Here is a 57,671-nt window from a genome sequence, read left to right on the forward strand (position 1 = left end):
ACATAGTAAAACTCCCCTTATAGTTTCTAGTGAAAATTTTTATTTTTTCACTGTCCACTATAAGGGGAGTATATCAGATTAGGCGGTTGTTTGTGTTTGAAATTGAAGCCATTGTCTTTTGGATGTTTCTTGAGACATCAGTTGGCTTTACAAGATAATAATCTTGAGCCAGTTGGTCGGCAATATAGGAGTGGAGGTAGGTTGCTACAAGGATTCTCTCATATAGTTGAACATGGGGAAATTGTACAGCAAATCCTGCAATCATACCTGCAAGAGTATCTCCCATACCTCCTGTTGCTTGGTAGGGACCACCAGCTCCTATTGGAGTGACTTGGTTTGGCTGGGCTTTTAGGATTTGTGTAGCAGAACTTTTAGCTACAAGGATTGTATTTTCTTGAAAAGATTGCAAGGCTTCAAGATTTTTTTGGCTTGTTTGGTCAGCAACCGGAATGGCTGATAACCGTTCCCATTCTTTCTGGTGGGGTGTCAGGATGACTTGTTTACACGGGAAGTTCTTTCTGTTTTGCTTTGCGACTAAGGTAAGGGCTGAGCCGTCAAGAACTAAAATCTGCTGGTCAGATAAATGTTCAAGAACAAAGTCTAATAACTGTTCAGCTCTGCTATTTTCCCCCAAACCTGGACCAATCAATACCAAGTCAGCATTTTCTAAGCTACTTATCAGCAAGGCTTGATCGTCAAATGAAAATGCCATGGCTTCAGGCAGATGACTATATAAGGCTGGTATATTGTCTTTTTCAGTGGCAACAGTTACCAAGCCTGCTCCACTGTTGACGGTTGCTAGTGCGGCCATGATAATCGCTCCACCATAAGGATACAGTCCACCAATCAGCAAGACTCGACCATAGCTTCTCTTATGGCTATTGCGTGGTCTTGCTTGAATAACCTTTCTACAGAGTTCTTGTAAGTCCATACTTATTCCCCCTTTTCTTCTTATTATATCACGAGGAATGAGGTTTATGACAATCCAGATTTTAGATAAATCCAAGTTTTCATGCTATAATGAATTCATGGTATTATCAAAAAAACGTGCTAGAAAAGTTATTGAAGAAATTATTGCACTCTATCCTGATGCCAAACCTAGTTTGGATTTTCATAATCATTTCGAGCTGTTGTGCGCTGTGCTACTTTCTGCTCAAACGACTGATGCTGCAGTAAATAAAGCTACTCCAGGTTTGTTTGCTGCTTTTCCAACCCCTCAAGCAATGGCAGCTGCGAATGTGGAGGATATTGAACCCTTTATTTCCCGCTTGGGTTTGTATCGAAATAAGGCTAAGTTCTTAAAAGAATGTGCCCAGCAGTTGATGGATTGTCATGATGGGATAGTCCCTCAAACACGTGAGGAATTGGAGGCGCTGACAGGTGTGGGCCGAAAAACTGCTAACGTAGTATTGAGTGTCGGATTTGGGATTCCAGCGTTTGCTGTCGATACCCATGTAGGACGTATCTGCAAACATCATGATATTGTGAAAAAATCTGCAACACCTTTGGAAACAGAAAACCGGGTTATGGAGGTTTTGCCACCTGAACGATGGCTTCCAGCTCATCAGGCGATGATTTATTTTGGAAGAGAAGTATGCCATCCAAAGAATCCTGAGTGTCACAAGTATCCGCAATTATATAAATTTGATTAAAAATCTTCAGTTTTTGGAGATTTTTTTGTTTTTGAGACAGAAATATATGGTAAATTCAGAATATTTATTTGAAAATACTAGAAATCTTTCTTAAATTCTGAACAATCACAATATTTGTTTATCAGAAAAATAAAAAACAATCCAATATACGAATGATTTTATAATATTCTTAATCTTCATTGACAAAAACCTAACAATAAACTATAATAATACATATGAATTCGTTTAATTACGAAAATTTATTGTTTTTTCTGAAAATTATATGAAAATAGAGGTGCGATTATGATTAACGAGACTCCAATTTTTGACTACGAAGATATTCAGCTTATCCCAAATAAATGTATTATCAATAGTCGTTCAGAGGCAGATACAAGTGTAATTCTGGGAAAGTACAGCTTTAAGTTACCTGTAGTTCCGGCCAATATGCAGACGATAATAGATGAAGATGTTGCAGAGATGTTAGCAAAGGATGGTTATTTCTATATTATGCACCGTTTCGATGAAGCCGGCCGTCTTCCATTTATCAAACGCATGCATGAACAAGGTTTGATAGCTTCTATCTCCGTTGGTGTAAAAGAATATGAATATGACTTTGTATCAAGTTTGAAAGCAGATGCTCCTGAGTTTATTACCATTGATATTGCTCATGGTCATGCTGATAGTGTGATAAATATGATTCAGCATATTAAAAAAGAATTGCCAGAAACATTTGTGATTGCTGGAAATGTTGGCACACCAGAAGCGGTCCGTGAATTGGAGAATGCTGGTGCAGATGCCACGAAAGTTGGTATCGGACCAGGGAAAGTATGTATAACTAAAGTAAAAACAGGTTTTGGTACAGGTGGTTGGCAATTGGCTGCGCTACGTTGGTGTGCAAAAGCAGCTCGTAAACCAATCATTGCGGACGGTGGTATCCGTACCCACGGAGATATTGCTAAATCCATTCGTTTCGGGGCAAGCATGGTTATGATTGGTTCGCTTTTTGCAGGACATATTGAAAGCCCAGGAAAAACAGTAGAAGTAGATGGTGAGAAGTTTAAAGAGTACTATGGTTCTGCATCTGAATACCAAAAAGGTGATTATAAAAACGTTGAGGGTAAGAAAATTTTATTGCCTACTAAAGGTCACTTGAAAGATACTCTGATTGAAATGGAGCAAGATTTGCAATCTTCTATTTCTTATGCTGGTGGGCGTGATCTCACAAGCTTAAAACATGTGGATTATGCTGTAGTAAAAAATTCAATTTGGAACGGTGATTCCTTATAATTCCATTGGACTTGCATTGCAGGTCCTTTCTTTGTTTGCAGAATGCTTTCAGTCCTGATACAATAATAGAGGTATCCTTTGACAGTTAGAAAATAATAGTCAATGAGAATCAAAAGTAGCCTAGCTTCACCTATCTGGGAGATAGTTGAAGGCTGGAAAATATAGAGAATTGTGTCCCCGTCATTGAGCAGAAGACATAACTCTGTTACTTTCTTGTTTCAAGGTAACAGGTTTAAAAGCTTCTGCTGGAGCTTTTCACTCATCAAGGCTCTAGACAACAGATAATTTTGATTTTCCGAGAGTTTAATTCGATTGTTTTCGATAAAAAGGTACCTTAGAATAAAAAGGAATGATTATGTATCCAACTCACACTCGAAAAGAAAAGTTTCTGCTTTTTTTAAAGATTTTTCTCCCCATTCTCATTTATCAATTTGCAAATTTTTCTGCATCTTTTATTGATACAATGATGACTGGTCAATATCGGACCCTTGATTTAGCAGGAGTTTCTATGGCAACAAGTCTTTGGAATCCGTTTTTCTCTTTTCTAACAGGAATTATTTCCGCTATGGTTCCTATTATTGGTCATCACTTAGGGCGGGGAAACCGTGATAAAATCAGAGAGGAATTCCACCAATTTGTTTATCTAGCTCTTGGTTTGGCAGTCATCTTGTTTGTATTGGTAAAGGTTGTTGCGGGCCCGGTCCTTGGTCTGTTGCACTTGGACGCTGAGGTAGAGTCTATAGCAAAATCGTATCTTAACTACATTTCTATTGGAATTTTGCCTCTTTTACTCTTTAGTGTCTGCCGTTCATTTTTCGATGCTTTAGGGATGACACGCTTGTCCATGAATTTAATGTTATTGCTAGTTCCCTTTAATAGCTTATTCAATTATCTATTTATTTATGGTAAGCTGGGATTCCCGACTTTGGGTGGGGCAGGAGCTGGGTTGGGAACTGCTTTAGCCTATTGGGCTGTCCTAGTGGTCATTATCTTAGTCATGCTTAAAAATAAGCGTATCGCCTCGTATCAACTATGGCAATGGAGCCCTGTTCAATTCTCCCTCTTAAAAGCTGGGTTAAAATTGGGCCTTCCAATTGGTTTGCAAGTCTTTGCTGAAGTTGCTATTTTTGCAGTTGTCAGTTTACAAATGGCAAAATTTTCTTCTCAGGTCATTGCTGCTCACCAGTCTGCAATGAATTTTGCTACCTTGTTATATGCTTTCCCAGTTAGCGTTTCTATGGCCTTACCGATTGTGATTTCATATGAAATCGGTGCAAACCGACCTCAAGCGGCGCGTCAGTATGCAATTATCGGCCGTTTGACCGCCATTCTATTTGCTGGTTTAACCCTAACATTTCTCTATTTTAATCGGCAAATGGTGGCGGGTTGGTATGGTCAAAATCCGGTGTTTATCCGTTTGACGGCAGATTTTTTAGTTTTTGCTTTATTCTTCCAGTTAGCAGATGCGTTTACAGCTCCGATACAGGGAATCCTACGCGGGTACAAAGACACAACTGTCCCATTTTTACTAGGCCTCATTTCTTTTTGGTCATTGACGTTTCCAATTGCATTTTTATTAGAAGGAACGACAGATTTAGGTCCTAAGGCTTACTGGGTTGGTTTGATTGTTGGTATTTTTGCCTGTGGTATTACCTTAAACATTCGTATGCATATTGTAGAAAAACGAACGGTTCAGTAGGGAAATTTTATCAGTTATTTGTTTGTATCTATCATTGGCACTATTCGAAGAGTATCATAGTAACTGTCGAGAATTTTCTTTCAGGGCCTGAGGCTTTATAACGAACCAAAGTATGTGATAGGTTCAAAACAATAGAAAGTAGGAGAAAATGAGCTTATTTAGAACAGATATAGAAAATCTAGAACCCTATAAATTGCCAGGTCAGGCAAAGTACAATTTAGGTGATAATGAGAATCGACTGATTGATTGGTCTTTTCTCTTACAGGAGGCCTTAGAGGCTGTTACAGCTGGCGAGTTATCTTTCTACGGAGATAATCGGTATGCTGAATTGATTGAGACTTATGCGGCCTATCTTGGGGTGCAGCCTCAGCAATTGACGGTTGGGGTTGGATCAGATTTCATCATCCATATGCTAATTACAGGGGTTCTGAAAGTGGATGAAGTCTTTTTAACCATCGATCCTGATTTCTTTATGTACGAAGTTTATAATCAGTTACATGGTAGCCGATTCAAACAATATGAATTGCCTAGTGATGGAGAAACACTTCGCCTGAAAGCTGATGATATACTAGCTTATGCGAATCTTGTGGGAGCGAAAATGATTATGTTTTCTAATCCGAATAATCCTTCTTCAGTGGCATTTGATGAAAAAGAGGTCGAAGAACTCATACGCAATTTTGATGGCTTAGTCGTGATCGATGAAGCCTACATAGAATTTTCTGACACAACTAGTTTTGTTAATCAAATCAATCAATATAAGAATCTGATAGTACTGCGAACCTTATCAAAAGCATTTGGTTTAGCTGGTATCCGTCTGGGATTTGCAGTTGCAGACGAGCAACTTATTTTTGAATTAGATCGGGTTATTCCTCCTTACAGTTTGCCAAACCTAACAGCTAAAATAGGGACAATGGCCCTTGGATATACTGACTTGGTTCAAGAAAAAATCCTGGAAATAAAAAGTAGTCGTGCAACATTTGTTGAATTTTTGGAAACAATGCCAAACTGTCGTGTTCTGCCAAGTCAGACTAACTTTGTAACTTTTTCTGCACCATGGGCTCAAGAATTGCATTATTATGCCTTGGAAAAAGAGTGGAATTTTAAGTATTATCCAAGTGGAAAATTGTCCAACCATATTCGAATGGCTATTGGTAGAAAAGAAGAGATGGAAATGATGAAAGAAATGATACGTAACATTGCCACTGCAGAATAGTAGATCTTCTGTTTAATATTTAATGGTACAGAGAAAAAGTATAAGACTGATTCATCGTTTGATGGATCGGTTTTTTCGTCATTATAAAATAATAGGAACCATTTATACTCTTCGAAAATGAAAAAATATCCGTTGTCAAGAGCCTTGATGAGTGAAATCTTAAGTGGATCTTTTCATCCTGCCACCTTAAAATGGGAAAGTAAAAAATTTAAAATTGAAGTTTTTCGACGGTATTTGAAAGAAAATGATTGACATGATAAATTATTCGTGTATAATAGATTTTGTAAACGATTGCAGGAGGTGTTGAACATACTCAAATCAGAGCGAAAACAACTCATTTTAGAGCGAATACAGGCACAACAGTATGTTCGTTTAGAAGAGTTAGTTGAGATTCTTGAAACGTCTGAGTCCACTGTTCGTAGGGATTTAGATGAATTAGAAAATGAGGGAAAACTGAGACGTGTGCATGGAGGCGCTCAATCAACAGGCAATTTACAGTTAGAAGAATCGATACTGGAAAAATCTGTCAAAAACGTTCAAGGAAAACGAGAGATTGCTGAACGAGCGGTTCAGCTAATTAAAGATGGCGATGTAATCTTTTTAGACGCCGGAACCACTACAGGACTGCTGATTGACTATCTTCATCAAGAGAATCTTACAGTTGTGACAAATTCGGTTCATCACGCGGTTAAGTTGGTTGAACGCAAGATAAAAACCATTATTATTGGTGGGTTTGTCAAGCAATCAACAGATGCTTCCGTTGGTGCGGTAGCAATAGATCAAATACGGCAACTCAATTTTGACAAGGCATTTCTTGGTATGAATGGTATTGACAAACACTACTTGACAACACCAGATGTTGAGGAGGCAACTATAAAAAGGACTGTTATTGATAACGCAAAAGAAAGTTATGTACTTGTGGATGCATCTAAAATTGGACAATTTTCCTTTGTGAAGGTTGCTGCAACCGAAAAAGCCAACATTATCTGCCAAACATCAGAAAGCAGTTTATTGGATATAATAAAAGAGAAAACGAGGGTTATTGAGGTATGATTTATACAGTTACGCTCAATCCAGCTATTGACTATATTGTTCGTTTAGAGCATGTCGAAATAGGCAGTGTCAATCGTATGGAGAGCGATGATAAGTATGCTGGTGGTAAAGGAATTAATGTTAGCCGTGTCTTAAAGCGTTTGGGGTATTCCAATACAGCAACTGGCTTTCTTGGAGGCTTTACGGGTCAATTTATTAAGGATGGATTGGTAGCCGAAGGGATTGAAACTGATTTTGTTCAAGTAGATCAAGATACAAGGATAAACGTGAAAATCAAGGCTGATCAAGAAACTGAAATCAATGGATTGGGACCAGTCGTGACGGATTTACAGTTGGCAGAATTAGAGATGATTCTTGCAGGTCTTACCAAAGACAACATTGTTGTATTTGCAGGTTCTGCACCGGCAAGCCTTGGTAACGAAGTTTATAACCGATTAATTCCAGTGGTGAGAGAAACAGGGGCACAGGTTGTCTGTGACTTTGAAGGTAAAACACTTCTTGACTCACTAGCACACCAACCATTATTGGTCAAGCCAAACAACCATGAACTTGAAGCAATCTTCAATGTCGAATTGAATGGCATTGCAGACATCGAGACCTATGCTAAGAAAATCTTAGAAATGGGTGCTCAGAATGTAATCATTTCTATGGCTGGTGATGGTGCTTTGATGGTCACTCCAGCAGCTACTTACTTTGCTAAACCAATCAAGGGTACAGTGAAAAACTCTGTCGGAGCTGGAGATTCCATGGTGGCAGGTTTTACAGGTGAATACGTTCGCTCACAAGACCCAATCGAAGCCCTCAAATGGGGAGTTGCTTGCGGTACGGCAACAGCCTTTTCAGATGATCTGGCAAGTATCGAATTTATTAAGGAAATTTATGAAAAAGTTGAGGTAGAAACACTATGAAAATTCAAGACGTTTTGAAAAAAGATGTCATGTTGCTTGATTTGCAAGCGACAAGCAAGGAAGCAGTCATTGATGAAATGATTACCAGCTTGGTAGATAAGGGATACGTTACTGATTTTGAAGTTTTTAAAACAGGAATCCTCAATCGTGAAGCACAGACTACAACAGGCCTTGGTGACGGGATTGCAATGCCACACGCTAAGAATGCTGCTGTGAAAGAAGCAACTGTTCTCTTTGCAAAATCAAATAAAGGCGTTGACTATGCAAGTCTTGATGGTCAACCTACTGACTTGTTCTTTATGATTGCAGCGCCAGAAGGTGCTAATGATACTCACTTGGCTGCTCTTGCTGAATTGTCAAAATACTTGATGAAACCAGGTTTTGCTGACAAACTTCGTAGTGTATCTAGTCCAGAAGAAGTCATTGCAGTCTTTGACGAAGCCGAAGCAGCAGATAAGGTTGCAGAAGAAGTGGTTGTAGCTCCAAGTGGTGACCGTCCATTTATTGTTGCTGTTACTGCATGTACAACAGGGATTGCACACACATATATGGCGGAAGAAGCCCTGAAGAAGCAAGCAGCAGAAATGGGAGTTGACATCAAAGTTGAAACAAATGGTGCCTCAGGTGTGGGTAATAAATTGACTGCTGAAGATATTAAGAATGCTGCAGGTGTCATCATCGCAGCAGATAAGGCTGTCGATATGTCACGTTTCAATGGTAAGCCATTGGTATCTCGTCCAGTTGCAGCTGGTATCAAACAGCCAGAAGAATTGATTAAACTTATCTTGGAAGGTAAAGCATCAACTTATACAGCGTCAGAAGGAGCAGCTACTGTGGAATCTTCTGAAAAACTTAGTCTTGGTAAAGCTTTCTATAAGCACTTGATGAGCGGTGTATCTCAAATGTTGCCATTCGTTATCGGTGGTGGTATCCTGATTGCTTTAGCCTTTTTAGTCGATAACTTACTTGGTGTTCCTAATGATAGCTTAAGTAGTCTTGGTTCTTACAATGAATTAGCTTCCATGTTTATGAAGATTGGTGGAGCAGCCTTCGGCTTCATGTTGCCACTTCTTGCAGGTTATATTGCTTACTCAATCGCTGAAAAACCAGGTTTGGTTGCGGGTTTCGTAGCTGGTGCTATTGCCAATAGTGGCCTTGCTTTCGGTAAAATTCCTTATGCAGCTGGTGGTGAAGAAACCCTTGCTCTTGCTGGTGTATCATCCGGTTTCTTGGGTGCCCTTGTCGGTGGTTTCCTTGCTGGTGGTGTAGTGCTCGTTCTTCGCAACGCTTTGCGCAACCTTCCAAAATCCCTTCAAGGTTTGAATGCTATCTTGCTCTTGCCACTTTTAGGTACAGCACTCACAGGTTTCTTGATGTTCTTCGTCAATATTCCGATGGCAGCTATCAACACAGGTATGAACAATTTCTTATCTGGTCTTGAAGGTAGTTCAGCTGTTTTACTTGGACTTGTCCTTGGTGGAATGATGGCAGTTGACATGGGTGGACCTGTCAATAAAGCAGCTTATGTTTTCGGTACTGGTACACTTGCAGCAACTGTCGCAAATGGTGGTTCAGTTGCAATGGCTGCCGTTATGGCTGGTGGTATGGTTCCACCATTGGCAGTATTCGTTGCTACCTTGCTTTACAAAAATAAATTTACTCAAGAAGAGCGCAATTCAGGTTTGACTAACATCGTTATGGGGCTTTCATTCATCACTGAAGGTGCAATTCCGTTTGGTGCTGCTGACCCAGCTCGTGCAATTCCAAGCTTTATCGCAGGTTCTGCCCTTGCAGGTGCCTTGGTTGGTTTGTCAGGCATCCAATTGATTGCTCCACACGGTGGTATCTTCGTAATTGCTCTTACATCTAATCCACTTCTCTACCTTGCTTATGTTGCAATCGGTGCAGTAGTTTCAGGTGTCCTTTACGGAGCACTACGTCAACCTAAATAAGAATATAAAAACCTTGTCTGTTGGCAAGGTTTTTTTCATTTTCACCACAAACTATGGTATAATAATTCTATAACTGTGTATTGGAGAAAAAAGATGGAAATTATTCGCGAAAAAGAATTTGTTAATCAATATCATTTTGATGCTCGTAATCACGAATGGGAAAAAGAAAATGGAGTCCCAGTGACAAAATTGAACGTTGATTTTCAATTGCTCAAGCATAGTCGTGAGGAAAATAAAACATCTATGATTACAATTCTCCGATTTATGATTGTATTGAATCAACATGTTATTTCTGGAGCGATGAGCCAGGCTGTTCACTTGCAAAACCGTTTTGTTGAAGAACCAACTGAATTTACAAACGAAGATAAGCGTGTCTTGGCTGAACCACTTCTGGATATCTTAAAGAGAATGACATATGACGTAACCGAGATTGCATTTGATGCACCTGGTGTAAATTTGGAGATTTAAATGAAAATAGCAGTTATTACGGACAGCTCGGCTGTTTTAAGCGAAACGATTATTTCTGATGAGCGTGTCTTTGTTCTACCCATTCCTGTTACGATTGATGGGGAGTCTTATATAGAAGGACAGAATTTAACAGTATCAGAATTCTATCAAAAAATGGCTGCTTCAGCAGAATTACCAAAAACGAGTCAGCCAAGTTTGATGAAATTGGAAGAAATCCTGTCTCAAGTATCGAAACAAGGATTTACTCATGCAATTGGTCTGTTTTTATCGTCAGGAATTTCAGGTTTTTATCAAAATATTCAGTATTTAGTTGATGAATTTGAAAATCTAACCATTGCAATCCCAGATTCAAAAATTACTTCTGCACCGCTTGGTATGATGGTAGAGAATGTTCTTAGATGGGCTGATGCAGGTCAGGATTTTGAAACGATTTGTGATAAACTTAACTGTCAAATTGAACAAACCTCTGCTTTTATTATGGTAGATGATTTAGATCATTTGGTAAAAGGGGGACGCTTGTCGAATGCTGCTGCGATTCTGGGAAACCTTTTGAGTATCAAACCAATTCTTTATTTTACTTCCGAAGGGAAGATTGAAGTATACGAAAAAGTTCGTACAGAGAAAAAAGCTGTGAAACGACTTCTTGAAATTTTACAGGAAAAAACTGCGGATGGACACTATCAATTAGCTATTATTCATGCGAATGCACCTAAAAAAGCAGATAATTTCAAGGATTTGTTGGAAGAAGCTGGGCTTACTAGCGAGTTACCAATCGTCACATTTGGATCTGTAATTGGTACTCATTTAGGCGAAGGTGCCATAGCCTTTGGTATTTCACCCATTATTGAATAGGAGTTCTTATGACAATTAATGTGATTATTGCTGGTTTTAAAGGGAAAATGGGATCAACAGCCGTAGAAATGGTCAATGGTGATACAGACCTCTCGTTGGCTGCCTTAGTGGATCCATTTGCAACCGAGACCGAAGTTGGTGGTGTTCCTGTTTTCAAAAACAAGGAAGAAGTTGCGGGCGTGGAAGCGGATGTTTGGGTTGACTTTACAACACCAAAATTTGCTTACGAAAATACTCGTTTTGCTTTAGAAAATGGGTTCGCACCTGTCGTTGGGACGACTGGATTTACTTCGGAAGAAATTGAAGAATTGACAGCTTTGTCTGCCGAAAAAGGTTTAGGTGGATTGATTGCACCAAACTTTGCGATCGGAGCGATCTTGTTAATGCAATTTGCCGCACAAGCAGCTAAGTATTTCCCTAATCTTGAAATTATTGAACTTCACCATGATAAGAAGAAAGATGCGCCAAGTGGTACAGCTGTAAAAACAGCCGAGCTGATTTCTCAAGTACGGCCAACCCTGCTTCAAGGTGTTGCAGATGAAGAAGAATTAATTGCTGGAGCTCGTGGCGCAGCATTCGATGGGTTCCGCATTCATTCCGTTCGCTTGCCAGGCTTGGTCGCTCACCAAGAGGTCATCTTTGGTGCACAAGGTGAGGGTCTGACAATTCGACATGATTCATATGATCGTATTTCTTTTATGAGTGGTGTTAACCTTGGCATTAAAGAGGTTGTTCATCGCTCACAACTCGTTTATGGTTTGGAACACTTATTATGAAATTAACCAATCTGCCTTCTGAATTTCAGGAGGCTTTGCCGATTTTAGAGAAAATTAAATCAGCTGGATATGAGGCCTATTTTGTAGGAGGGTCTGTTCGTGACGCAATTCTTGGAAGGCAAATTCATGATGTAGATATTGCCACATCCAGTTATCCACAAGAAACCAAGCAAATTTTTCCACGCACATTTGACGTTGGCATTGAACATGGAACAGTCTTGGTTTTGGAAGGACAAAAAGAGTATGAAATTACCACCTTTCGGACGGAAGAGGACTATGTTGACTTCCGACGACCGAGTCAGGTTTCTTTTGTGCGCTCCCTGGAAGAAGATTTGAAACGACGTGATTTCACAGTGAATGCGTTTGCACTTGATGAGGAGTCAACAATCATTGACCTATTTCAAGGGCTTTCTGACCTAGAAAATCATACACTTCGGGCTGTTGGTATTCCGTCCGAACGTTTTAATGAGGATGCCTTACGAATCATGCGGGGCTTTCGTTTTGCAGCAACATTGAACTTTAAAATCGAGGAAGTGACTTTTAAAGCAATGGCAGATACTGCACCGCTCTTGGAAAAAATATCTGTAGAACGGAGTTTTATAGAATTTGATAAGCTCCTGGTCGCTGAATATTGGCAAAATGGCTTGCGTGCGATGATAGATTCTAAGGCTTATCAGTTCTTGCCTGATTTGGCAGGAAAAGGTGAACAGTTAGAGACCATGTTGACTCGTTTAGATGAGGCTTTCCGATTTTCAACTTCTGAACAAGCTTGGGCCATGCTTGTTGTTTGCCTGGAAATTGAAAATATCAAATCTTTCCTGAAAAAATGGAAGACCAGTAATGATTTTCAACGGACGGTTATTCAATTAGTAGAAATATACCATATGCGGCATGCAGGAACTGTCACAAAACAAATTTGTTTCAAGTATGGCAAAGAATTGCTCTATTTGGTTGAGGAATTGCGTCAAGCTCAAGGTTTCTCTACAGATTTCAAAGCAATAGAAAGAGTTGATCAATCTTTAACAATACATGATAGACACGAAATTGTTGCTAATGGTGGTCATCTCATGCAAGCCTTTGGTCTTAAACCAGGGCCAGTTCTAGGTGAATTATTAAAAGAAATTGAATTCCAGATTGTTGAGGGGACCTTGGCTAATTCATCTGTAGAAATTATGAAATTTGTGAAAGGAATCTTAGATAATGAGTGATTTTATCGTTGAGCATCTTACCAAGTCAGTAGGAGATAAGACGGTCTTTTCTGACCTTTCTTTCATTATTCACCAAGGAGATCGCATTGGGATAATCGGTGTCAATGGAACGGGAAAAACAACTCTCTTGGATGTTTTATCAGGTCGAATTGGATTTGATGGGGATGTATCTCCATTTCGTACAAAAAATACATATAAAATTTCATATTTGACTCAGGAGCCTGTTTTTGATGAGAGTAAAACAGTTTTAGATACGGTTTTATCTTCGGATTTACGCGAAATGCAGTTGATTCGTGAGTACGAGTTGCTCATGTCGAATTATGATGAAGCAAGTCAATCAAAGTTAGAAACTATAATGACTGAAATGGATGCATTAAATGCTTGGGAAATCGAAAGTCAGGTCAAAACGGTTCTTTCAAAGCTAGGCCTTACTGAGTTAAATATGACTGTTTCTGAACTCTCAGGTGGTTTGCGTAGACGTGTTCAATTGGCCCAGGTCCTTCTTGGTCATGCAGACCTTTTATTACTCGATGAACCTACCAACCACTTAGATATTGATACGATTGAATGGTTGACAACGTTTTTAAAAAATACTAAAAAGTCTGTCCTCTTTATTACCCATGATCGCTATTTCTTGGACAATGTTGCAACACGGATTTTTGAGCTAGACCGTGCAAATTTAACTGAATATCAGGGAAATTACCAAGATTATGTGCGCTTAAAAGCTGATCAGGATGAGCGCGATGCAGCTCTTCGTCATAAGAAAGAGCAATTGTACAAGCAGGAACTTGCATGGATGCGAAGACAGCCACAAGCGCGTGCAACAAAGCAACAAGCTCGTATCAATCGTTTTCATGACCTAAAGGGTGACTTAGCTCAGTCAATAGATGACAGTGAGCTGGAAATAAATTTTGAAACCTCACGTATTGGTAAAAAAGTCATCAAGTTTGATCACGTCAGCTTTTCGTATCCAGATAAGCCCATTTTATCAGATTTTAATTTACTCATTCAAAATAAGGATCGCATTGGGATTGTCGGAGAAAATGGTAAAGGAAAATCCACCCTTTTGAATCTGATTGCTGGTGAGTTACAAGCAGATAGCGGAAAAGTGGACATTGGGGAAACTATCCGAATCGGCTATTTCTCGCAAACTATCAAAGGATTAGATGAAAGCAAGCGTGTTATCAATTTCTTACAAGAAGTGGCTGATGAAGTTAAGACAAGTTCTGGCATGGTCTCAATTGCGGAGTTATTAGAACAATTTCTCTTTCCGCGGAATATGCATGGCACGCTGATCGAAAAGTTGTCAGGCGGGGAGAAGAAGCGGCTTTATTTACTCAAAATTCTTTTGCAACGACCAAATGTACTTCTCTTAGATGAGCCAACAAATGATTTGGATATTGCAACCTTGACAGTACTCGAACATTTCTTACAAGGTTTTTCTGGTCCAGTGATTATCGTTAGCCATGATCGGTATTTCCTAGATAAGGTAGCAAATAAAATTTTGGCATTCGAAGATAGCGGTATCGAGACCTTCTTTGGCAACTACACAGACTATTTGGATGAGAAGGCCTTTCTAGCTTCCAGATCTGCTATTTCGCTAGAAATGCCAAAGGAAAAAACAGAAAAGATCAAGGCAAGCAAGAAGCGGATGTCCTATTTTGAGAAGCAGGAATGGGCAAGTATTGAAGATGAAATCACTAGTTTAGAAGATCGAATTCAGGTGATTGAATCGGAAATGCTCACTTGCGGAAGTGATTTTACAAAGTTGTCCGACTTGCAAAAGGAGTTGGAAGAGAAAAATAAATCTCTATTGGAAAAATATGAGCGTTATGAATACTTAAGCGAATTGGAGGGCTAGATGAAAATTCTTGTCATTTCCTATATGGTCATTTATCTGCTAGTTACGTTGGTTTCAGCCTTATTTAGTTATTTTAAAACAAGAAGGATGAATGGACTCAGACTTGTTTTGACAGTCTTGTCTATGATATTACTAGCCATAACCCTTTATTTTTATGCTCAATCCTATCATGATTTGCAAATGCTCGGGTTTGCATTAGGATTTACCTTTATCTCGACCTTATTTTTATATAATGGTACCAAAGAAGGCAGTCAATTTGCGACTGTGATGCTATTTTCCGTGGGTCGATTTATTTTGCATATTCAATTTATTATCTTGCTCTATCTTTTTCGATAGGGCTCCTTATTTTTAGAATATTTTAAATACGGTTCTTTGGAATAAAAGCTATTGTAAAAAATGATAATCTTGAACAAAGGATTATTTTATCTATGAAAAGGCTTTACGCAAATGTTTGCATTGTGGTATAATTGTAAAAAAAGATTTTAGGAGTATCTTATGTCTAAAAAAATCATCGGAATTGACCTTGGGGGAACTTCTGTTAAATTAGCGATTTTGACTACCGAAGGTGAAATTCAAGAAAAGTGGTCTATCAAAACAAATATTTTAGATGAGGGAAGCCATATTGTTCCTGATATCATTGACAGCATCAAACATCGTTTTGAAACATATGGTTTAACGAAAGAAGATTTTCTTGGTATTGGCATGGGGTCTCCAGGTGTCGTTGATAGCGAAGCTGGTACTGTTATCGGTGCCTATAACCTCAATTGGAAAACCTTACAATTGGTTAAAGATCAGTTTGAATCTGCCCTCGGCTTACCTTTTTTCATTGACAATGATGCCAACGTAGCGGCTCTTGGTGAACAATGGGTTGGTGCAGGTAATAACAATCCGAATGTTGTCTTCATGACTCTTGGTACAGGTGTCGGTGGCGGTGTCATTGCTGCAGGAAACTTGATTCGTGGAGTCAAAGGTGCTGGTGGTGAATTGGGCCATATCACAGTTGACTTTGATGCACCATTTGCATGTACTTGTGGTAAAAAAGGTTGTTTGGAAACTGTTGCTTCAGCAACAGGTATTGTGAATTTGACACGTCGTTATGCTGAAGAATACGCAGGTGATGCCAAACTGAAACAACTGATTGACGATGGAGAAGAGCTTACTGCAAAAGATGTGTTCGACTTAGCTAAAGAAGGTGACGATTTGGCACTAATTGTTTACCGTCATTTTTCAAATTACCTTGGTATTGCTTGTGCAAATATTGCAGCAGTTTTAAATCCAGCCTACATTGTTCTTGGTGGTGGTGTTTCAGCTGCAGGTGAATTCCTATTAGATGGTGTTCGTAATGTATTTGCCGACAATAGCTTCCCACAAATTAAGGAAAGTACACAAATCGTCTTGGCAACACGTGGCAATGATGCAGGTGTATTAGGCGCAGCATCACTTGTATTAAAATAATTGTTAGAAGCAGGGGAAACTCTGCTTTTTTTAATCTGCTGTGACAATTTCCTTATATACATATATTATATACATATATTGAAAAACGTAGTATTTAAGCGTACAATGAAAGTTTAAAGAGAAAGGAGTGTCACCTTATGAAACAGGTAAATATGTCTAAAATAATCAACTATCTGACTATTCTTGGTTTATTTATTTTGTTATCTGCCTTTTTCCTTGATAACTGGATTCGAGACTGGTTATTCCTGTCTAGCTGAGGAAACGTAGCAACCATGTTGATTCTCCCTCTGCTGGGTACTCTAATTCTTATACTATCTATCTACTATAAAATTTACACTAAAAATATTCGCAAGATATTATTGAGTACCGTCTTGGTTGTTTTGTATTTTATATTGTTCAGTCTAGTAACTGCCCTTTCTGGTCTATTTCAGCTCAATCTCTACCCCTTGCTGTATAAATGAGGACTCCTGTTCAAAACTGGAGTTTTTTGTTAAGATTTGCTATACTAAAACTATGACAAAAGCAGATAGTATTTTTAAAGAAAACATTCGTAAGATTATGGAAGAGGGCGTTTTTTCAGAAAATGCTCGCCCCCGTTACAAGGATGGAAATGTAGCCAATTCCAAATACATTACTGGTTGCTTTGCAGAGTATGACTTGGCCAAGGGCGAGTTCCCTATTACTACATTAAGACCTATCCCAATCAAGTCATCCATTAAAGAAATTCTCTGGATTTACCAAGACCAGACCAATGACTTGTCTGTTTTACAAGAAAAGTACGGTGTCCAGTATTGGAATGACTGGGAAGTCGAAGGAACCGGCACGATTGGCGAACGCTATGGTGCTATTGTTAAGAAGCATGACATCATTTCCAAGATTCTCAAACAATTGGAAGAAAATCCTTGGAATCGCCGCAATGTCATTTCTTTATGGGACTATGAGGCTTTTGACCAATCAGCAGGTTTGTTGCCATGTGCCTTTCAGACCATGTTTGACGTTCGACGAGTGAATGGGGACATTTATCTGGACGCAACCCTTACTCAACGCTCAAATGATATGTTGGTTGCCCATCATATCAATGCGATGCAGTATGTAGCCCTTCAGATGATGATTGCTAAACATTTCGGCTGGAAGGTTGGGAAGTTTTTCTATTTCATCAACAATCTTCATATCTATGACAACCAGTTTGAACAAGCTGAAGAATTGCTACGTCGGACTCCTTCAGAAGTTGAGCCTCGTTTAGTACTCAACGTCCCAGACGGAACAAATTTTTTCGATATTAAAGCAGAAGATTTTGAGTTGGTGGACTACAATCCAGTTAAACCGCAGTTAAAATTCGATTTAGCAATTTAACGGGATTAGCAGTGAAGACTTCGATCTTTACCTCGCTTCTTTATTTTTAAACTCGGGCTGAAACAGTCTATACTCAGACTGTTTCACTCTCCAAGTATTCTTTGAGTACTGCTACATTTTTAGAGCTATAAAAATTTGCACTAGACTTACTTGGAAAGTGCATTTTTTGTGAATTTTTGATAGAATGATAGGACGGAAAGTGAGAGAAAATGACAAAAAAGATTGTTGCTATTTGGGCTCAAGATGAAAATGGATTGATTGGAAAAGGCGATAAACTACCTTGGTCCTTGCCCGCTGACTTAGCTCATTTTAAAGAAACGACAACTGGTCACACGATGGCGATGGGACGTATAACTTATGATGGTATGGGCAAGCGTGCACTTCCTAATCGTCACACTATCGTTTTGACAAAGGATCAATCATATGTAGCGGAAAATGATCGGGTTACAGTTGTTCATAGTGTGGAGGAAGTGTTGGATTGGTATGCACATCAAGAGCGGACTTTATTTGTAATTGGTGGGAGTCAGATTTTTATGGCATTTGCGGCATATATCGACCAATTGATTGTGACAGATATTCATGGTCAATTTGATGGAGATACTTTCTTTCCGAAAGATTTTCCGATGGAACAATTTTGCCTGCAGAAGAAAACACTCCGATTAAAAGATGAGGAAAATCCATTTGATTTTACTATAAAAACCTACGAAAGAAGAGAAAGTTAGGCATGGAGAGAAGTTTATTCGGTTTATTTACAGCGTTTCTCTGCGGAATATGCGTTCTTTGTGCTGTTCAAGCCTGTAGAAAGAAACGTTTTGGTCTGGCTATTTTATTTTTACTGAATGCTTTTACCAATTTGGTTAATAGTATTCATGCAATTTATGGCTTTTTATTCAGATAAGATATATGAAAGAGGAAACACATGGCTATCAAGCATACACAAGAGCTTATCTATTGCTCATTTTGTGGTAAAAACCAAGAAGAAGTTAAAAAAATTATTGCAGGAAATAATGTTTTCATTTGTAATGAGTGTGTTGAGTTAGCTCAAGAAATCATTCGTGAAGAATTGGCTGAAGAAGTACTGACAGATTTGGCAGACACACCAAAGCCACAAGAATTACTCAATATTTTAAACAATTATGTCATTGGACAAGATCGTGCTAAACGTGCGTTGGCAGTGGCTGTTTATAATCACTACAAACGTATTAATTTCCAAGATAGTCGCGATGAAAATGATGTTGATTTGCAAAAATCTAACATCTTGATGATTGGCCCGACTGGTTCAGGAAAAACCTTCCTAGCTCAGACCTTGGCTAAAAGTTTGAATGTCCCGTTTGCTATTGCTGATGCGACCGCTCTTACTGAGGCTGGTTATGTGGGTGAAGATGTTGAAAATATTTTACTTAAATTATTGCAGGCAGCAGATTTTAACATTGACCGTGCTGAAAGAGGTATCATCTATGTGGATGAAATTGATAAAATTGCCAAAAAAGGTGAAAATGTGTCCATTACCCGTGACGTCTCGGGTGAAGGTGTCCAACAAGCTCTCTTAAAAATTATTGAAGGAACCGTTGCCAGTGTACCTCCACAAGGTGGACGAAAACACCCTAATCAAGAAATGATTCAAGTCGATACGAAAAACATTCTTTTCATCGTTGGCGGTGCGTTTGATGGTATCGAGGAAATTGTTAAGCAACGATTAGGAGAGAAAATCATTGGTTTTGGTCAAAACAATCGTGCTATTGATGAAAAAGAATCATATATGCAACATATCATTGCTGATGATATTCAAAAATTTGGTATTATTCCTGAGTTGATTGGTCGATTACCTGTTTTGGCAGCCTTAGATCAATTAACGACAGAGGATTTGATTCGTATTTTGACTGAGCCGAAGAATGCTTTGGTAAAACAGTACCAAACTCTTTTATCCTACGATAATGTGGAGTTAGAATTTGACCAGGATGCCTTGGAGGAAATTGCCAAAAAGGCTATTGAACGGAAAACAGGTGCACGGGGACTTCGTTCGATTATTGAAGAAACCATGATGGATGTGATGTTTGAAGTTCCTAGTCAAGAGAATGTAAAACGGGTTCGTGTTACAAAAGATGCAGTAGATGGTAAGGAAAAACCTTTGCTAGAAACTGCTTAAATAAGTACAATAAGGGGTGATAGGTTTTGACTTTCTCCCCTTCTTTATGAAAGGTACAAAATGGAAATCAATACACATAATGCTGAAATTCTGCTTAGTGCGGTTTCGAAAGCCCAGTATCCAGAAGACGACCTTCCGGAAATCGCCCTTGCTGGACGATCAAACGTTGGGAAGTCTTCCTTTATTAATACCCTCTTAGGTAGAAAAAATCTTGCTCGTACATCAGGAAAGCCTGGAAAAACTCAACAACTTAATTTTTATAACATAGATGATAAAATTCGTTTTGTGGATGTTCCAGGTTATGGTTATGCAAAAGTTTCAAAAACGGAGCGTGCCAAGTGGGGCAAAATGATTGAAGAATATTTGACAACAAGAGAGAATTTACGGGTTGTTGTTAGCTTAGTGGATATGCGCCATGAGCCTTCAGCTGATGACGTTCAGATGTATGATTTCTTGAAATATTATGACATTCCTGTTATTATTGTTGCAACGAAGGCTGATAAAATTCCGCGTGGCAAGTGGAACAAACACGAATCAATGATCAAGAAAAAGTTGGACTTTGATATGAAGGATCAATTTGTTGTGTTTTCTTCTGAAACTCGTCATGGCTATGATCAGGCTTGGGATGCAATCTTGAAAAATATCTAATTTATAGACAGGGGAAAAGCAATGGAACGTACATTCTTCATTATCAAACCGGATGCTCTTGAGCGAGGATTGGTAGGACAAATTCTTTCACGTATTGAACGTAGAGGATTCAAGATTCGTGATTTGAAGATGCTGACTGCAACAGAAGCATTAATTGCGAAACATTATGATCATTTGACTGACAAACCTTTCTTTCCGCAATTGGTTCAATATATGACTAGTGGTCCTGTCATTGCTGGGGTTTTGGAAGGTCCAGAAGTGATCAAATCATGGAGAGATATGATGGGTGCTACTAATCCGGTCAATGCACTTCCAGGAACTATTCGTGGGGATTTTGCAACGGCACCAGTTGGTGGAATGGTAGAGAATGTCGTACATGGATCAGATTGCTCAGAAGCAGCTGAACGTGAAATTTCTTTATGGTTAGGACAATAGCAGAGTAGGCACCTATATTTCTAGGTGTTTTTCTTATGGAAAGTTCTAGCCAAATCTGATATAATGAAGAGTATTATACCCTTGTAAAGGATGAAACATGAATTTAGAAGAATTAAAAAAACGACAGGAGAAAATCCGTAATTTCTCCATTATTGCCCACATTGACCATGGGAAATCAACCTTGGCTGACCGCATACTCGAAAAGACAGAAACAGTTTCTAGTCGTGAAATGCAGGCTCAATTGTTAGATAGCATGGATTTGGAGCGTGAACGTGGCATAACCATTAAGCTAAATGCTATTGAGCTTAACTATACTGCCAAAGATGGAGAAACCTATATCTTCCATTTGATAGACACTCCAGGACACGTTGACTTTACCTATGAAGTTTCTCGTTCGCTTGCTGCCTGTGAAGGAGCAATTCTGGTAGTTGATGCAGCCCAAGGCATTGAAGCACAAACACTTGCAAATGTTTATTTGGCTCTGGATAATGACCTTGAAATCTTGCCAGTCATTAATAAGATTGATCTACCAGCTGCAGATCCTGAGCGTGTTCGTCAAGAAATTGAAGATGTCATTGGTTTGGACGCTTCGGAAGCGGTTCCGGCTTCAGCTAAATCAGGAATTGGTATTGAGGAGATTCTTGAACAAATCGTAGAGAAAGTTCCCGCTCCAACAGGTGATGTTGAAGCCCCATTGCAGGCCTTAATTTTTGACTCTGTCTATGATCCCTATCGTGGGGTCATCCTCCAAGTCCGTATTGTTAATGGGGTTGTAAAGCCCGGTGATACCATCCAAATGATGAGCAATGGCAAGACCTTCGATGTTACGGAAGTCGGAATTTTTGCACCAAAAGCTATTGGCCGTGATTTCCTAGCAGTTGGAGATGTTGGTTATATCGCAGCTTCTATCAAGACCGTGGCAGATACCCGTGTCGGTGATACGGTGACCTTAGCGGAAAATCCTGCTAGCGAACCACTAGCAGGCTACAAGCAGATGAACCCAATGGTCTTCGCTGGGATCTATCCAATTGACTCCAACAAGTACAACGACCTCCGTGAAGCCCTGGAAAAGCTCCAGCTCAACGATGCCAGCTTGCAGTTCGAACCTGAAACATCGCAGGCTCTCGGATTTGGTTTCCGTTGTGGCTTCTTAGGTCTCTTGCACATGGATGTTATTCAAGAACGGATAGAGCGTGAATTTAACATTGACCTCATCATGACAGCACCGTCGGTAGTTTATCATGTTAACATGACGGACGGTGAAACGATTGATGTAGCCAACCCCTCAGAATTCCCAGATCCTACAAAAATTGCAAGTATTGAGGAGCCTTATGTTAAGGCACAAATCATGGTGCCACAGGAATATGTCGGTGCGGTCATGGAATTGACCCAACGCAAACGTGGTGACTTTGTGACAATGGATTATATCGATGATAACCGTGTAAATGTCATCTACCAAATTCCACTTGCGGAGATTGTCTTTGATTTCTTTGATAAACTCAAGTCATCTACTCGTGGATACGCTAGCTTTGACTATGAAATTTCTGAATATCGTACATCTAAGTTAGTGAAAATGGATATTCTCTTGAACGGTGACAAGGTAGATGCCCTCAGCTTTATCGTCCACAAGGAATTTGCTTACGAACGTGGGAAAATCATCGTGGACAAACTCAAGAAAATCATCCCTCGTCAACAGTTTGAAGTGCCAATCCAAGCTGCAATCGGTCAAAAAATTGTTGCCCGTAGCGACATCAAGGCTCTTCGGAAGAACGTTTTGGCCAAGTGTTATGGTGGTGACGTTTCCCGTAAACGCAAACTCCTAGAAAAACAAAAAGCCGGTAAAAAACGGATGAAAGCCATCGGCTCTGTCGAAGTTCCACAAGAAGCCTTCCTCAGTGTTCTCAGTATGGATGAAGACGATAAGAGATAATCTTGATATAAAGAAACACTCCTGCATTTTGTTGCAAGAGTGTTTTCTCTTATTTACGTTTCATTTCACCTTGTGGGTAGTAAGTCCCTTCAGGCATATCATTGATGAAAACATGAATGGCTTCTTTTGGTGCGTTGGTATTACGAGATACAACCTCAGTTACTTCACGTGCAAGAGCAATTTTTTGTTCTTCTGTGCGTCCTTCAAACAAATCAATACGAACAAATGGCATATATTTCCTCCTTTATTTTTCGTTTATTGTACCATAGTTTTTAGGATTCTCCAAAGATATTTCTACAAATTATTGTAAATAAGTTTGCTAATTTTATATAATATCATTAGGAATATTCATGGAGAAGGAGTATGTCTAAGAGTAAAAATTTACAAGCAAGTATTGATTTTACAACAAACAAAAAACGTAAATTTTTTAATCGTAAAACAGGTGCCATTTTAGGTGGTGTAGTCGTGACACCCTTAGGAGGATCATACCTTACAACTGCCAAACTTCCAACTAAAGAACAGATTTTTGAAAAAAATATTGAAACTGTTTTGCAAGAATATAGTGATGCTGGTTTTGAAAATGTTCAAACTGTGTAGATAAGCGATATAGAGTATGGAGAAGTTTCTGAAAAAACTTTTGTTGAAACCGTATCAGTCGATGGCGAGGAATGGAAAGAAGGAAGTGTAGCAAAAGATAGTCCGATTGAAATTACCTACCATAGTGCTATGAAAGATGCTATGGAACCTCAGCTTACTGAAAATGGTAATATAAAGGATGTTGAAAAAGAATTTATTCAACTAGGATTTGAAAATATCACATTAACACCAATATTATTGGTTGCTGAAGGAAACGAAAAAAAGAAAGATATTGTGGATAGTATCAAGATTGGCTCATATGACTATCAGCTTGGCTATTTTTATTCAAAGAGTTTACCAGTCACTTTAACATACTTTGATGTGAGCAATGACAATGTAAAAATACCTGAAAATATGTCAAAAGGATCTAGTAAATCAGAAATTGAAAAACAGTTAAAATCAGCAGGATTTGTTAATATAACCCTAACACCGAAAGCTGATAAAGATAAAATCATGCACGAGAAGATCCAGTCAATCTTGTTAGTTGGAAAGGAATTAAAGCTAGATACAGAACAAGAAATTGTGGTTAAGAAAAATGTCCCTATCACAGTGGCTTACTCTGATTTTTCTAGTTTTGCAGAACTTCAAAATGCTATTTCAACCACGACAGTCTCTGATACTAAGAAATTATTTACAGATGGTGGTTTTTCACAGGTTTCTGAACAAGCAACTGAAACAAATGATATTTCTAAAAATGGGCAAATGATTGCAGTTGAAATTGATGGGAAAGATTTTAATAGCATTAACGATAAAGTAATAACAAAAAACAGTAAGGTAGTCATAAAATATTGGAATGCAGAAAAAGCAATTGCCGAGAAGGCTCGTAAGGAAGAGGAAGCTCGGCTTGTTGCCTAAGCCCAAAAAGCAGCTGAAGTGTAAAGAATACTAGAATCACAGGCACAAGCACAAAGTCAAATACAGCAGTTTGCTGGAACAACATCGGGAAGTGTATACTATAAAAATTGCACTGAAGCTCGGAATGCAGGAGCAGCCCCAGTACAAATTGGTGATCCGGGGAATGCCCACATTTGGACCGTGATGGTGGCGGCAATGGATGTGAGTAAGTTTTTTTCAAAGTAAAAATTAGGTAGTATTCATGGATTAGACAAGCTCGATTGAGCTTGTTTTTCTATTTCCCATAAACTCCAATTTATGATAGAATGAAAGGAGTGAAATTTTAAGATTGGAATGAGAAAAGTGGCTCAATTATATTATAAATATGGGACAATGAACTCAGGTAAGACTATTGAAATTCTCAAGGTTGCCCACAACTATGAAGAACAAGGAAAACCTGTTGTTATCATGACATCTGCGCTTGATACCCGTGATGCCTTTGGTGTTGTATCCAGTCGAATTGGCATGCGACGTGAAGCAGTAGCCATTGACGATGAGATGGATATTTTTGCTTTTATCGAAAAAATGGAACCCCGACCTTATTGTGTTCTGATTGATGAAGCTCAATTTCTTCGACGTCATCATGTATATGCTCTTGCGCGTGTTGTAGATGAACTGGATGTACCTGTTATGGCTTTCGGTCTTAAAAATGATTTTCGAAATGAACTGTTTGAAGGTTCCCAACATTTGCTCTTATTGGCTGATAAATTAGATGAAATCAAAACAATCTGCCAATATTGTTCTAAAAAAGCGACAATGGTTTTGAGAACACAGGATGGAAAACCTACTTATGAAGGAGAACAAATCCAAATTGGTGGCAATGAAACCTACATTCCTGTCTGTCGCAAACATTATTTTTCACCAGAAATAAAATAATCATTTAGTCAATGGACTGAATGTACGTAAAAGAAATTTTAACGTAAGTTTCATTCCAAACAATTTTTAGAAAAAACTGAATACGGGCTACGAACTGTGCCTGTTTCATGACCTACATATTACAGAAAGGAAATGAACACGCCCTACAAGCTGTGTCAAAAAGATAATTTCTCCAAGTGTTTGTAACACTTGGTCAAAATTCCTATTTTGACTGTGCTTGCTTAACGGGCTTTGTATCTTAATGGAAATGAACACGCCCTACAAGCTAACAATTAGTGTGTTCTTCCCAATTTTTTAGAAAGGAACTGAATACGGGCTACGAACGGTGCCTGTTTCATGACCTACATATTACAGAAAGGAAATGAACACGCCCTACAAGCTAACTGGAAGTGTGTTCGGTCAAATATTTAGAAAGGAATCGAATACGGGCTACGAACTGTGCAAAAAAGATAGTTTTTTCTAGGACGCTTTCGTCCTTCGTCAAAACTCCTATTTTTGCTTTGTTCGTTTAACGCCCTTAATATCTTAAAATTATGAACATCTACGATAAATTACAGGCGGTGGAAGACCGCTACGAGGAACTTGGTGAATTGTTGTCTGACCCAGATGTAGTCAGCGATACCAAGCGTTTTATGGAGTTATCTAAGGAAGAAGCTGCAACTCGTGATACAGTAACAGCCTACCGCGAATATAAGACTGTACTTCAAAACATTGTCGATGCAGAAGAGATGATTAAAGAATCTTCTGGGGATGCTGACTTGGAGGAAATGGCTAAGGAAGAACTTAAACAAGCTAAGGCTGATAAAGAGGCTTACGAAGAAAAGCTCAAAATCCTTCTTTTACCAAAAGACCCTAACGATGATAAAAATATCATCTTGGAAATCCGTGGTGCTGCAGGTGGAGATGAAGCCGCCCTCTTTGCTGGAGACCTTTTGACCATGTATCAAAAGTATGCAGAAGGTCAAGGCTGGCGTTTTGAAGTCATGGAGGCTTCTTACAATGGTGTTGGCGGTATCAAGGAAGTGGTTGCCATGGTCTCTGGTCAATCCGTTTATTCAAAACTCAAGTATGAATCAGGAGCTCACCGTGTCCAACGTGTCCCTGTGACAGAAAGCCAAGGTCGTGTCCACACTTCAACAGCAACCGTTCTCATCATGCCAGAAGTTGAAGAAGTGGAATATGACATCGATCCAAAAGATCTTCGTGTCGATATTTACCACGCATCTGGTGCTGGTGGACAGAACGTCAACAAGGTTGCAACTGCCGTGCGTATCGTTCACTTGCCAACCAACATCAAGGTAGAAATGCAGGAAGAACGGACCCAGCAGAAAAACCGTGAAAAGGCAATGAAAATTATCCGTGCCCGTGTTGCGGACCACTTTGCACAGATTGCCCAAGATGAGCAGGATGCAGAGCGTAAATCAACTATCGGTACAGGTGACCGTTCAGAGCGTATCCGTACCTATAACTTTCCACAAAACCGTGTGACAGACCACCGTATCGGCTTGACCTTGCAAAAGCTGGATACTATCTTGTCAGGTAAGATGGATGAAATTGTAGATGCCCTTGTTCTCTACGATCAAACGCAAAAACTAGAAGAGCTTAACAAATAATGAATTACGCTCAATTATTTGCAGCATACGAAGAACAATTAGTCGCAATCGGTGAAGAGGCAGAATCCCTGTCCTTCACCTTTCGTGGCTTGAAGGGATTGAACTTTACGGAATTTCTCCTTCTGCTCCGTCAGGAAGTCACACCGACTGACAAAGAAGAGATTGATGCGATTTTTCAGCAACTTTCCCAGCACCGACCTGCCCAATACATTATCAGCAAGGCTGATTTTCATGGCTTGGAGTTCATGGTAGATGAGCGAGTCTTGATTCCAAGACCTGAAACGGAAGAATTAGTCGATTTGATTTTGCAGGAAAATATTGGAGCAGATTTGCGTATCTTAGATATCGGTACAGGAAGCGGTGCCATAGCTATTTCCCTTGCAAAAGCTAGACCTGATTGGGAAGTGGTAGCGGTGGATATTTCTGAGGATGCCTTAGCAGTGGCTCAGGAAAATGCAAGAAATAACCAAGTCTCTGTCCACTTTCTAGAATCGGATGTCTTGCAAGCTGTGACAGGGAAATTTGACATAATTGTTTCAAACCCACCATATATCTCGCAAGATGACACAGATGAAGTTGGGCTCAATGTATTGACTTCTGAGCCCCATCTGGCCTTATTTGCGGAAGAAAACGGCATGGCTATTTATAGACAAATTGCGGAGCAAGCAGGGGCATTCTTGAAGAAAAATGGAAAACTCTACTTTGAAATTGGCTATAAACAAGGGCAAGACCTAACCGACTTGCTTACTCTGCATTTCCCCAAAAAGCGAATTCGAGTCCTCAAAGACCAATTTGGACAGGATAGAAAGGTTGTAGCGGATGATAATGGATAAACTCCGAAAAATTCTAACTAGTGGAGGGGCTGTCGTTCTTCCCACTGAAACAGTCTATGGACTGTTTGCCCAAGCTTTAAATGAAGAGGCGGTCAATACTGTCTATCAGTTGAAACAGCGCCCTAGGGACAAGGCAATGAACTTAAATGTCTCAAATCTGAACGATATTATTTTTTTCAGTCAAAATACACCCTTTTTTCTGGAAAAACTGTATAATAGGTTTATGCCAGGACCGCTAACGATTATCCTAAAAGCGAATGAAAATGTTCCTTTTTGGGTTAATTCTGGACTGGATACTGTTGGATTCCGTGTACCTAATCACGTAAAAACCTTACAATTGATTTCTGAGACTGGTCCACTTATTGGACCGTCCGCCAATATTTCAGGAAATGAAAGTGGCAAGAAGTTTTCGGACATCCAGGCACAATTTTCAGTTGATTTGCCTGGCATTGAGGACGACCAAGCCTTGACAGGCATTGATTCAACGATTTTGGACCTTTCTGGACAGAAAGCGCGGATTTTGCGTCAAGGTGCAATAAGTCGTGAGCTCATTCAAAAAGAAATACCTGAAATTGAATTTGAGGATTAAAGAATGTTCGAGGATTAAAGAATGTTTCGAGTAGATGAATGGCTCCATTCACATATTTAAACCATCATTTATATCTAAGAAATTCAAATATAAGTTTTTTGCTAACACTAGGGATGCCAATCTGACAAGTCGCATAACCATTACATCAAGCACTAATAAAGGAGAAACGCATATGATTTTTGATAAAGTTGACTTTAAAAACTTCGATAAAGAGGTTTGGGATGCTATTCAAGCTGAAGAAAAACGCCAACAAAATAATATCGAATTGATCGCGTCTGAAAACGTTGTTTCTAAAGCTGTTATGGCAGCTCAAGGTTCTATTTTGACCAATAAGTATGCTGAAGGCTATCCAGGCCGTCGTTACTATGGCGGTACGGAATGCGTTGACGTAGTTGAAAGTTTAGCTATTGAACGTGCTAAAGAAATTTTCGGTGCAAAATTTGCTAACGTTCAGCCACACTCAGGAAGCCAGGCCAATTGTGCTGCCTACATGGCCTTGATTGAGCCAGGAGACACTGTTATGGGGATGGACTTAGCTGCAGGTGGTCATTTGACGCACGGTGCATCAGTTAGCTTCTCAGGGCAAACTTACAACTTTGTCGCTTACAATGTTGATGAAGAAACTGGCTTGCTTGATTACAATGCCATTTTAGAACAAGCAAAAGAAGTACAACCAAAATTGATTGTAGCAGGTGCTTCAGCCTATGCTCGTACGATTGACTTTGCTAAATTCCGTGAGATTGCTGATGCAGTTGGTGCAAAATTGATGGTGGATATGGCACATATTGCTGGACTAGTAGCCGCTGGTCTCCATCCCAACCCGGTTCCGCATGCTCATATCACTACTACAACAACGCATAAAACTCTTCGTGGTCCACGTGGTGGATTGATTTTGACGAATGACGAAGAACTTATTAAGAAAATCAACTCAGCCATTTTCCCTGGAATTCAAGGTGGTCCATTAGAGCATGTTATTGCTGCAAAAGCCGTATCTTTCAAAGAAGTTTTGGACCCAGCTTTCAAAGACTATGCTCAAAAAGTGATTGAAAACAGCAAGGCCATGGCTGAAGTCTTCCTTGCAAACCCTAACTTTAAAGTCATCACAGGAGGAACAGACAATCATCTCTTCCTAGTTGACGTGACAAAAGTCGTTGAAAACGGTAAGGTTGCTCAGCATCTCCTCGATGAAGTAAATATAACACTTAATAAAAATTCAATTCCTTATGAAAAACTTTCACCATTCAAGACAAGTGGTATCCGCATCGGCTCAGCAGCTATTACAGCCCGTGGTTTTGGTGTTGAAGAAGCTCGTAAGGTTGCTCAATTAACAATTAAAGCACTTGAAAATGCTGAGAATGATGCAGTTCTTGAAGAAGTTCGCCAAGAAGTTCGTGCTTTAACAGATCAATTCCCTCTTTACGAAAATTAAAATATGGATATATTTGTAAAAAAAGCTATTATACATCAATTTAGTCCCGATGATACAGAGCTGGTCCTTGCCGACCAGCTTTTGACTGTTAGTCCCAAAATAGAAGAATATTTGCGCAAAAAAATTGAACGTGTTTTTTCTGATGAGGCTAAAACAGGTCAATTCAATTCTGACAATCCCTTTCTAGATCATCTAAAGGGTGATTTGTTGTCGAATTCAGTAAAGATTGCTAATTTCTGGAAAGAAGAATTTTCAATTTCTGAGAATTTAAAAACCAATGACCTCATTTTTATCGAGTTTGAACGAAATGGTGTTGAACATTTTGCCTTTTTGAGAATCTCACTGCGTGAAAATCTCGCCCACATTGGTCTGGAAAGCGGAAGTCCTTTAAGAATCACCCAGAATAATTTACCTGGAGCAGGTTCAGCACCTGATGAAGCTTTGATTGTCAATCTTCAAACGCGGAAGTATCATTTGATTGAGAAAAGAATCAAACACAATGGAACCTTCCTCAATTATTTCTCAGATAATCTTCTGCAAGTCACACCAGCTATTTCTGCAAAGAAATCAATCAAAGCAGTAGAGCAAACTGCACAGAAGATTGCTGACAATTTCCATCAAGGTGATTTTCAATTTCAATCGAAAGTCAAATCAGTTATTTTCAACAATTTGGAGGAAGATAATGAGCTTTCTCCAGAAAAATTGGCTGATCAGTTATTCGATAACAACCTGACTGCTCGTTTAAATTTCGTCGATCAACTGAAAGAGGTCATACCTGATAAGATTTCATTTGATGAGATTGATAGTAGTCGTCAACTCAAGAAATTTGAAAACCAAAAGCTTTCTTTATCAAATGGCATTGAATTGATTGTACCTAACGCAATCTATGAGGATGCTGAATCTGTTGAGTTTATTCAAAATGAAAACGGAACCTATTCGATCCTCATCAAAAATATTGAAGATATAAAGAGTAAGTAAATGAAAAAACTGAGACGCATTCTAGTGATGCTTTTATTGATTTTTCTTGGCTATAAAGGTTTCCAGACCTATCACGCTGTCAAACAAGTAATGGCCTATCAAACAATGGTACAAGAAGTACTAGCTGAAAATGATACACCTGCTAACGAAGAATTGGTTTTGGCCATGATTTATACAGAAACAAAAGGATTAGAAGCTGATGTCATGCAATCTAGTGAGTCCGTAACAGGTTATACGAATACGATCACAGATAGCAAAGAAAGTATTCGCCAAGGTGTAATCTATCTCACTGAAAATTTGCAACTGGCAGAAGAAAAAGGGGTAGAAGTTTGGACAGCAGTTCAAGCCTATAATTTTGGGCCAGCCTATATTGACTATACCGCAGAACATGGTGGAGAACATACGCTAGCCTTGGCAAAAGAATATTCTAAGACTGTCGTTGCTCCTAGTTTAGGTAATACAACAGGGGAAACTTATACCTATTATCATCCTTTAGCATTGCTCAGTGGTGGAAAATTATATGTAAATGGCGGCAATATTTATTATGCAAGACAGGTTCAGTTCAATATGCGACTCATGCAATTCTTAAATTTTTTCTGATGACATACAAAAACTCGTTGAAGTTCAATGAGTTTTTTAGTTAGTCCAAAATAGTTAACGGTAACAAAATTTTCCCTGAAGTAGCATAAATTGACAGTAAAACCTGATACAGAGCGGTTTTTCATGATTTTTTAGCTGTTTGAAATCAACCGACAAATATGATATTATCATTTTGCAACCGTTTGCATTTGGCGAATGATTTAATTTTGAAAGAAAGGAGAGTACTTATTCCTCTACAGTTGATTGCTAGGTTCAAGGTCATCAACTGTAGATATATTTTTTCAAGAAAATGCGAACGTTTTCATATTATTTTTTAGGAGGTTTATATGGCTTATCAAAGTCAAAGTAAGAGAATACTATCCAAACTGGTAAAAAAAGCGGTTAGTGTTACCCTGATTTTATCCATGTTTGCTGGAATTGAACAGGCATTCACAATCACTTCAGTAAATGGTGAAACAATCGTTGCCAGCTCCAACCAGCAGGTTTCAATGAAAGATGGGACTGTTTTGCATGCTTGGTGTTGGTCGTTTAATGCTATCAAAGAAAATATGGCGGCCATTAAAGAAGCAGGCTATACAAGTGTTCAAACATCCCCAATTAATGCTGTAGTTGTTGGGAATGGTGGTGATAAGAAATTTACAAATCAATGGTACTATCATTATCAACCAACTGCCTATACGATTGGTAACTATCAGCTTGGGACTGAAGCTGAATTTGTCGAGATGAATCGTGTCGCAGAGCAGTATGGTATAAAAATTATAGTTGATGCAGTACTGAATCATACTACTTCTGATTATAATAAGATCTCTTCAGAAATTAAATCCATTACAAAATGGTCTCATGGAAATACTAAAATTGAAAACTGGAGGAGTCGTGAGGAAGTAACTCAAAAGTCTCTGCTTCAGCTCTGGGAATGGAATACACAAAATCCAGAAGTACAACAGTATTTATTGAAATTCTTAAAAAATGCAGTTGCTGATGGAGCGGATGGATTTCGTTATGATGCTGCAAAACATATCGAATTACCAGGAGAATATCCTAACGAATTTGGTAGTAATTTCTGGAATGTTATATTAAATAATGGTTCTGAGTTCCAATATGGTGAAGTGTTACAAGACAATATTTCACGTGATGCAGATTATGCGAACTTGATGAGCATTACTGCATCCCAATATGGGCACTCTATCCGAGACATGCTCCGCAATCGAAATGTCAATGCTGGAAATCTTGGCAACTACCAAGCAGGAGTAGATCCTTCTAAACTTGTACTTTGGGTCGAATCTCACGATACATATGCAAACGGAAAGACGGATAGTGAATCTGAATCAGCTTGGATGAGCGATGAAGATTTGAAACTTGGCTGGGCAATGATTACTGCACGCGCCAAAGGTACACCTCTATTCTTCTCACGTCCAGTTGGTGGCGGTAATGGTGTCCGTTTCCCTGAACAAACTAAAATCGGTGATGCAGGTAGCAATCTTTATAAAGACCCTACGATTGTAGCAGTAAACAAATTCCATAATGCCATGGTTGGTCAATCAGAATATATTCGGAACCCGAATGGTGATACATCCGTTGCCATGATTGAACGAGGCACTCAAGGCGCAGTAATTGCAAACCTTTCCGACAGTGAGAAAAACTTAAATACTGAGACAAAATTGGCGAATGGAACCTATAAAGACCAAATTTCTGGTAAAACCTACACTGTTTCGAACGGACGATTAAGTGGTTCCATTGCGAGACGATCAGTATTAGTATTAACAAAAGGTGAGAGTTTTGATAATCTAGCATCCTTGTCAGTTCAAGGATATCAAGCAGGCAGCCATACTTTCTTGACAGATACATTAAATCTTACATTACAAACTTCTAATACTAGTGAGGCTACCTATTCTGTCAATAATGGCGCTCCAATTAAATTTGAAAATGGAAAAGTCATTACAATCGGAAGTCAAGTGCAATTTGGTGAAACAGTAACGGTTACATTATCTGCTAAAAACGCTAAAGGTGAGACAGTTCAATCCGTTTATCGCTTTACAAAAGAAGATCCGAATGCCAATACAACCATTCGCTTTGAAAATCCAGATAAATGGACAGATGTCTTTGTTTATATGTATAATGCCAAAGGTGAAAAATTGTTGGGTGCATGGCCAGGAACTAAGATGGAAAAAGATGGTACAGGTCTTTTCGCCATCACTCTTCCAACATCATACGAGACTGATGGCGTAAAAGTACTCTTTTCTAACAACAAAGGAGCACAGTATCCACGATCCCTTGGTTTTGAATTTAAATCAGGCGGAACATATTCTAAAGATGGTTTAGTTGCCGAACAACCTGCTAGCGAGTTCAAAGAAGAAAATGAAGAGCTTCCAATTCCATTTGAAACAGAGTATGTAGACAATCCTGAACTTGAAAAAGGACAGAAAGTAACTCGCGTTGAAGGTCAAGACGGAGTGAAGACAATAACTTACCGTTCAGAGTACATTGGTGATCAACTTGTTTCTAAGACAAAAATCAGTGAAACAGTTAGCAAAGAGCCAGTAACACAAGTTGTTGAAGTCGGTACAAAACTCCCAGACATCGAGCAACAAATTGCCCACCGTATTTACTTCAACAATTCACAAGGTTGGTCTAAGGTCTACACCTATGTTTATGATAATAAAGGTGTACCACTCGTTGGAAATTGGCCAGGTAAAGAAATGAGTCAAGATGAGTACGGATATTATATTGAGCTTGGTGAAGAATTTGCAGGTGGTAAAGTAATTTTCAATAATCCTGTTACGAAAGTTCAATTCCCAGCTCAAAATAAACCTGGCTATGATTTGGAACTTGGACAAGTCTATGAACTAGACGGTAGCCATAGAGCCGTTTTACCAGAACCAGTTGCCGAAGGCCTTACCCGTATTACCTTTGAAAATCCTGGTGGATGGGGTGCTGCAAATGTCTATGCCTATTATGGTAATCCAATTCAAATGCCTTTGGGAGCTTGGCCTGGTCAAGCTATGCTGAAAGATGGCAAAGGACATTTCTATATCGATTTACCAGAAGAATATGCAAATTCTAATGTAAAATTATTATTTAATAAACCAAATTCTACTATTCAATTCCCGGTCTCAGTTGGTTTTGATTTTAAAGTAGATGGCCATTATACCAAAGATGGTCTAAAATAAGTGTGTTTCCTTCCTAAAAAATAAGGTCCCCTGTCGATAGGGGATCTTATTTTGTGCTCTGTGATTTTCCTTTCTATTCAAAAAAGTAGTATAATATAGAAATAGGAGAAAGAATGATGAAACGAAATGTATTGATTACAGGTGCAAGTAGCGGAATCGGTAAAGCAATCGCTTACGCCTTTGCAGAAAATGGTGATAATCTCGTTATTACGGGTCGCAGATTTGACAAACTAGAAGAAATTAAACATGACATTGAAAAGCAATTCCATGTCCAAGTATCCATTTATTCATTTGATATTACGAATATGGAGCAAACAATCATAAATTGTCAAAAAATCATAGAAGAAGTTGGACAAATTCATATTTTGGTAAACAATGCTGGCCTGGCATTGGGATTGGACAAATTTCAAGACTATGATTTGACTGATATGATGACAATGATTGATACTAATATTAAAGGATTACTAACTGTGACACGTCAGTTATTGCCACAAATGGTTGAAAATAATGAAGGTCATATTATTAATATTGGATCAACGGCCGGTATTTACGCCTATGCAGGAGCTGCTGTCTACGCTGCAACCAAATCAGCTGTCAAGGTGCTTTCAGACGGTATTCGTATTGATACGATTGATAAAAATATCAAGGTAACTACCTTACAACCAGGTATTGTTGAGACTGACTTTAGCCAAGTTCGTTTTCATGGAGATAAGGAGAGAGCAGCGACAGTTTATCAAGGGATTGATGCTTTGCAAGCTAGCGATATTGCACAATGTACTCTTTTCGTTGCAAATCAACCTGCACACGTTCAGATTTCTGATATGACTATTATGGCAACCAAACAGGCAACTGGATTTACTATTCATAGAGAATAGGAGAAAGGCATGTCAAAGAGAATTTTATGTATTATTCTGGGTGTGATTACAGTTTTTGTACTTCCAGCTTGCAATGCCAATAAGACGTCTACGACATCGTCAAACACTACTTCATCAACAAGTCAATTCTCAAGCACGAGTACCTCATCTACCAGTCATAAAGACATTCTTCCAATTTCAATAGATATAGATGCTTTGATACAGGGAAATTACGACAGTATTCTAGGTACTTGGCAGAATACCCAGGGAGATTCCTTGACATTTAATAGCAAGGGCTTGGTCACAGAGAATCGTGCTTTGCTTGGACGCGGGAAAATTATGGACGGGGTATTTGAAACAGGCTATGTAGATGCAAAAATTGGAGATGTAACATTACTGATGGTTCCGGGAGGAACTCAATTGAGCGCAACCTACCTAACAACTGGTACAGATACATCTGACTCCACACGTGACAGAATGATAGTGATTAGCCCGGCGTCTGCAGATTCAATGGAAGTCTATTATCGTCTATCTCAATCAGCTGATAATGGTATTGATCCGCTAAAGAATACTGAAACTGGGATTCAGCTGGAAAGTGGTCCTAAGACGATTGAATACGCAAACGCTATTTTAGGTGAAAACAACTGGCATGTGATTGAGGGAAATTACACCCGCACAGAATCTATCCCATACAATGTTATAGAGGGGAATGACGAAAGTCTGTATACTGTCTATCAGAATGGGGTTATTATCAATGCTAATTATCAAATCGTCTACCAACCATAAGAAATTTTTGGAGGTTAACACATGACTTATACTTCTTTTTAACCAACACGCAATGTGCAACATTTTCATTTGGCTGCATTTGCCTATTATGATGGGCTTTATGTGATTGATTAACTAAAACCAGGAACACCAGTAGAATTAGTAAGGGAACCTTCTAACCCACACGATTCTGAAGCGGTAGCAATCTTTTATCAGGGTACCAAATTAGGCTATATTCCATCTGATAAAACTCTTTGATCAGCCGATTGATTTACTTTGGACATGGAGATATTCTTGAGGCTCGTATTCAAATGTCTAACAGAGAGAACCATCCAGATCGCCAATTTCGCGTAGTTGTGAAATTAAAAGACAATCGTCGGAAATAAGAGGTGTCCACCGATACCTTATCTCAAACGGAGCTGCGCTTTTTGTTTTTGATTTTCAATGATACTTATAAAGGCTGCAAACTCGTCGTCTAGACGTTGTTGGTAAGCCTTATTTTTTATTGTTAGCTGGTCTAGAAAAACTGGATATGAGCCTTTCTTGTACAATTCACCTTGGAAGAAGTAGCGGTCCGACAGTTTATCAACAGAAAGAAGTGAGGAACGCCATCGACTTTTTCTTGTATGAGATGGCTTCCAAGATATTTTCAGTTGTTTTTCGTAAAAATACCATCCCATGATATAAATCTTAGTCACTTGTTTTCGTTTTATGTCTTGATAGAGGCAGGGAACAGCATAAACATTTCCATGTCTTGTTTTCAAAAAGGGATGAAAATCTTTTATTTTTTCATATTCTTTTCTAGGAATGATTTTTAATTGATTGTCTTTTATCGCAGATTTCTCATCAACAGTGTAGGAGTAGCGGTAGGGATCATAAACTGTTGCTTGTTCACGTGCTCGATATTGCTCTGCTATTGACTTAAAAATAGGTAATTGTCCGTGGCTTTCCATCAAATGTGAGAGACTGACTCCTCGTTGATTAGTATTTTTCCTTACTTCAAGGGCTTGACAGGTAGACCATGCAGAAACAGGAATTGTTCCCAAACCGATTAACAGATGATCGTTCTGAAAATGACTAGCAAATCTAGCTTCCTGAGTCTTTCCGGTCTCACTTTCTAAGTCGACAAAAACAAGTTCTTTATCCTGTTTAAAAACAAGTATATAATTGTCCGTGGTGTGCTCAAGTCTCTTCACAGGAACCGAATAAAAATGATGAAAATTTGGTAATCCTAATAGTTTTCCAAGTGTTAATGTTTTCATACAATCAGTATAACAAAAATGAATTTTCAAATCTACTAAAAAGTTTAATGCGTTAAACTAAAGTATGGTGTTCAAGATTCTACCAGTATTTTGGGATGTTAGATTTCCTTTGCTTGGGAAGTGTGACGCTGGTTTCAATTGTTGTTTAGTCGAATGAAGAGCTTTCAGACCTGGACTTTGGTGCAGGTAGCTCGAGCAGCCTTGAGGTTTTTCTAGGTTGGAAATATGACTTGCGAAACAAGTCACTCTCGTAGAGCATTAATTCAGATGACTATGTTTTTCCATAACAAAACCCTTACTAGGTCGAGGGTCCTAATAAGGGTGTAAGGGGCATTTGATTAGGCTATTTTTTCTTTTGTTTCGTTAGGTTCAATCCAAAGGGGACCAAATTTTCTTCTTTGCGAAGAATTCGTTTGATATTTTCTTTATGACGGATAATCACAAAGAGTCCGAGAAAGAAAATAATCAGTGTAAATATCCAATCATATTCATTAATTAGGAATCCAAATGCTGGAAACACTAAGACTCCCAAAATGCCTAAGCCGGCTGAAAAGACACTGGAGAAAGAGACCATAGACGTCAAATAAAGGGATACTGCGAAAACGATTACTAGATAGAGGCAAAATGCAGGTGCAACTCCCAAAAGCATTCCTGCAGACGTAGCAACAGCCTTCCCACCCTTAAATTGAGCAAAAATTGGGAAGGTATGTCCTAGAACAGCCAGAAGACCGAAAACGATTGGTGAAATGTCTTGCACATGGAAGAGAACAGGTAAAAGGGCTGCTATGGTTCCTTTTAAGAAATCAACAATAAATACAACTGTCCCTGCTTTTGGTCCCAGAATCCGAAATGTATTAGTTGTTCCCGTATTGCCAGATCCATGGTCACGAATATTGATATTAAAAAACGCTTGTCCAATCCAAAGACCAGATGGTATTGAGCCTAATAAGTAGGCAGTAATGAATAGTAATACAATCTTTAACATAGTTTCATTATAGCATATTTTTTATCAAGAATTTTGAAATGGATAATAATTATCTTGTTGCACCGGAAAAGAACAGAAATATTTTGCAAAAATACAAAAAAACTTGTAATATAGAAAAGATGATAGGTATGGAGGTCAAATTTGGCTAAGAAAGAGATTGATATTAATAATTATAACGATGACGCCATTCAGGTCTTGGAAGGATTAGATGCTGTTCGTAAACGTCCCGGGATGTATATCGGATCAACAGATGGCAACGGTCTACACCATATGGTCTGGGAGATTGTCGATAATGCAGTAGATGAAGCATTGTCTGGATTCGGGAATAGAATTGAAGTAACGATTCATAAAGATGGGAGTTTATCCGTAACAGACTGTGGTCGCGGTATGCCAGTTGGTATGCATGCTACAGGCAAGCCAACAGTTGAAGTCATCTTCACCGTTCTCCATGCAGGTGGTAAGTTTGGCCAGGGTGGGTATAAAACGTCAGGTGGTCTACATGGGGTTGGTTCTTCGGTGGTTAATGCCCTATCTAGTTGGTTAGAAGTGGAAATTACCCGTGAAGGTGCAGTTTATAAACAACGCTTTGAGCAGGGGGGTAAGCCTGTTACTACCTTAAAAAAAATTGGTAGAGCACCAAAATCAAAAACAGGTACCAAAGTTACCTTTATGCCTGACAATACCATTTTCTCTACAATTGATTTTAAATTTAATACCATTGCAGAGAGGTTGAAGGAATCTGCCTTCTTGCTCAAGCAAGTGACGATGACCTTGACAGATGAGCGAACTGGTGAACAAGAAGAATATCACTACGAAAATGGTGTTCAGGATTTTGTATCTTATTTAAATGAAGACAAGGAAACTCTGACACCAGTCCTCTATTTTGAAGGTGAAGAATCTGGTTTTCAAGTACAAGTTGCCATGCAGTACAATGATGGCTATTCAGATAACATACTCTCATTTGTAAACAATGTTCGCACCAAGGATGGTGGTACTCATGAGACAGGATTGAAACTAGCTATTACCAAGGCATTGAATGACTATGCGCGCAAGACAGGTTTGTTAAAAGAAAAAGATAAAAACCTGGAAGGCTCTGATTACCGTGAAGGCTTGTCAGCTGTCTTGTCAGTTCTCATTCCGGAAGAACATCTTCAATTTGAAGGTCAAACTAAAGATAAACTTGGAAGCCCGCTTGCCCGTCCGATTGTAGATGGAATCGTTTCAGAGAAATTAACGTTCTTTCTCTTAGAAAATGGCGATTTAGCATCAAACTTAGTGCGTAAGGCTATAAAAGCCCGTGATGCCCGTGAAGCAGCACGTAAAGCCCGTGATGAATCTCGAAATGGTAAGAAAAATAAGAAGGATAAGGGGCTATTATCTGGGAAATTAACCCCGGCGCAATCAAAAAATCCTGCTAAAAACGAACTCTTTCTGGTCGAGGGGGACTCAGCCGGTGGGTCTGCCAAGCAGGGGCGTGACCGCAAGTTCCAAGCCATTTTACCATTGCGTGGTAAGGTTATCAACACAGCCAAGGCAAAAATGGCGGACATCCTCAAAAACGAAGAAATCAACACCATGATTTATACAATTGGTGCAGGTGTTGGATCAGACTTTACGCTGGAAGATGTCAACTATGACAAGATTATTATCATGACCGATGCGGATACAGATGGTGCCCATATTCAGACGCTATTGTTAACATTCTTTTATCGCTATATGAGACCCTTAGTAGAAGCAGGGCGAGTTTATATTGCATTGCCTCCTTTATATAAGATGTCTAAAGGAAAAGGGAAGACAGAAAAGATTGCCTACGCTTGGTCTGATGGAGAGCTAGAAGATCTCCGCAAGGATTTTGGCAAAGGCTCTACTCTCCAACGCTATAAAGGTCTTGGTGAAATGAATGCTGATCAGCTCTGGGAAACGACTATGAGCCCTGAGACTCGAACATTGATTCGTGTGACGATTGAAGATTTGGCGCGTGCGGAACGCCGTGTATCTGTCCTTATGGGGGACAAGGTAGAGCCACGCCGTAAGTGGATAGAGGATAATGTAACCTTTACTTTGGAAGAAGCAACTGCATTTACCAAATAATATATGGAAGATGAGGTGCGATATGGTTTTAAAAAATAAATTGGGGATTGAAAATTCGGCTGAATCAGCTCGTCTTGAAGAACAAATCAGCAAGAAGAAAGCAGCTCAACTGTTAAAAAATAGTCAGTTATTCCAGATAGAAGTTGGGGCTTTTGCAGGTTTAGCACACATTCATCAGGCTTTTTTTGAGGATATTTACGACTTTTCAAGGAAAATTCGTGATGTCAATATTGCCAAAGATAATTTTCAATTCGTCCCACGAATCTTTCTTGAGCAGTCCTTGGCCTATATTGACAAGCCGCCTCATGAAACCTTTGACGAATTCGTTGAAAATATGCAGATATGAACATAACACATCAATTCGGAGAAGTAAATGAACGCAGTATTCGTATCTGGTAGGATTTTATGCTACGGGATAGTTTGGGCAAGGTGGTTGATTGGAATAGTATTGATGAAGATGAATATTTCAATGCGATGATTAGAAGTCATGTATCAACAGGTGAACTCAAATACCTCTTGCTACATTCTTTGACTGACGATCTTGGTCAGGCTACTAATTTCAAAGGCATCGACCATTCTTATTACTATAAGGGTTATAACCTTTATCGTACTGAGGACTTGTAAAATGTAACGATAAATAAAGTGAGGTGACTTATGCCATTACGAGTAACAATAAAAAAACAACTAACTGACCGATTGCAGCAATGGTCAACAATACACAAGCCTTTTAAGAATAAAAAAGAACTGGAAGAAAAATTCGATCAGGCTATAGAAAGTTGGAATTCATCTAAAACAAAACAACGAGCAGAGAATTTACTATCGGATGAGGGAAAATTAGAACATTTCTTACAAAATACTGAACGAAAATTGGCTCGTTTACCTTTTGGTGGGGACAAATTCGCAGCAATTCCAGGTTTCATTTCTTTATTACGTAGTTTTATAAAGCGTGAATATACTGCTATACCAAAAAGTACCTTACTAGCGATTACTGGAGCCTTGATTTATTTCTTTAGTCCGCTAGATGTCCTTCCGGATTTTCTATTTGGACCTGGACTCTTAGATGATGCCTTTGTCTTAAATGCCTGTTTGAAACTAGTTAAGTCAGATGTTGATGATTTTAGAAACTGGCAAGCAAGTCAACGGAAAATGAGTGAGTAGCTTTGCTATTTACCAAAAAAGAAAGTAGTATTAATGAAACTAATGCCTTATGAAAGTCGTTATAAAATCAAATGATTGCCTTGATTTTGTATCTGCAAAATTATGGTAATCAGGTGGACTTGTCCTTGGAAGAGCAACCAGATATGAATGCTATTGAGGACTATTATATGGTGACAGGTGGTAACTTTTGGCTGGTCGTGACCGATAACGATATGGTGGTTGGTACGATTGGACTACCTGTCAAAGACCATGTCGGCGTTTAAAAAAAATTCTTTGTTCACCAAGACTTTCGTGGTCGTGAAAAGGGTGTTTCGGCCGTGCTTTACCAAGCTTTGGTTGCAGACTGACAGGTAAGGGTATTCACAAGTATTGTCTTGGACACTCCATCCAAGTGCTATGCTGCCCACAGCTTTTATGAGAAGCAAGTATTCCAGCGGATTGAAAAAGAAGAACTGCCCATTCGCTATGACTTCCCTGATCGAGATTCTCTGATTTTCATGTTGAGGTTGGATAAATAAATCTTGAAAATGATCTCGTTGAGTTCAAAAGGAGAAAGAAGATGTTAGAGAAAGTTGAACGCTTAATAAGTGAAATTAACCGTATTCATCTGGAGTATTCAAAGGACTATTTTGAAACTGGTAAGGTTGAAAAAGTCAATCTTAAGCATACCTTTACCAAGGTGCCTATTCAGCCTATTCGGGCTTATCGGCTACCAAGGTGCCTATTCAGCCTATTCGGGCTTATCGGCTTAACTTACACGAGGCTATCAATGACTATTTGATGCATGCTGATGTCAAAGATATTGCTTATTTTTATCGTGTCAAAACATCGGAATCGATTTTGGATAAGATTGAGCGTTTTAAAGAGAGAAGAGAGGGGTACCCTGTTAGTTCCATTCTCAATGATATCTTCGGTGCCCGTATGATTCTGACTTCTGAAGAAATTGCAGAGTCATGGAGCGTCTGGACGACTGGCAGGTACGATATGGTCTGAAAAACTGGTATCTGCGAGATATGGACGGCTATGTCGGCATTCATATCTATTTCAAAAATAAGAGCAATTTCTACTATCCATGGGAATTACAACTGTGGGATGAGAATGATTTAGAGGGCTATATTGCCAGTCATATCAAGTATATGAGGAAGTTTGTGGGGTAAGTCGAGGTAAATTTTTATCTTTTCAAAACAATGTGAAAGAAAGGAATGTTCAGTTAGTAGAAACAACTGAACACGCCCTAAAGACTGTGTCAAAAAGATAAATCGTCTAGAAAATCAGGATTTTCTGAAGATTTCCTATTTTGACTTTGTCTTTTACGGGCTTTGTATCTTAATTTATGTCAAACATTCAAAACATGTCCCTAGAGGACATCATGGGAGAGCGCTTTGGTCGCTACTCCAAATACATTATTCAGGAGCGGGCTTTGCCGGACATTCGTGACGGTCTAAAGCCCGTGCAACGTCGGATTCTTTATTCCATGAATAAGGACGGCAACACTTTTGACAAGGGCTACCGTAAGTCTGCCAAGTCAGTCGGGAATATCATGGGGAATTTCCACCCGCACGGTGACTCCTCTATTTATGATGCCATGGTCCGTATGAGTCAGGACTGGAAAAATCGCGAGATTTTGGTGGAGATGCACGGAAACAACGGTTCCATGGACGGCGATCCGCCTGCGGCGATGCGTTACACCGAGGCTCGTCTGTCGGAAATAGCAGGTTATTTGCTGGCCGACATCGAGAAAAAGACAGTACCATTTGCCTGGAACTTTGACGATACGGAAAAAGAACCCACGGTGCTACCAGCTGCCTTTCCTAATCTATTGGTCAATGGAGCGACAGGAATCTCAGCAGGGTACGCGACTGACATCCCGCCACATAATTTGGCGGAGGTAATCGATGCTGTTGTTTACATGATTGATCATCCTACTGCTAAGTTAGAAAAGCTAATGGAGTTCTTGCCTGGACCAGACTTCCCAACAGGTGCCATTATCCAAGGGGCTGACGAAATCAAGAAAGCTTATGAAACTGGAAAGGGCCGTGTCGTAGTCCGTAGCCGTTGTGACATTGAACAACTTAAGGGTGGAAAGAAACAGATCATTGTGACGGAGATTCCGTACGAAGTAAATAAGGCTGTACTGGTTAAAAAGATTGATGATGTCCGTGTCAACCACAAGGTGCCTGGAATTGCTGAGGTACGTGACGAGTCAGACCGTACAGGTCTGCGGATTGCCATTGAGCTGAAAAAAGACAGCGACGAGCAAACCATTCTCAACTATCTCTACAAATACACCGATCTGCAAATCAATTACAATTTCAACATGGTGGCGATTGATAATTTTACACCGCGTCAGGTCGGCTTGCAGAAGATTCTTTCTAGCTATATTGCCCACCGCCGTGAGATTATCATTGCTCGTTCTAAGTTCGACAAGGAAAAGGCAGAGAAACGTCTTCACATCGTTGAGGGTTTAATCCGTGTCATTTCCATCTTAGATGAAGTTATTGCTCTTATCCGTGCATCTGAAAACAAGTCTGATGCCAAGCAAAATCTGAAAATCAGCTATGATTTCAGCGAAGAGCAGGCAGAGGCCATCGTAACCTTGCAACTTTACCGCTTAACCAATACCGACATTGTGACCTTGGAAAATGAAGAAGCAGCCCTACGCGAGCAGATTCAGACCTTGGCAGCTATTATCGGTGATGAGCGGACCATGTTTAATCTTATGAAGAAGGAATTGCGTGAGGTCAAAAAGCAGTTTGGCAACCCTCGTTTGAGTGAATTGCAGGTTCAGGCAGAAACGATTGAGATTGATACTGCCAGCCTGATTGTCGAAGAAGAAACCTTTGTCAGCGTGACCAAGGCAGGTTATATCAAACGGACAAGTCCTCGTTCTTTCAATGCCTCAACGCTAGAAGAAATGGGCAAGCGAGATGATGATCAGCTGATTTTCTTGCAGAATGCAAAGACAACTCAGCACCTCTTGCTCTTTACTAATCTTGGAAATGTCATCTACCGACCTGTTCATGAGTTGACAGATATTCGTTGGAAGGACATTGGTGAACACCTGAGTCAGACCTTGATGAACTTTGATACCAATGAAGAGGTTATCTTTGCTGAATTGGTTGAGAATTTTGATGAGGGAACTTATTTCGCGGTGACTAAATTTGGCCAAATTAAACGTGTAGAGCGCAAGGAGTTTGCTCCATGGCGGACTTACAAGTCTAAGTCAACCAAGTATGCCAAACTCAAAGATGACGAAGATGTGGTTATTACTGTATCACCTGTAGTTTTGGACGACATCATGCTCATCACTGAGCAGGGCTACGCTCTGCGATTTAACATCGAAGAAGTGCCAGTCATCGGTGCTAAGGCAGCTGGTGTCAAGGCGGTCAACCTCAAGGATGACGATGTGGTGGTTGCTGCTTTCATCAGTAATACCAGCTCATTCTATCTTCTGACCCAGCGTGGTAGCTTGAAGCGGATGGCGACGGAGGAAATCCCTGTGACCAGTCGTGCCAAGCGTGGTTTACAGGTGCTTCGCGAACTCAAGGCTAAACCTCACCGTGTCTTTTTGGCAGGACCAGTCTTGACAGTTCAGGGGGATTTTGATTTGTTTACTAGTCAGGTTGAGGAACAAACTAATGGGCAAGTGCTCCATGTCCTGTCTAATACAGGCAAAAGTTATGATATAGATGTGACTCAGCTAAGTTTCTCTGAAAGGACTAGCAATGGTAGTTTCATTTCGGATACTATTTCTAATGAGGAGGTATTCCATGCTTGGGTGGATTAAAAAAATGTCATCTGTTACAAAGCTGGCACTTACTATTGGATTTGTAGTTATTCTAGTATTTATTGCTATTAAACTCATCCCAGCATTTGAATCTTTTCTTCACGATTTTTTAGGTTGGTATTAAGTAGGATTTAGATGATATCAATTATGTTACGAAGAAGTTTGATAACATAATCATGTATATATTTATATCAAACTGTCTTTCCTCAAAATAGATAGTATATTGGAACCTAGCTATAGATTGAAGTTTACCTATCAAAGATTGTCTTCGGACAATCTTTTTTGTTATACTATAGTGTAGAGAGGAATGGGATACAATATGAAAAAAATTATTTGGTGGATAATTGCTCTGCTTTGCACTGGCTCTTTACTCTATTATGGATATTCTCTATATACCGGGACAAAATTTAAAGAGGAGAACGGTACAAATACCAACTCAGCAAGCAAAGATTTAGAAGAGTTCTATAATGAATTAGAAGAATATTACCCAGAATTCTATAAAAACATTGCAACCTCCATTCGGGCAACCTATGTCATACCAGGATTAGTGCAAGCTGAAACAATACAATCAACAGGTGAGGAAGAAGGAGATTCAGATCAGACTGAAGATATGACACCTCAAGGTTTAAGCTTTCTAGAGGATTATGTCGTTATATCGGCCTATAGTAATGGTGGTGGTTTTAATTCTGTTCTTTGGGTATTAGATAAGAAAACTGGTAAATACATCAAAACAATTGTTCTTCCAACAACAAGTCACGTTGGGGGGATTGCGTACGACCATCTAAATAATCGTTTGTGGATCACAACGACTGAAGGTGATGATACTTCTCAAATATCAGCCTTGAATTTGAACACAATAAAAACAGATCAATTTAGTAAAACTAAAGAACCTGTGGAGTTTGATTTTCAGGTTAGTCTTGGTCAGATAGAACGGTCTTCCTACATGGCTTATGACCAAGAAAAGTTACTAGTTGGATATTTTGATAAAGATGACCATGGGCATTTGGGAATTTTCCAGTTGGATTCTGAGGGTTATCCAACTGGAAAAAATCTTGATTCAGAAGCTTATCAACCAACGACAATCATCGATACTCCTGACCAAATTCAAGGAATTGCAGTTCATGGACATCAGATACTTCTTTCTCAATCATATGGAAATGAAGACTCAAAGATTCTCTGGTTCGATTTTTCAGGTTACAATGCTTTGACTAATTTATTAGAGCCAAAAAAAGAACTGGTAGCACCACCATACATGCAGCAAATTCAAGTTGAAGGTGATTTACTGTATCTACTCTTTGAATCTTCAGCTTTTAAATATCGAATAAATCCAACAGTGACATCAATGGATAGAGTCGTTGCTCTATCACTTGAGGATGTGGAGTAAGTCCAAAAAAATAAGAGTTTAGCACTAAGAAAAACCAAACATACAAAATTTTCTGAATTTTTAATTGAAAATCATTTTCAAAAGTAGTAAAATAGTAAAATAGTAAAAAATATATTTGGAGTAAACTTATGCCAGTAACTATTGATTGGGAAAATCTTGGTTTTTCTTATATGAAATTGCCTTATCGCTTTATTGCTTATTATAAAGATGGACAATGGAGCAGTGGTGCTCTTACCGAAGATGCAGAATTACATATTTCTGAGAGTTCACCTGCCCTTCACTATGGCCAACAGGCTTTTGAGGGTCTTAAAGCATATCGTACAAAAGATGGAAAATTGCAACTTTTCCGTCCCGATCAAAACGCTAAACGCTTACAAAGGACTGCAGACCGTCTATTGATGCCTCAAGTTCCAACTGATTTATTTATTGAGGCTTGTAAGCAGGTCGTAAAAGCTAATGCTGATTATGTTCCACCATATGGAACTGGTGGCACCCTTTATCTGCGTCCACTCTTGATAGGTGTCGGTGATATTATTGGTGTAAAACCTGCGGAGGAATATATTTTTACAGTCTTTGCTATGCCAGTTGGAAACTACTTTAAAGGTGGATTAGCTCCAACCAATTTCCTTGTTCAAGATGAATATGACCGTGCTGCTCCGAACGGTACTGGTGCAGCTAAAGTTGGTGGTAACTACGCAGCATCATTATTACCAGGTAAACATGCTAAAAATAAAGGTTTTTCGGACGTGATTTATCTTGATCCAGCTACTCACACGAAAATTGAAGAAGTTGGGTCAGCTAACTTCTTTGGTATCACAGCTGAAAATGAATTTGTTACGCCAGTTTCACCATCTATCTTACCTTCAATTACCAAGTATTCTCTTCTTTACTTAGCAGAAAAACGATTGGGATTAAAAGCAATTGAAAGGGAAGTCTTTGTGGATGAACTAGATGAGTTTGTTGAAGCAGGAGCCTGTGGAACAGCTGCAGTGATTTCACCAATCGGTGGTATTCAAATTGGTGATACATTCCATGTGTTCCATAGCGAAACAGAGGTTGGTCCTGTGACCCGCAAACTTTATGATGAATTAACAGGTATCCAATTTGGTGATATTGAAGCACCAGTAGGCTGGATTGTAGAGATTGAATAATTTCGGAAGGCTTGCACTTGCAAGCTTTTCTCATTTTTTGTAGAATAGAAACAGTGAGGTTATAAAATGAGTAAAAAAGACAAAAAAATTGAAATCCAGATTGAAGATGCAACTGTTGTTGTCAATAATGAAAAATATGATGGTTACCGTCTCGTCATTGGAAAAAAAGTTATTGGTGAGATCGCAGAATTAGCTGAAAATAATTTTACAATTGTAAAAAATGGAAATGCCGAAGGCTTATATAAAATATTGGAAAAAGCAGTCGGAAATATTATTGAAAATTATAATTTAAGCAACTAAAAGTATTGTAATTGGTACTATTTTATGGTAAAATAGTGTCTGTTAGTGCACGGAGAGATAGCGAAGAGGCTAAACGCGGCGGACTGTAAATCCGCTCCTTCGGGTTCGGGGGTTCGAATCCCTCTCTCTCCATTGAACAGGATACAAAGGACGTTAAGAAATCCGTATGAAAATAGGAAACTGACGCAGTGTGCTAAACACACAAGGAAGTTTATCTTTTTCACTAGGATTTTAGTCCGTGTTCAACTAAGATACGAAGCAGTTAAAACGCCTAGTGAAATTAGGAGATTGACACTGTGTCGTAAGACACAAGGAAATCGGTCTATTTCACCCAGCGTTTAGGCTGAGTTCATTTAAGATACGAGAGATGTTCTGGTTTACCAGAAATTTCTGTAGAAAATTAGGAGACTGACGCTGAGTGTTAACACTCAAGGAAGGCTATCTATTTTCCTAAGAAATTAATCTCGAGTTCAATTTCTTGTGACTAGTAAATAAATGAATTGTATCTCTTTTTGGGGTATCGCCAAGCGGTAAGGCAAGGGACTTTGACTCCCTCATGCGTTGGTTCGAATCCAGCTACCCCAGTAAAGGTATTAGGCAAGTCCTAATTCGTCAAAGATGTCCATAAGTTGTCCTTGCGTGTGCCTTAATAAAATATATTTTTTGTTGGGTGTAGAAACCCGATTGTCGGAGGTTTATTAATAATGAACGAATTTGAAGATTTGTTGAACAGTGTAAGCGAAGTTACACCAGGTGATGTGGTAACAGCTGAAGTATTGACAGTTGACGCTGGACAAGCTAATGTTGCAATTGCAGGTACTGGTGTAGAGGGTGTGTTAACGCTTCGTGAGTTGACAAACGATCGTAATGCTGACATCAACGACCTTGTTAAAGTTGGTGAAACACTTGAGTTGCTTGTACTTCGCCAAGTTGTTGGTAAAGATACAGACACTGTTACATATCTTGTATCTAAAAAACGTTTGGAAGCTCGTAAAGCATGGGACAAGCTTGTTGGTCGTGAAGGTGAAGTTGTAACTGTCAAAGTTACTCGTGCAGTTAAAGGTGGATTGGCAGTTGAAATTGAAGGCTTGCGTGGTTTCATTCCTGCTTCAATGATTGATAGCCGTTTCACTCGTAACACTGAGCGTTTTGTAGGTCAAGAATTTGACGCTAAAATCAAAGAAGTTGATCCAGCAGAGAATCGTTTCATCTTGTCACGTCGTGATGTAGTTGAAGAAGCAGCTGCTTCAGCACGTGCTGAAGTATTCGGTAAATTGGCTGTTGGTGATGTTGTAACTGGTAAAGTTGCTCGCATTACAAGCTTTGGTGCTTTCATCGACTTAGGCGGTGTTGATGGTTTGGTTCACTTGACTGAGTTGTCACATGAGCGTAACGTATCTCCTAAATCAGCTGTTACTGTTGGTGAAGAAGTAGAAGTTAAAGTTCTTGCTATCGACGAAGTTGAAGGCCGCGTATCATTGTCATTGAAAGCTACACAGCCTGGCCCATGGGATGGCGTTGAGCAAAAATTGGCACCTGGCGATGTAATCGAAGGTAAAGTAAAACGTTTGACTGATTTTGGTGCATTCGTCGAAGTATTACCTGGTATCGACGGTTTGGTTCACATCTCACAAATTTCACACAAACGTGTTGAAAATCCTAAAGATGCTTTGACAGTAGGTCAAGACGTAACTGTTAAAGTTCTTGAAGTGAACTCAGCAGATGAACGTGTGTCACTTTCTATCAAGGCTTTGGAAGAACGTCCAGCAGCAGCTGAAGGCGAAGAAAGAGCTGAAAAACGTGCTTCACGTCCACGTCGCCAAAAACGTGAAGAAAAACGTGATTACGAATTACCAGAAACTCAATCAGGTTTCTCAATGGCTGACCTTTTCGGTGACATTGAATTGTAATTCACTTAAAAACTTGCCTCGGCAAGTTTTTCCTTTCCACCCTTAGTGTAATGGATATCACGTAAGATTCCGGTTCTTGAGATGGGGGTTCGATTCCCTCAGGGTGGACTAAATATACTTAAAAACCCTTGATTTACAAGGGTTTTTGTTATATCTGCCCCAAATATGCCCCAAATTATAGGGGGAGTTAATTTTTTACTGGAGGGATCTATGTTACATTTTGAAAATGATTATAATAAAGGGCTTCATCCTGCGCTTCTAGAAGCTATCATTGAAACAAACAATGAAGGGTTGTCTGGATATGGGACTGATCTTTATACTGTCCGTGCTGTAGAGAAAATCCGTGAAGCAACAGATTGTCCACTTGCACAAGTTACTTTCTTAGCTGGGGGGACACAAACAAACCAATTGGTCATAAATTCAATGCTTGCATCATATGAGGGAGTAATTGCTGCAGAAACAGGGCATGTGACAACTCATGAGGCAGGTGCTATTGAATTTTCAGGACATAAAGTTATGGCCTTACCGCATTCACAAGGTAAGCTAGTAGCATCAAACGTTGAACAATACATAACTGACTTTTATGCTGATGCCAATCACGAACATATGGTATTTCCTGGTATGGTCTATATTTCACATCCTACAGAATATGGCACCTTGTATACAAAACAAGAATTGAGTGACCTTGCTAGCGTTTGTAGTCACTTTCAAATTCCTTTGTATTTAGATGGAGCTCGTTTGGGATATGGTCTAGCAGCAAGGAACACAGATCTCGATTTGAAAGCAATCGCTACCTTAACAGATGTTTTCTACATCGGTGGAACTAAAATGGGAGCCTTACTTGGTGAAGCAGTTGTCTTCACTAAAAATAATCAGCCAAAGCACTTTTCAACAATTGTAAAACAACATGGAGCATTACTTGCAAAAGGTCGTGTAGTCGGTGTTCAATTCGATCGATTTTTCACAGAAAATCTATATATGGAGATTGGTCGTCATGCGATTGAAATGGCAGAGCGTTTAAAAAGAATCTTGACTGAAAAAGGATATCAATTTTATCTGCAATCACCTACTAATCAACAGTTTATCATTGTTTCGAATAAAGCCCTAAACCATTTTGACGAATTAGGAATTGTTTATAGTTTTTGGGAAAAATATGATGAGTATAGTACGGTAATTCGCTTAGCAACAAGCTGGTCTACAACTGAAGAAGATATTACTGAATTAGAAAGCTTGTTATAACATTACATTCATTTACACACATAAAATTTTTAATAAAAACGAATAAAAATACAAAAACTGTTGACAAATGTATAAATATGATTTAGAATGGCATAAACATACAAAATAAACTGTTGGTATGTTCAATATTATGATTTTTTATACAGGAGATTATTATGAAATTTAAATCAATTTATAGGTTTGCGACTATTTGTTTTGCCTCTACTATCCTTGTGGCTTGTAACTCAAGCTCAACTTCAAATACTTTGCAAAAAATTGAAGACAAAGGAAAAATTGTTGTTGCTTTGAATCCAGAATTTCCTCCGTTTGAATACAAAACCATTGTAGATGGAAAAGATACAATTGTTGGTGCAGATATTGAGCTAGCTAAAGCAATCGGGGAGGAGTTAGGAGTTGAGGTTGAATTCTCTAGCATGAGCTTTTCAAATGTATTAGCGAGTGTACAGAGCGGTAAGTCTGATATTGCCATTTCGGGTATTTCTGCAACCGAAGAACGTGCAAAAATCTATGATTTCTCTGAGGCTTATTATCAATCGGTAAACAAAATGATCATAAAGAAATCTGACGCAACTCGCTTAACAAGCATCGAGGATTTCGTTGGTACATCAATTGGAACGCAAAAGGGTACCATTCAAGAAAGTGTCGGAAAAGAAGAATTCACTGGGGCCACAATAATTAGTTTAGATAAAAATGGCGATTTGATTCAACAATTAAAGGCTGGTCAACTTGATGGTGTCATCTTTGAAGAGCCAATTGCCAAAGCCTACGTGGGGGTCAATAGTGACTTGCAAATAGTTGATATGGATATTGAATCTTCAATTTCGGATTCTTACGCGGTTGCAATGCCAAAGGGTAGTACCGAATTAAAGGAAAAAATTGACAAAGTCATTACTGAGTTAGTTGACTCTGGTAAAATGGATCAATTTGTTGAAGAGGCCTACCAGCAATCCATCAGTAATAATTAGTTGTTTTTGAGAATAAATATTCAAATCGATTGGTTGACAATTGAATAAAAATACGATAGAATATTCATTATCGAATCAAAAAAGATTGATTTGGAAATGAATGAAAAGGAACTGTTTATTAATGAAATTGAAAAAAATGCTTACTCTAGCTGCGACATTTGTCGCTACCCTATCTTTAGCTGCTTGTTCAGCAAGCTCTAGTTCGGATTCAAGCCAATCCACATTAGAAAAGATTAAAGAAAAAGGTACGTTGGTTGTTGCTACTAGTCCAGACTATGCACCATTTGAGTTTCAAGCCCTTGTTGATGGCAAGAATGAAGTCGTTGGTGCAGATATTATGCTTGCACAAAAGATTGCTGATGAATTGGGAGTAAAACTTGAAGTTTCAGCAATGAGTTTCGATAATGTCTTATCTAGTGTACAAAATGGGAAAGCTGATATTGCTATTGCTGGTCTATCATACTCAGATGAACGTGCGAAAGTTTTTGACTTCTCAGAAAGCTATTACCAAATTGCTGATGTATTGCTTATCAAAAAAGATGATGCAAATACCTTAACTTCAATTGATGCAATGTCAGGTAAAAACCTGGCTGTCCAAAAAGGTTCTACTCAGGAAACATATGCTAAATCAGAAATAAGTCAGGCTAAAATTGTTTCATTGACATTAATGGGAGAAGCAGTAAATGAACTTAAAGCTGGTAAAGTTGATGCTGTTTTGATGGATTCACCTGTCGCAGCTGGTTATGTTTCACAAAACTCAGATTTAGTCATTGCTTCAATTGAATTCCCAACTATTGATGAAAATTCAAAAGTTATTGCTCTCCCAAAAGGAAGTGATGACTTGAAAACAAGCATTGACAAGGTTATTAAAGAAGTCAAATCAAGTGGTGAATTTGATACCTTCTTAGAAAAAGCAGCTACTTATACAGCTGTTGAATAGAATACAAAAAAACTTGTAAGTCTAAAAGTAGAGACTTACAAGTTTTTTCTACTTCATTTTTTCGAAATAGAAACTAGTTAAGCGTGGCATTGTTATCGTAACACCATTCTCATTTGGATAGATACTAAATGATTCCATTGGGATGGTACTAGATGAGAAGACTAGCTTATATTCGGATTCTGCAGGCAGATCCAAATGTACGTCGAAGAGTTCTTGGTCATTAAAATTATGGATCGTTAGAATTTCTTGGTCATCACTCATACGTGAAAATGCAAAGAGATTACTATCACCATCAATTTTTATCCAATTAAACCCTTTTTCGTAGGCTTGATAATCATACTTCCAAAAGGCATCGTTTTCTTTATAGAAAGTAGATAAGGTTTTCATCATTTGATAGAAGGATTGGTGAATTGGAAATTGTAGTAAATTCCAATCCATTTCAGTATATTCATGCCATTCACGAATATGTCCCCATTCATTGCCCATAAAGAGTAATTTTTTACCAGGATGGGCAAAATAGAAGCTATAGTAGGCACGCGCCAAATTAAATTTATCTTCGTAATTTCCATCCATTTTCTCTATGATGGAGTGTTTCCCATGCACAACTTCATCATGTGAAAGTGGAAGAAGGAAATGCTCGTTTTGGTTGTAATACATTCCGAACGTTATTTCGTTTGAATGGTATTTGCGGTAGGAAGATGGGCGACCCATATATTTTAGCGTATCATTCATCCAGCCCAAATCCCATTTCATATCGAATCCTATACCGCCATCTTCTAAGGAATGGGTTACTTTTGGAAAGCTAGAAGAATCTTCTGCAATCATTAGAACACCTTTATAGTCCGTTTTAACCATTGCATTGACACGCTTGATAAAATCGATGGCAGCATGGTTTATTTTGTCTTCAGTCGTTTCCCCTCGCCAATAAAGGATATAGGATAGAGCGTCAACGCGTATGCCATCAAAATGGAAGTATTCTAGCCAATATTTCAAATTTGAAAGTAAGAAAGACTGTGTCATACCTTTACCAAGGTCAAAATTGGCAGTTCCCCACTGATGATTTTCTCGATCATGCTCATAAGGGTATTCATATAACCAACTACCATCAAACTGGTATAGACCATGTGCATCTTTACAAAAATGTAATGGAACCCAGTCTAAGATAACGCCAATCCCAGCATGATGAAGCTGATCAATTAAATATTTTAATTCGTCTGGCTTACCAAACCGACTGGTGGGACTATAATAACCTGTGACTTGATAGCCCCATGATGCGTCTAACGGGTGCTCAGTAATTGGAAGCAACTCGACATGCGTATAGTTGTTTTCTTTGAGATGCTCGATCAAAAGCGGGGTGATATCCTTATAACTATTGAAGGCCTCTATCGGAGCCCCACCCTCATTTCTATTGACGAATTTTTGCTTCCAAGATCCCAAATGCACTTCATAGATAGAGACAGGTTGTTCTTTGAAGTCATATTCCACTCTCTCATTCATCCAAGCTTGATCTTTGAATTTATAGCGTGAGTTGTAGGTGGTAGAAGCAGTCTCTGGGCGAACTTGACTGAAAAATGCGTATGGATCAGCCTTATATATTTCCCGACCGTCATGGGTAATAATCAAATATTTATAATTCTCAAGTGACTTTAATCCTTCAACATAAAGTTGAAAAACACCATCAATTTCCCACTGCATTTGATGACTTCTTTGCCATGCATTAAAATCACCAATCACAAATACCTCCCTAGCATTAGGAGCATAGACACGAAAATGGGTACCGAGTATCTTGTTTCTCTCTTTTACTATGTGTGCACCCATCTTTTCGTAAAGGGTGGTATGTTCACCGGAATTCATATAATATAGGTCTAAATCAGTAAATTCTTTCATAGCAATCTCCATTGTGCAAAAGGAGTGGACGGGGGTCTCACTCCAAATCAATCCTTATTTGTATTCTAACCACTTATTTCATGATAGAGCCAGATGTATTTTTCAGCCGAAGCAGTCCAGCTAAAGTCTCGCTTCATCGCTTGTTCAACCATCCTAAACCAATCTTCTGGCCGGTCATAGTAAGTTTGAAGGGCTAAATCGTAGACTTGACGCATACTGTAGGCATCACGTCCTCCAAAACTAAAACCAGTACCTTCTTTCGTTTCCATGTTATAAGGTGTGACGGTATCAACTAGACCACCTGTTTCACGAACCAATGGGAGTGTTCCATAGTGCATAGAAATCAGTTGGCTAATACCACATGGTTCAAACATAGATGGCATTAAGAAGAGGTCACTTGCTGCGTATATTTGATGGGCGAGTGGCTCATTGTACCCACGATAGAAGGCGAATTTATCAGGATATGCCTGTTTGAAATGATTAAAGGCATTTTCAATATCAGTTTCACCATTTCCCAATATCACAAATTGAACATGAGCTTGTAGAAGATGTCCGAGTACCTCTGTCAAAAGATAGAAGCCTTTCTGCCAGGTTAAACGTGATACAATTCCTACCAGAATGACATTCTCATCTTGTGGCAGTGCAAATTGGGCTTGTAATGCCAATTTGTTTGCTTTTTTCTCAGCTATATTTTCCAAGCTGTAATTCTTTACTAAATAGTGATCTGTTTGGCTATCCCAACTATCATAGTCTATACCATTGACAATACCGACAAGATCATGTTTACGCAACTCTAAAACGTGTTGCATATTTTCACCAAATTCTTCTGTCAGAATTTCTCGTGCGTAGGTTTCTGAAACAGTTGTTACCTTATCAGCATACAAAATTCCTAATTTCATGAAACTGATGCATTCATCATGAAAACGTGCAATACCATCCAAGTAGTAGCTGTAGTCCATGCCAAGTGCAGACCACAGTGCCTGCTTATGAAAAATACCTTGGAAGGCTAAATTATGAATGGTAAAGACATGTTTGATGCTACGGAATTCTTCGCGGTAGCTATAGAATGTACGGCATAGGAAAGGAAGTGCAGCTGTATGCCAATCATGTGTGTGCATGACATCTGGGAAGTAGTTCAGGGCTTCTAAGAGGCGACAAGTGGCATGTTGGAAATAACCAAATCGCATAGCGTCATCATCATATCCATATAATTCATCCCGTTCAAAGAAATCACGATGCTCAATGAAGTAAAAAGTCACACCATCAACGATTTGACGATAAACATTAGCCATGGATTGAATGTCGCCTGCTCGCACATCAAAGCTTGATACAAAGTCAAAGTCGGAATGATTGTGCATTGCAATCTTTTTATAAAGAGGAAGGACAACCCTTACATCCAGACCTTGCTTAACAAGTTCTTTAGGAAGTGAACCGATAACATCAGCTAAACCACCAGTTTTGATGAATGGAAGTCCCTCAGATGCAACAAAGAGAACAGATTTTTTAGTCATATCAACTCCTAAATGATTTGATGAGGTTTCAGGTATGCAGGGGAAGTTTGACTTCCTTTGATGTCAATTGGGTGGATAATTTTAGTGGCTTTATCAACAATGGCATTTTCAATATTTGCACCCGTCTTAATGGTCACACCATTGAGAATGATTGAGTTCTTTATCACGACACCCTCTTCAATGACAACATCACGGTCAATGACAGAATTTTCAACTTGACCATTGATATTCGCTCCATTTGCAACAATACAGCCTTTTACTTCAGCTAATGGACCATACAAGGTAGGAGAGGAGTCACTCGTCTGTGTATGGATAGGCCAGTCATGTTTGAAGAGCAATTTACGGGTATCCCGTTGAAGCAACTCCAGCTGAGTTGTAAAATAGGCTTCCACGCTGTTGATACAAGCAACAAAATCTCGATGAGCATATCCCATGATTTTGTATTGGTCCACAACATCTCTTAGAATATCTTTAAGCCAGTATAAAGAAGAAACCTTATTCGCACGTTGAATCAATTCGATAAAGGTCGTACGTTTCATGAAGTAAGCTTCTAATGAAACCGAGCGATTCTTGTATTTGCCATGATTTTCTTCAAATGCAATCACTCGACGGTCATCACCGAATTTCAACGTTTGACAGCCGATGAAATTTTCCTTCGCATCTGAAACGTTTTTATAGAGTACAGTGATGTCAGCTTCGTTTGCGATATGTTCCTCCAATACTTTTGAAAAATCTTGACTATAGATAAAGTAAGAAGGAGCGATTAAGACATATTCCTTCGTAGAGCTTTCGATATAATGGATATTTTCAGAAAATGCGTTAACATCATGCTGATAAACTGAGTTTGGATCTATCACACTGTTAAGCAAGCGTAATGAGCCACGTTTACTGTTGATGTTGTAGTGTTTACCGGTACCCACGTGCTGAATGGTAGAACGCATTCTTGCAGGCATATAAACTTGAAATTCAGTAATGCCTGAGTTAGACATATT

General features: G+C 39.0%; 52 protein-coding genes, 3 tRNA genes and 4 pseudogenes (1 of these 59 running past the window's edge). 52 read left to right on the top strand and 7 right to left on the bottom strand.

Annotated elements, in window-relative coordinates:
- Positions 1–73: 73 nt before the first annotated feature.
- Positions 74–931, bottom strand: coding sequence for an NAD(P)H-hydrate dehydratase (locus tag ACPC58_RS03775; protein ID WP_277837239.1), 858 nt, complete (start codon positions 929–931; stop codon positions 74–76).
- A gap of 97 nt (positions 932–1,028) precedes the next feature.
- Between ACPC58_RS03775 and nth the strand changes: the two genes are divergently transcribed.
- The 21 genes and pseudogenes from nth (at position 1,029) to lepA (ending at position 22,875) form a co-directional block, all read left to right on the top strand.
- A complete protein-coding gene (gene nth, locus ACPC58_RS03780; protein WP_434065345.1) occupies positions 1,029–1,652 on the top strand; it encodes an endonuclease III in 624 nt (207 codons plus the stop codon).
- Positions 1,653–1,934: 282 nt separating this feature from the next.
- The gene (gene guaC / locus ACPC58_RS03785; RefSeq protein WP_434065301.1) at positions 1,935–2,918 is read left to right on the top strand and encodes a GMP reductase; all 984 of its coding nucleotides are present in this window, start codon (positions 1,935–1,937) and stop codon (positions 2,916–2,918) included.
- Positions 2,919–3,273: 355 nt separating this feature from the next.
- Positions 3,274–4,617, top strand: a complete 1,344-nt coding sequence (locus ACPC58_RS03790) for an MATE family efflux transporter (RefSeq protein ID WP_434065302.1) — start codon at positions 3,274–3,276, stop codon at positions 4,615–4,617.
- Positions 4,618–4,765: 148 nt separating this feature from the next.
- Positions 4,766–5,830 (top strand): aminotransferase class I/II-fold pyridoxal phosphate-dependent enzyme, encoded by a 1,065-nt coding sequence (locus tag ACPC58_RS03795; RefSeq protein WP_217373815.1) that lies wholly within the window; start codon positions 4,766–4,768, stop codon positions 5,828–5,830.
- A gap of 303 nt (positions 5,831–6,133) precedes the next feature.
- A complete protein-coding gene (locus ACPC58_RS03800; RefSeq protein WP_434065303.1) occupies positions 6,134–6,883 on the top strand; it encodes a DeoR/GlpR family DNA-binding transcription regulator in 750 nt (249 codons plus the stop codon).
- Positions 6,880–7,791: a 1-phosphofructokinase gene (pfkB, locus tag ACPC58_RS03805; protein ID WP_434065304.1), complete on the top strand. Its 912-nt coding sequence runs from the start codon at positions 6,880–6,882 to the stop codon at positions 7,789–7,791. Before ACPC58_RS03800 ends, pfkB begins: the two co-directional genes overlap by 4 nt.
- Positions 7,788–9,743 carry a PTS fructose transporter subunit IIABC gene (locus ACPC58_RS03810; RefSeq protein ID WP_434065305.1) on the top strand — a complete coding sequence of 652 codons (1,956 nt, stop codon included), beginning with the start codon at positions 7,788–7,790 and terminating at the stop codon, positions 9,741–9,743. Before pfkB ends, ACPC58_RS03810 begins: the two co-directional genes overlap by 4 nt.
- A gap of 93 nt (positions 9,744–9,836) precedes the next feature.
- Positions 9,837–10,211: a DUF1149 family protein gene (locus ACPC58_RS03815; RefSeq protein ID WP_130555322.1), complete on the top strand. Its 375-nt coding sequence runs from the start codon at positions 9,837–9,839 to the stop codon at positions 10,209–10,211.
- Positions 10,212–11,063, top strand: coding sequence for a DegV family protein (locus ACPC58_RS03820; RefSeq protein ID WP_434065306.1), 852 nt, complete (start codon positions 10,212–10,214; stop codon positions 11,061–11,063).
- 8 nt (positions 11,064–11,071) lie between these two features.
- The gene (gene dapB, locus ACPC58_RS03825) at positions 11,072–11,839 is read left to right on the top strand and encodes a 4-hydroxy-tetrahydrodipicolinate reductase (RefSeq protein WP_434065307.1); all 768 of its coding nucleotides are present in this window, start codon (positions 11,072–11,074) and stop codon (positions 11,837–11,839) included.
- Entirely contained in the window at positions 11,836–13,047 is a 1,212-nt protein-coding gene (locus tag ACPC58_RS03830; RefSeq protein ID WP_434065308.1) for a CCA tRNA nucleotidyltransferase, read from the top strand. Before dapB ends, ACPC58_RS03830 begins: the two co-directional genes overlap by 4 nt.
- Complete coding sequence (locus tag ACPC58_RS03835; RefSeq protein ID WP_434065309.1) at positions 13,040–14,908, top strand: ABC-F family ATP-binding cassette domain-containing protein; 1,869 nt, start codon at positions 13,040–13,042, stop codon at positions 14,906–14,908. The genes ACPC58_RS03830 and ACPC58_RS03835 overlap by 8 nt, the downstream gene beginning before the upstream one ends.
- Entirely contained in the window at positions 14,909–15,244 is a 336-nt protein-coding gene (locus ACPC58_RS03840; RefSeq protein ID WP_171989804.1) for a hypothetical protein, read from the top strand. It abuts the gene before it with no gap.
- Positions 15,245–15,403: 159 nt separating this feature from the next.
- A complete protein-coding gene (locus ACPC58_RS03845; protein WP_217373806.1) occupies positions 15,404–16,363 on the top strand; it encodes an ROK family glucokinase in 960 nt (319 codons plus the stop codon).
- Between the two features lie 137 nt (positions 16,364–16,500).
- Positions 16,501–16,824 (top strand): annotated as a pseudogene (locus tag ACPC58_RS03850) (hypothetical protein).
- A gap of 52 nt (positions 16,825–16,876) precedes the next feature.
- The gene (locus tag ACPC58_RS03855) at positions 16,877–17,716 is read left to right on the top strand and encodes a thymidylate synthase (protein WP_434065310.1); all 840 of its coding nucleotides are present in this window, start codon (positions 16,877–16,879) and stop codon (positions 17,714–17,716) included.
- A 209-nt stretch (positions 17,717–17,925) separates the two neighbouring features.
- Positions 17,926–18,438 carry a dihydrofolate reductase gene (locus ACPC58_RS03860; RefSeq protein WP_434065311.1) on the top strand — a complete coding sequence of 171 codons (513 nt, stop codon included), beginning with the start codon at positions 17,926–17,928 and terminating at the stop codon, positions 18,436–18,438.
- Between the two features lie 197 nt (positions 18,439–18,635).
- Positions 18,636–19,862, top strand: coding sequence for an ATP-dependent Clp protease ATP-binding subunit ClpX (gene clpX / locus ACPC58_RS03865; RefSeq protein WP_130555333.1), 1,227 nt, complete (start codon positions 18,636–18,638; stop codon positions 19,860–19,862).
- Between the two features lie 60 nt (positions 19,863–19,922).
- Positions 19,923–20,510 carry a ribosome biogenesis GTP-binding protein YihA/YsxC gene (gene yihA, locus ACPC58_RS03870; protein WP_130555334.1) on the top strand — a complete coding sequence of 196 codons (588 nt, stop codon included), beginning with the start codon at positions 19,923–19,925 and terminating at the stop codon, positions 20,508–20,510.
- Positions 20,511–20,531: 21 nt separating this feature from the next.
- Complete coding sequence (ndk, locus tag ACPC58_RS03875; protein WP_318150306.1) at positions 20,532–20,945, top strand: nucleoside-diphosphate kinase; 414 nt, start codon at positions 20,532–20,534, stop codon at positions 20,943–20,945.
- A gap of 97 nt (positions 20,946–21,042) precedes the next feature.
- A complete protein-coding gene (lepA, locus tag ACPC58_RS03880) occupies positions 21,043–22,875 on the top strand; it encodes a translation elongation factor 4 (RefSeq protein ID WP_217373802.1) in 1,833 nt (610 codons plus the stop codon).
- 49 nt (positions 22,876–22,924) lie between these two features.
- Here lepA and ACPC58_RS03885 read toward each other — a convergent pair whose 3' ends face one another.
- The gene (locus tag ACPC58_RS03885) at positions 22,925–23,107 is read right to left on the bottom strand and encodes a 4-oxalocrotonate tautomerase (protein WP_002934978.1); all 183 of its coding nucleotides are present in this window, start codon (positions 23,105–23,107) and stop codon (positions 22,925–22,927) included.
- Positions 23,108–23,238: 131 nt separating this feature from the next.
- On the opposite strand from ACPC58_RS03885, the gene ACPC58_RS03890 reads away from it, so the two are divergent.
- The 14 genes and pseudogenes from ACPC58_RS03890 (at position 23,239) to ACPC58_RS03955 (ending at position 36,495) form a co-directional block, all read left to right on the top strand.
- A complete protein-coding gene (locus ACPC58_RS03890; protein WP_254451575.1) occupies positions 23,239–23,472 on the top strand; it encodes a hypothetical protein in 234 nt (77 codons plus the stop codon).
- Between the two features lie 129 nt (positions 23,473–23,601).
- Positions 23,602–24,366 (top strand): hypothetical protein, encoded by a 765-nt coding sequence (locus tag ACPC58_RS03895; protein WP_434065312.1) that lies wholly within the window; start codon positions 23,602–23,604, stop codon positions 24,364–24,366.
- Between the two features lie 60 nt (positions 24,367–24,426).
- Positions 24,427–24,591, top strand: a complete 165-nt coding sequence (locus ACPC58_RS03900; protein WP_434065346.1) for an excalibur calcium-binding domain-containing protein — start codon at positions 24,427–24,429, stop codon at positions 24,589–24,591.
- A gap of 117 nt (positions 24,592–24,708) precedes the next feature.
- A complete protein-coding gene (locus ACPC58_RS03905) occupies positions 24,709–25,281 on the top strand; it encodes a thymidine kinase (RefSeq protein ID WP_024392197.1) in 573 nt (190 codons plus the stop codon).
- A 533-nt stretch (positions 25,282–25,814) separates the two neighbouring features.
- Positions 25,815–26,894, top strand: a complete 1,080-nt coding sequence (gene prfA, locus ACPC58_RS03910) for a peptide chain release factor 1 (RefSeq protein WP_318150302.1) — start codon at positions 25,815–25,817, stop codon at positions 26,892–26,894.
- On the top strand, positions 26,894–27,727 hold the full coding sequence (gene prmC / locus ACPC58_RS03915; RefSeq protein WP_434065313.1) for a peptide chain release factor N(5)-glutamine methyltransferase: 834 nt from the start codon (positions 26,894–26,896) through the stop codon (positions 27,725–27,727). Before prfA ends, prmC begins: the two co-directional genes overlap by 1 nt.
- On the top strand, positions 27,714–28,316 hold the full coding sequence (locus ACPC58_RS03920) for an L-threonylcarbamoyladenylate synthase (RefSeq protein WP_434065314.1): 603 nt from the start codon (positions 27,714–27,716) through the stop codon (positions 28,314–28,316). Before prmC ends, ACPC58_RS03920 begins: the two co-directional genes overlap by 14 nt.
- 172 nt (positions 28,317–28,488) lie before the next feature.
- Positions 28,489–29,745, top strand: a complete 1,257-nt coding sequence (glyA, locus tag ACPC58_RS03925; RefSeq protein WP_434065315.1) for a serine hydroxymethyltransferase — start codon at positions 28,489–28,491, stop codon at positions 29,743–29,745.
- Between the two features lie 3 nt (positions 29,746–29,748).
- Complete coding sequence (locus tag ACPC58_RS03930; RefSeq protein WP_217373797.1) at positions 29,749–30,723, top strand: nucleoid-associated protein; 975 nt, start codon at positions 29,749–29,751, stop codon at positions 30,721–30,723.
- Positions 30,724–31,323, top strand: a complete 600-nt coding sequence (locus ACPC58_RS03935) for a lysozyme family protein (RefSeq protein ID WP_277843739.1) — start codon at positions 30,724–30,726, stop codon at positions 31,321–31,323. It abuts the gene before it with no gap.
- A gap of 326 nt (positions 31,324–31,649) precedes the next feature.
- Positions 31,650–34,490 (top strand): starch-binding protein, encoded by a 2,841-nt coding sequence (locus ACPC58_RS03940; RefSeq protein ID WP_434065316.1) that lies wholly within the window; start codon positions 31,650–31,652, stop codon positions 34,488–34,490.
- Between the two features lie 116 nt (positions 34,491–34,606).
- Entirely contained in the window at positions 34,607–35,365 is a 759-nt protein-coding gene (locus ACPC58_RS03945) for an SDR family NAD(P)-dependent oxidoreductase (RefSeq protein WP_217373794.1), read from the top strand.
- A 9-nt stretch (positions 35,366–35,374) separates the two neighbouring features.
- Positions 35,375–36,130, top strand: coding sequence for a DUF6287 domain-containing protein (locus ACPC58_RS03950; RefSeq protein ID WP_434065317.1), 756 nt, complete (start codon positions 35,375–35,377; stop codon positions 36,128–36,130).
- Between the two features lie 54 nt (positions 36,131–36,184).
- Positions 36,185–36,495, top strand: a pseudogene (locus tag ACPC58_RS03955) (HIRAN domain-containing protein).
- An 18-nt stretch (positions 36,496–36,513) separates the two neighbouring features.
- On the opposite strand, the gene ACPC58_RS03960 reads toward ACPC58_RS03955, so the two are convergent.
- Together ACPC58_RS03960 and plsY are read right to left on the bottom strand one after the other, a co-directional pair.
- Complete coding sequence (locus ACPC58_RS03960) at positions 36,514–37,371, bottom strand: hypothetical protein (RefSeq protein WP_434065318.1); 858 nt, start codon at positions 37,369–37,371, stop codon at positions 36,514–36,516.
- 343 nt (positions 37,372–37,714) lie between these two features.
- Complete coding sequence (gene plsY / locus ACPC58_RS03965) at positions 37,715–38,356, bottom strand: glycerol-3-phosphate 1-O-acyltransferase PlsY (protein ID WP_434065319.1); 642 nt, start codon at positions 38,354–38,356, stop codon at positions 37,715–37,717.
- Positions 38,357–38,497: 141 nt separating this feature from the next.
- Here plsY and parE point away from each other — a divergent pair, with 141 nt between their 5' ends.
- From parE to ACPC58_RS04050, 17 genes and pseudogenes are all read left to right on the top strand, one after another.
- Positions 38,498–40,447 (top strand): DNA topoisomerase IV subunit B, encoded by a 1,950-nt coding sequence (parE, locus tag ACPC58_RS03970; RefSeq protein ID WP_434065320.1) that lies wholly within the window; start codon positions 38,498–38,500, stop codon positions 40,445–40,447.
- A gap of 22 nt (positions 40,448–40,469) precedes the next feature.
- Positions 40,470–41,071, top strand: a pseudogene (locus ACPC58_RS03975) (Fic/DOC family protein).
- A 30-nt stretch (positions 41,072–41,101) separates the two neighbouring features.
- Positions 41,102–41,605, top strand: a complete 504-nt coding sequence (locus ACPC58_RS03980) for a YkvA family protein (RefSeq protein WP_217373790.1) — start codon at positions 41,102–41,104, stop codon at positions 41,603–41,605.
- A 71-nt stretch (positions 41,606–41,676) separates the two neighbouring features.
- A complete protein-coding gene (locus tag ACPC58_RS03985) occupies positions 41,677–41,868 on the top strand; it encodes a hypothetical protein (protein ID WP_434065321.1) in 192 nt (63 codons plus the stop codon).
- A 296-nt stretch (positions 41,869–42,164) separates the two neighbouring features.
- Positions 42,165–42,762: pseudogene (locus ACPC58_RS03990) on the top strand (GTP pyrophosphokinase).
- Positions 42,763–42,938: 176 nt separating this feature from the next.
- On the top strand, positions 42,939–45,392 hold the full coding sequence (parC, locus tag ACPC58_RS03995) for a DNA topoisomerase IV subunit A (RefSeq protein ID WP_434065322.1): 2,454 nt from the start codon (positions 42,939–42,941) through the stop codon (positions 45,390–45,392).
- Positions 45,376–45,516 carry a hypothetical protein gene (locus ACPC58_RS04000; protein WP_289648813.1) on the top strand — a complete coding sequence of 47 codons (141 nt, stop codon included), beginning with the start codon at positions 45,376–45,378 and terminating at the stop codon, positions 45,514–45,516. The genes parC and ACPC58_RS04000 overlap by 17 nt, the downstream gene beginning before the upstream one ends.
- Before the next feature lie 195 nt (positions 45,517–45,711).
- On the top strand, positions 45,712–46,776 hold the full coding sequence (locus tag ACPC58_RS04005) for a YncE family protein (protein ID WP_434065323.1): 1,065 nt from the start codon (positions 45,712–45,714) through the stop codon (positions 46,774–46,776).
- Between the two features lie 128 nt (positions 46,777–46,904).
- Positions 46,905–47,927, top strand: coding sequence for a branched-chain amino acid aminotransferase (locus ACPC58_RS04010; RefSeq protein WP_217373787.1), 1,023 nt, complete (start codon positions 46,905–46,907; stop codon positions 47,925–47,927).
- A gap of 66 nt (positions 47,928–47,993) precedes the next feature.
- Positions 47,994–48,227 (top strand): DUF2969 domain-containing protein, encoded by a 234-nt coding sequence (locus tag ACPC58_RS04015; RefSeq protein ID WP_130555316.1) that lies wholly within the window; start codon positions 47,994–47,996, stop codon positions 48,225–48,227.
- A 51-nt stretch (positions 48,228–48,278) separates the two neighbouring features.
- Positions 48,279–48,359 (top strand) — tRNA-Tyr (locus tag ACPC58_RS04020).
- Between the two features lie 381 nt (positions 48,360–48,740).
- A tRNA-Gln gene (locus ACPC58_RS04025) sits at positions 48,741–48,812 on the top strand.
- Positions 48,813–48,931: 119 nt separating this feature from the next.
- Positions 48,932–50,137 carry a 30S ribosomal protein S1 gene (gene rpsA, locus ACPC58_RS04030; protein WP_434065324.1) on the top strand — a complete coding sequence of 402 codons (1,206 nt, stop codon included), beginning with the start codon at positions 48,932–48,934 and terminating at the stop codon, positions 50,135–50,137.
- Positions 50,138–50,173: 36 nt separating this feature from the next.
- Positions 50,174–50,245 (top strand) — tRNA-Arg (locus ACPC58_RS04035).
- A 102-nt stretch (positions 50,246–50,347) separates the two neighbouring features.
- Positions 50,348–51,376 (top strand): threonine aldolase family protein, encoded by a 1,029-nt coding sequence (locus ACPC58_RS04040; RefSeq protein WP_434065325.1) that lies wholly within the window; start codon positions 50,348–50,350, stop codon positions 51,374–51,376.
- A gap of 152 nt (positions 51,377–51,528) precedes the next feature.
- Complete coding sequence (locus ACPC58_RS04045) at positions 51,529–52,341, top strand: transporter substrate-binding domain-containing protein (RefSeq protein ID WP_398577533.1); 813 nt, start codon at positions 51,529–51,531, stop codon at positions 52,339–52,341.
- Between the two features lie 127 nt (positions 52,342–52,468).
- Positions 52,469–53,281 carry a transporter substrate-binding domain-containing protein gene (locus ACPC58_RS04050; protein WP_434065347.1) on the top strand — a complete coding sequence of 271 codons (813 nt, stop codon included), beginning with the start codon at positions 52,469–52,471 and terminating at the stop codon, positions 53,279–53,281.
- Between the two features lie 48 nt (positions 53,282–53,329).
- On the opposite strand, the gene glgB is transcribed toward ACPC58_RS04050, so the two are convergent.
- The 3 genes from glgB to glgD all read right to left on the bottom strand — a co-directional run.
- A complete protein-coding gene (glgB, locus tag ACPC58_RS04055) occupies positions 53,330–55,168 on the bottom strand; it encodes a 1,4-alpha-glucan branching protein GlgB (protein ID WP_434065326.1) in 1,839 nt (612 codons plus the stop codon).
- 65 nt (positions 55,169–55,233) lie between these two features.
- Entirely contained in the window at positions 55,234–56,679 is a 1,446-nt protein-coding gene (glgA, locus tag ACPC58_RS04060) for a glycogen synthase GlgA (RefSeq protein ID WP_434065327.1), read from the bottom strand.
- Positions 56,680–56,687: 8 nt separating this feature from the next.
- Positions 56,688–57,671: the 3' portion of a glucose-1-phosphate adenylyltransferase subunit GlgD gene (glgD, locus tag ACPC58_RS04065; protein WP_434065328.1), read on the bottom strand. It continues 132 nt past the right edge of the window; 984 of the gene's 1,116 nt are visible here — the last part of the coding sequence; its start codon lies beyond the right edge, outside the window; the stop codon is at positions 56,688–56,690.

It is taken from the genome of Streptococcus sp. VTCC 12905 (assembly GCF_049893385.1).
In the GTDB taxonomy this organism is placed as follows: domain Bacteria; phylum Bacillota; class Bacilli; order Lactobacillales; family Streptococcaceae; genus Streptococcus; species Streptococcus suis_AA.

Excerpts from the sequence above, each read along its gene's own strand:
- clpX (WP_130555333.1), top strand. The coding sequence starts at position 18,636 with ATGGCTATCAAGCATACACAAGAGCTTATCTATTGCTCATTTTGTGGT.
- ACPC58_RS03935 (WP_277843739.1), top strand. The coding sequence starts at position 30,724 with ATGAAAAAACTGAGACGCATTCTAGTGATGCTTTTATTGATTTTTCTT.
- ACPC58_RS04000 (WP_289648813.1), top strand. The coding sequence starts at position 45,376 with ATGCTTGGGTGGATTAAAAAAATGTCATCTGTTACAAAGCTGGCACTT.
- ACPC58_RS03775 (WP_277837239.1), bottom strand. The coding sequence starts at position 931 with ATGGACTTACAAGAACTCTGTAGAAAGGTTATTCAAGCAAGACCACGC.
- ACPC58_RS03830 (WP_434065308.1), top strand. The coding sequence starts at position 11,836 with ATGAAATTAACCAATCTGCCTTCTGAATTTCAGGAGGCTTTGCCGATT.
- glgA (WP_434065327.1), bottom strand. The coding sequence starts at position 56,679 with ATGACTAAAAAATCTGTTCTCTTTGTTGCATCTGAGGGACTTCCATTC.
- ACPC58_RS03895 (WP_434065312.1), top strand. The coding sequence starts at position 23,602 with ATGAAAGATGCTATGGAACCTCAGCTTACTGAAAATGGTAATATAAAG.
- nth (WP_434065345.1), top strand. The coding sequence starts at position 1,029 with ATGGTATTATCAAAAAAACGTGCTAGAAAAGTTATTGAAGAAATTATT.
- rpsA (WP_434065324.1), top strand. The coding sequence starts at position 48,932 with ATGAACGAATTTGAAGATTTGTTGAACAGTGTAAGCGAAGTTACACCA.
- dapB (WP_434065307.1), top strand. The coding sequence starts at position 11,072 with ATGACAATTAATGTGATTATTGCTGGTTTTAAAGGGAAAATGGGATCA.
- ACPC58_RS03885 (WP_002934978.1), bottom strand. The coding sequence starts at position 23,107 with ATGCCATTTGTTCGTATTGATTTGTTTGAAGGACGCACAGAAGAACAA.
- prfA (WP_318150302.1), top strand. The coding sequence starts at position 25,815 with ATGAACATCTACGATAAATTACAGGCGGTGGAAGACCGCTACGAGGAA.
- ACPC58_RS03930 (WP_217373797.1), top strand. The coding sequence starts at position 29,749 with ATGGATATATTTGTAAAAAAAGCTATTATACATCAATTTAGTCCCGAT.
- glyA (WP_434065315.1), top strand. The coding sequence starts at position 28,489 with ATGATTTTTGATAAAGTTGACTTTAAAAACTTCGATAAAGAGGTTTGG.
- ACPC58_RS03795 (WP_217373815.1), top strand. The coding sequence starts at position 4,766 with ATGAGCTTATTTAGAACAGATATAGAAAATCTAGAACCCTATAAATTG.
- glgB (WP_434065326.1), bottom strand. The coding sequence starts at position 55,168 with ATGAAAGAATTTACTGATTTAGACCTATATTATATGAATTCCGGTGAA.
- ACPC58_RS04010 (WP_217373787.1), top strand. The coding sequence starts at position 46,905 with ATGCCAGTAACTATTGATTGGGAAAATCTTGGTTTTTCTTATATGAAA.
- ACPC58_RS04005 (WP_434065323.1), top strand. The coding sequence starts at position 45,712 with ATGAAAAAAATTATTTGGTGGATAATTGCTCTGCTTTGCACTGGCTCT.
- yihA (WP_130555334.1), top strand. The coding sequence starts at position 19,923 with ATGGAAATCAATACACATAATGCTGAAATTCTGCTTAGTGCGGTTTCG.
- lepA (WP_217373802.1), top strand. The coding sequence starts at position 21,043 with ATGAATTTAGAAGAATTAAAAAAACGACAGGAGAAAATCCGTAATTTC.
- ACPC58_RS03845 (WP_217373806.1), top strand. The coding sequence starts at position 15,404 with ATGTCTAAAAAAATCATCGGAATTGACCTTGGGGGAACTTCTGTTAAA.
- ACPC58_RS04040 (WP_434065325.1), top strand. The coding sequence starts at position 50,348 with ATGTTACATTTTGAAAATGATTATAATAAAGGGCTTCATCCTGCGCTT.
- ACPC58_RS03960 (WP_434065318.1), bottom strand. The coding sequence starts at position 37,371 with ATGAAAACATTAACACTTGGAAAACTATTAGGATTACCAAATTTTCAT.
- ACPC58_RS03920 (WP_434065314.1), top strand. The coding sequence starts at position 27,714 with ATGATAATGGATAAACTCCGAAAAATTCTAACTAGTGGAGGGGCTGTC.
- ACPC58_RS04015 (WP_130555316.1), top strand. The coding sequence starts at position 47,994 with ATGAGTAAAAAAGACAAAAAAATTGAAATCCAGATTGAAGATGCAACT.
- ACPC58_RS03815 (WP_130555322.1), top strand. The coding sequence starts at position 9,837 with ATGGAAATTATTCGCGAAAAAGAATTTGTTAATCAATATCATTTTGAT.
- ACPC58_RS03790 (WP_434065302.1), top strand. The coding sequence starts at position 3,274 with ATGTATCCAACTCACACTCGAAAAGAAAAGTTTCTGCTTTTTTTAAAG.
- pfkB (WP_434065304.1), top strand. The coding sequence starts at position 6,880 with ATGATTTATACAGTTACGCTCAATCCAGCTATTGACTATATTGTTCGT.
- ACPC58_RS03860 (WP_434065311.1), top strand. The coding sequence starts at position 17,926 with ATGACAAAAAAGATTGTTGCTATTTGGGCTCAAGATGAAAATGGATTG.
- prmC (WP_434065313.1), top strand. The coding sequence starts at position 26,894 with ATGAATTACGCTCAATTATTTGCAGCATACGAAGAACAATTAGTCGCA.
- ACPC58_RS03985 (WP_434065321.1), top strand. The coding sequence starts at position 41,677 with ATGATTGCCTTGATTTTGTATCTGCAAAATTATGGTAATCAGGTGGAC.
- parC (WP_434065322.1), top strand. The coding sequence starts at position 42,939 with ATGTCAAACATTCAAAACATGTCCCTAGAGGACATCATGGGAGAGCGC.
- ACPC58_RS03855 (WP_434065310.1), top strand. The coding sequence starts at position 16,877 with ATGACAAAAGCAGATAGTATTTTTAAAGAAAACATTCGTAAGATTATG.
- ACPC58_RS03980 (WP_217373790.1), top strand. The coding sequence starts at position 41,102 with ATGCCATTACGAGTAACAATAAAAAAACAACTAACTGACCGATTGCAG.
- ACPC58_RS03820 (WP_434065306.1), top strand. The coding sequence starts at position 10,212 with ATGAAAATAGCAGTTATTACGGACAGCTCGGCTGTTTTAAGCGAAACG.
- ACPC58_RS03840 (WP_171989804.1), top strand. The coding sequence starts at position 14,909 with ATGAAAATTCTTGTCATTTCCTATATGGTCATTTATCTGCTAGTTACG.
- ACPC58_RS03890 (WP_254451575.1), top strand. The coding sequence starts at position 23,239 with ATGTCTAAGAGTAAAAATTTACAAGCAAGTATTGATTTTACAACAAAC.
- guaC (WP_434065301.1), top strand. The coding sequence starts at position 1,935 with ATGATTAACGAGACTCCAATTTTTGACTACGAAGATATTCAGCTTATC.
- ACPC58_RS03950 (WP_434065317.1), top strand. The coding sequence starts at position 35,375 with ATGTCAAAGAGAATTTTATGTATTATTCTGGGTGTGATTACAGTTTTT.
- ACPC58_RS03810 (WP_434065305.1), top strand. The coding sequence starts at position 7,788 with ATGAAAATTCAAGACGTTTTGAAAAAAGATGTCATGTTGCTTGATTTG.
- plsY (WP_434065319.1), bottom strand. The coding sequence starts at position 38,356 with ATGTTAAAGATTGTATTACTATTCATTACTGCCTACTTATTAGGCTCA.
- ACPC58_RS03940 (WP_434065316.1), top strand. The coding sequence starts at position 31,650 with ATGGCTTATCAAAGTCAAAGTAAGAGAATACTATCCAAACTGGTAAAA.
- ACPC58_RS03945 (WP_217373794.1), top strand. The coding sequence starts at position 34,607 with ATGAAACGAAATGTATTGATTACAGGTGCAAGTAGCGGAATCGGTAAA.
- ndk (WP_318150306.1), top strand. The coding sequence starts at position 20,532 with ATGGAACGTACATTCTTCATTATCAAACCGGATGCTCTTGAGCGAGGA.
- ACPC58_RS03835 (WP_434065309.1), top strand. The coding sequence starts at position 13,040 with ATGAGTGATTTTATCGTTGAGCATCTTACCAAGTCAGTAGGAGATAAG.